Source organism: Allomuricauda sp. R78024, assembly GCF_044596045.1.
In the GTDB taxonomy this organism is placed as follows: Bacteria; Bacteroidota; Bacteroidia; order Flavobacteriales; family Flavobacteriaceae; genus Flagellimonas.
Genome location: NZ_CP138995.1, coordinates 1,750,858 through 1,808,528 on the forward strand (window position 1 = coordinate 1,750,858; position 57,671 = coordinate 1,808,528).

Sequence of the window (57,671 nt, forward strand, 5' to 3'; positions counted from 1 at the left end):
ACCCAAGCCAATAGACCAACCGTTTGCGAAAACGCCATTATACGTGTACGTTCGTTATAATCAGAAGTCATTTCATAGCCTAAACCTACCAATGGCGTAGCAAACATGGTATTTCCAATAAGAAAAACCATAGACATAATTAGAAAGTACCAAAAATTATAGTCTGAAGAATTGTTTTCATCAAGCTGCCAAAGAAGCACAAAAGTAATGGCACTTAAAATACCTCCAACCAAAATATATGGTCTCCTTCTGCCCCATTTTGAACTTGTGTTATCCGAAATAAATCCCATGATTGGATCGGTAATCGCATCAAAAAATCGAGGCAATCCACCTAAAAGTCCTGCCAAAAATGGGTCCATTCCAAAAGCAGTCAATAAAAAGAACATAAAGAAACCCAATGCTCCAGGGTATAGGTTCAAAACCAAATGACCTGCACCGAATGCAGCCTTTTGCCCTAATGGTACTCTATCTTTTTCAGCTGTTTTTACAATTGACATAATCGTTTTGTTTTAGTTAGTATTAGTTGGTTTTTTAATGACCACTGTTTGTATTGCTTGAGGGCTTATTTGTATGGTATTGGAACTTTCACCCAGTGATAATGCTATTTGTTTTGTTTCTGCCCCTTGGTTTAATAGAATCACAGTAATTGACCCATCTGGGTTTTGTGCTGCAGTAACCATCAAAGAATCATCAGAGTTTTCAAAACCTATGCGCACGGCGCCAGGTCGTATGTATTTGCTAAAATGAGCGAGGGTATAGTAAATTGGAGTAAAGTATACTTCATCTTTTTCTGGATCTACAATTACGGGAGCTACGCACCAGTTTTTGAACCAATTAGGACCTCCTTGTGTATCTAGGACCATGTTCCAGTCTATCCAGCCATCTACCCAATTGTTAAGACAGCCAATGATGTCACGGGCATATCTGTAGACAGGAGCGTATTTTGGGTGCAAGTGTTTTTCATGTTCCGGTGCCCAATCCCATCCCCAATCTGTAGCTTCTTTGGACCAATACCATTGATCATCTTTCCATTTGGGAACTTCTGCATCAACACATGCCTCCGATTGTATTAGATATTTTGTAGGAGCTGCGTTATGTGCAAATTGCAAGGATTCTGGAAACCAATCGTACGTGCTAGCATACCAATGTATTGCAGTGCCGTCAAAGTACTTAGAAGAGGCTTCGTCTTGGAACATAACCTTTACCCATTCTTCCAATTCTTCTCCTCGATTTTGATCATAACCCAATATTTTTACATCATGCCCATCAGTTTCTAACTTAGGGCCTAAATGATGTTTAACAAAATCTGTCATTTCTTGGGGGCTGTAATGCATGCTCTCCCAGTTGTTATTGTTGCCTAATGGTTCGTTTTCTACCGTAAATCCCCAAATATCAATATCCTCAAGTTTATAGGCATCAATATATTTTGAAAAGAATAAAGCCCAGGTATCATAGTATTCAGGTAATAATTTACCTCCGCGCCAATCGTTGTTGTCTTTCATCCATGGTGGAGCTGTCCACGGAGAGGCCAATATTTTGAACCCATCTTTGGATGCAGCCATGGCCTCTTTAATAAATGGGATGATATCATCGCGGTCTTCGTCAATAGAGAAATTTTTTAATTCCATATCCCCTTCAACAGGGGCATAAGAGTAATTGCTTACTGAGAAGTCGCATGAGTTCATATGTGTTCGTGTCAAGGAATATCTGGCACCCTCATTCCCAAAGTAAGCATCAATGATTTTTTTACGATTCTCTTTGCTCAATTGATTCAACAGATAAGCCGAAGCTTCTGTAAATGAACCACCGAATCCAGTAATAGTCTGAAATTTTTGTTCTGGCAGTAATTTGATTTGTGAAGTAACTCCATCAGCAACTACTTCGGTTATCGGACTTAATTTATTTCCATCTGCTGAAGTTTCATAAACTTCAACTTCTAATTTGTTCTCTACGGCGCAAGCACTGAGTATTACGGTCAATGTCAATGTGATATTAAATTTGTTAAACTTTTTCATCTTAATGCATGATAGCTTGTTCTTTCTTTGTGGGAGGGACCAGAACATCTTTCATTAATGCATCTTTATCTCCGTTGTATGTTTTGGTGATAGGATTTCCATTTCTGGTCAACCCGCTAAAAGTCCCTTTATCAACCAAGTCCCATAAAGCATATTTTGCTTGTCCATCTATGGTAAACAAACCAAAATGATTTTCAGAGCCATGCACATTTTGAGCATCTTTCCATTGCTCGTTAAAAGCTTCAAAATAAAAACAAGATATACCTTCTTTATTAGTCCAATTACGCATATGTTCATGATAGGCCGCTTCTTTGTATTCGTCTGTTGCCTTTGATCCAGTTGGCCCATAATGACCATTGGAGACTGTTGCCCACCCAGTTTCACCAATATGTATGGGTTTGTTTACGCCAACACTTTTTGCATGATCTGATACTGCTTTATACTGAGCCTTGGCAAATTCTTTGGCACGAAGCATTGCCGCATCTATTTTTTCAATAGCTGAAAGCTGCTCCTCTTCTTCAGGTACACCCCAAAACTCAGGGTTATAGTGTGAGTTGTGATAGGCGTACGTATGCATGGAAATGTAATCCACGGCTTTAATAAGATTTTCTAAGTCTTCAGTATGATAACTCTCGTCTCCACCTCCCCAAGAAGCAAAATCATCAGAACTTGTAATCCATAGCTCTTTCGGTAGTTCTCCATTTTTCTTTAACTCTTGAAGATGATTCACCCATTTTAGGATAACACTGGGCTGCACATAATAGCTGGTTGCCCATTTTACCATGGCCTCATTGCCTACAGCAATGATTTTTACAATGTCTGGATATTTGTTTGCCAACTCCGCAGCTCTGGCAATTTCACCCTCGTTTTGTTCACTTTCCACTTCATGATCCGGAGTTTCACCGGTCCAAGCGTTTTTACAGTCTATCCATGCACCTAGCATTACGTACATTTCAAAGTTGGAATCCTCAATCTTTAGTTCGCTAATGGCTTTTAGCAAATTGGAAGCTTGTTGAAGCTGAACGTTATACGTCCGTAAAATTTTGATGCCCATTGCAGATAGTATTTTCATATCATCTTTTAGCTCATCAATTGTAGGTTGAACTTCGCGAGTGGCTTCTCTATAACCTCCGTATGATATGGCCAAGTAATCAGGATTGCCTAGAATATCTTTAGCTGTCACTTCTTTTATTGTTTGGGGTTGATTTCCTGTTGTTTTGGTTGTTTTCACGTTACATGAATGGTTTGTTACTAAAACTATTGCTGCAACTATTATTTTTACTATTGATTTCATAGCACTGCTGTTTGTTTTTTCTGATTATTCTCTATGAATCTATATGCTTCATTTATTCTATTTTTTGAAATATCATTATCGCAATCCAAATCCATATGAAAACAGAGGGGTAATAGAATCATTCCAAAAATTTGGGCCGTATTTTCCTTTATAATCCTCTTCTGATTTTGGCCAAGAATGTGGTAACTTTCCCTTAAAACTATAATCTCCAAATAGCACTTCTGCAATGCCATCACCCTCAGAACCTGGTAGCCAAGCCGCTATAAATGCGTCTGATTGTTCAATCTGTTTGGTAGTTACCAATGGACGACCGGAAATGAGTAATACCACTGTAGGTACACCTTTATTTGTGTAGTTGCTGACATAATTCTGGTGAGCTTCCGTCAATGTTATTTCATACGCATCTATCTCACCACCAATATCCCCAAAAGATTCAGCATAAGGGGTTTCACCAACAACAATGATCGCAATATCTGCATCATCATGATTTCCGGTGGCATCAGCATCATAAACAACATTGCCCTTCGCCATTTTTTTTATTCCTTGTAGAATGGTCGTGGCGCCTGCATAGTTTTCTGTGGAACCTTGCCAGTTTATGGTCCAACCTCCAGATTGTAAACCAGAATTATTGGCGTGTTCGCCAACTACAACAATCTTATTCAAGTTCTTATCTAGCGGAAGCGTGTTTTTGTTGTTTTTTAGCAAGACCAACGACTCTCTAACAGCTTGTCTTGCTACATCTCTATGTTCTTGAATTCCTATTTTTTCTATTAAGGTTGAATCAGGAAAAGGGTTTTCGAAAAGACCTAACCTATATTTTTGTCGCAAGACACGGCGCACAGCGTCATCAATTCGGTTTTGCGACACATAACCACTTTCAATACCACCTTTTAATCCTTCAAGATACATATCCAAATCGCCTTCTACGGCCATTATCACATCTACGCCAGCATTGATAACATCATTCTCCCCAAACCGAGAATACCCTTTCCAATCAGACACCATAATTCCATCAAATTTCATGGCGCCTTTGAGCATATCGGTGATAAGTTCTTTATGGGCATGCATTGGTTTGCCAGACATAGAATTGAATGAAGCCATTACGGAACCAACTCCTTCATTAACAGCAACAATGTAAGGAGGCAACAATCGTTCCTGTACTTGTTGAGGGTTTAAAGAAGTTTCGCCACCTTCAACCCCAGAATCCGTTGCACCATCACCAATAAAGTGCTTAGCCGTTGCCATTACCGTATGCTTGTCCAAAAGATTTCCTTGAAGTCCTTTAACAGAAGCTCTTGTCAATACTTCGGTTAATTTGGTGCTTTCAGAAAAAGCTTCATAAACTCTACCCCATTTTTCATTATATGGTATGGCTATGCAAGGTGAGAAAACCCAGGTAAAACCTGTTGCTTGTGCTTCTATTGCTGTTATTCTAGCGGCTTGCTCTACAAGCTCTGCGTTTCTGGTAGCCCCTAGGCCAATGTTGTGCGGAAATATGGTAGCTCCCTCATACGTGTTTTGGCCATGTATTGCATCAACACCAAATAATAATGGAATTCCCAATCTAGTGGACAGGGCCAACTCTTGCAACTTTGTGAATTTAGCTTGCCATTCGGCAGCGCCATTACCAGGTAAAGGTCCTTGAGTGTGAATGACTGAACCAATAAATTTATTGGCAATATCACTCTCGTCAGAAAGATCATCAAAATGCCTAACCTGAGTCATTTGACCAATTTTTTCATCTAAGGTCATCCGAGTCAAGAGTGAGTCAATTTTTTGTTCTATAATAAGACCTGTATTGGTTTCAGGGTTCATCTTTTGGTTTTTGCAAGACAAAAATGACAAAGCCACCACAAAGCCAAGTATGGAATTGGTCATTTTTTGGATAGTGTTAGTCTCTTATTTTAAATGAGACTGTAACATTTTAAGTTAGTTAGACTAATAGTATTTGAAAACTATACTGTCTTGGTTTTTAAGCTAAGACAGTATAGTTGATTTATAATTAGACCTTTTAATAAAACATATTTACTACTAGTCTATTCTTATGTTGTCGATATAGAAAACCCCGTCTTCTGTAGTCAATTCGCCATCGCCTATACTAACAGGATTATCTGGCTTTATAACCAATTGATTTGCTTCAAAATTAGGTGGAATTCCAGTAAAAACAACTTCCAGTTCAACCCATTCATCGGCCGCTGCTGCAACCACTGTAACTTCACCCGGAAGCCCTATACCAGGAGCATTAGGATTATTATTTACTCCAAAACGATAAGAAACATTTGCTCTATCAGAATATACTAAGACTTTGAGGGTTGTCGAAGCTAAATCGCCAATTACATCTACGTTAGGAAATGCATTTTGCACTCCAGCAAACCTAGATGTACCAATTGCTTTATTAATTCTTAAAACATTTGCGGAGGTATTTAAGCCTGTGGCAGAAGGGTTTGCTGCTAACTCTACTGAAATAGAACCATCATTTGTAAATGTCCCTAAAAATGTTTCACAAGCTTCAAAAGTAGCTGGTAGCGATAAAGCATCAGTAGGAGTATCAGTACAACCGCCTCCTCCTCCTGAACCACCATCACCGAGAACCAATGATACGTTGTCGATGTTTACCAAACCATCTTCTCCATTCAAATCAAAAAGTACTCTAGATGTAGCATCTCCAAACCCTGTTGCTGTTAAGCTACGTGTGTATGTTTGTCTAGTATCATTAATATCTACCGGCTCCGACGTATTGGAAAAATCACCGCCACTTAATCCTATTCCTGCGATTATACTCCTGTCTCTATCAGACCAAGCATCAAAAGTCAATGTATATGTGGCATCTGGAGTAATTGTAAGTTTCTGACTTACGTTAACGGCAAATGGAGCTGCTGGATTTGAGCCTGTAACATTTATAGAGTAAAAGGTATTACCATTTTCTGTTGCCACTGGAGCAGGATTGGCATCATCGACACCTTGTATCCATGGAGCTGCACCACTCTCGAAATCACCATTGGTCAATAAACCACTATCAAAAGCTGTTACATTTACAGTTCTTGTAACTTCAGCAGCTGCATTTGCTGCTGCGTCACTAACATTATAGGTGATAATATAAGTTCCGGCAATACTAGTGTCCACTGCATCACCAGCTACAATGATGTTACCAGAAATATCACCATCTGTGTCATCGTTTGCAGTTGCTCCTGGGTCTACGAAAGAGTCATTAACTGTAAGATCAATCACTGCATCACCATTTAACGAAATAACTGGTGGTGTGGAATCTCCTGTGCTAGTGCCACCTAACACAAGGGATACATTGTCAATGTTCACTATACCAACTTCAGCACCTGAATCAAATAAGATCCTAGCATCTAATGCTCCAAATCCGGTCGCGGTTAAAACGACCGTATAGGTTTGTCGATCTGTAGTTATGTTTACTGCTTCGGTTGTATTAGAAAAATCTCCACCACTTAGTCCAATTCCTGCAAGTATACTTCTTGCAACATTTGACCATGCATCAAAAGTTAAGGTATATGTTTCATCTTGAGTGATTTCCAATTTTTGAGTTAAATTGACATCAAAAGGATTACCTGCAACTTCTACGTTTACGGAGTAAAAAGTATTATCATCTTCTGTAGCAACAGGTGCTGGGTCGGTACCCACGCCTATAGTCCAAGAATCTGCTCCGCCTTCAAAATCGCCATTAGTCAATAATCCATCATCAAAAGGTTCAGGTCCTCCACCGTTTCCGCCTTCAACCAAAGAAACGTTATCTATAACTACAATACCTGTATCTGCTCCCATATCAAATAATACGCGACTATCTGCTCCACCAAAACCTGTTGCAGTAAATTCAAGAACAAAAGTTTGTGTTTCTGTAGTTAAATCTATCGTTTCGGTAGCATTTGTAAAAGGATCCACGTTTAGTCCTATACCGGCAATAATTGTTCTTTCTCCATCTGAAGAAGCATCGAAAGTCAATATGTAATCTGTGTCTTGAGTAAGTTCTAATACTTGGCTTAGGTTTACATTGAAGGCGTCACCTGCTGTTTCAACATCCGCTTGGTTAAAGCTATTTCCTCCTTCTGTTACTACATTCGCTGCATTACCAATCCATGAGTCCGCGCCGCTTTCAAAATCACCATTGGTCAAAAGCCCGCTGTCAAAAACTGGGTCTGGATCTGGGATATCAATCGTTACTTCATCTTCAAACGTATTTGAAGCGCCTGCTGTATTGGATGCAGTAAGTACAATTGTATATGTGCCAGAAGTATAAGTTTTTATAGGGTTTATCTCAGTAGATGAGGTGCCATCTCCAAAGTCCCATAGATAGGTTCTTGCTTTTTCTGAGATATTAAGAAATGTTACCGTACCGGTATCTTCATTAAGAGTAAAAGAGAAGCTCGAAATAACTTCCGGCAGTAAAGTGTCATCGTCTTCACATCCTAAAAAGGATATGGCCAAGATTAATATTGAAATTATCTTGATATTTTTGAGTAATAGTTTCATTGTCTTTTTCGTTTTAGTTAGTTTAATCAGCGTTATTTTTATATACCCTTACATAGTCCACTATCATGGTTTGAGGAAATTCTGTTTCAGCGTTTGGTGAGCCTACAAAAGTGCCTCCTACCGCAAGGTTCATTAGAATGTAGAAGGGCTTGTTAAAAACCCATACCCCTTCACCATCCGTTTCTTCATTGACATCTTCCGGGGTAATTTGATTGTAAAGCACATCGTCAACATAGAAATTGACAAAATCCGGACCCCATTCAATTCCAAAAATGTGGAAGCCGGTATCAAAGCGGTCATTTTCTAAGGTATACTCCTTGGAAATAGCATCACCACCGTTGTAGCCAGGACCGTGCACACTACCTATTAGAACAGTAGGGTTTTGTCCACGATATTCCATAATATCAATTTCTCCTGCTCCTGGCCACGGATTTTCATCTATATCAGCGCCAAGCATCCAAAAAGCAGGCCAGATACCTTGTCCAAAAGGTAAACGGATACGCGCTTCAAAACGGCCGTATTGTTGCTCAAATTTATCTTTTGTCAATAACCTTGCGGAGGTATATTCAGAACCTTGAAAGGATTCTTGTTGTGCGGTAATCAACAATACTCCATTTTGTATGGTTACGTTTTCTGGACGGTCTGTGTAGTATTGTAATTCTTGGTTACCCCATCCATCTATACCATTACCGATATCGAAGCCCCAAACTTGGTCGTTTGGTGCACCATCGTTGTCAAAATTCTCGTCTAAAACTAAATTTGTAAATGTAGCCACTGTCTGTGTTTCATCTGTTTCACAACCGGATATCACGCTCATTGCAATTACCCCAAGGTATGTTAGCGCTACCGATTGTATTGTTTTAATTTGCATATATTTCATAATCATTTTTTTCGATTTTCAAGAGCCAATTATTCCGTGTAGAAGTAAATGTTGTCAAATAGGAAGTTTGGTCCACCTGTAATTATAAGTGCACCCAAGTTGTTTTTCTGGGTAGCAAGGTCACCCCCCAAGGGTATCTCTAATGATGTCCATTGACCAACGGTCAACCCTGTCAGGTCAAACCTAAAATCCACATCATCACCCTGTGGTAAACCATTGTCGGTATTGGTCTCTAATTCCTGGTTGGCCCCAATATCCCTAATTTGAATCCCGACCTCAACTCCGGCGCTCTGCACATAAACATCTACATGCAAGAATGTTAATTCTGAGGCATCTACTGTATTTTCGAATACAATACCAGTAAAATTATTATTGGTATATGCCAAGACATTATCCGCATTGTTGTTTGTTATAACAGTTTCTGTGGTAGACCCTCCAAATCCAGGAGCAAAATTGCTATTGGTATCCGGCGTATATGCTTCGCTGAAAATTGATTTTACGTTGGCTGCTGGCCGTGTTGGGGGCGGAGCAAAAGCTAAACTACCAGAAGAGGTAACTTCCAGAGACCCGTCTGCCAATACTCCTCCCAATAAAGCTGTTATTTCTGCAGTTCCCGTACCTATAACAGATATTTCGCCTAATTCACTTACTCGGGCAACTTCAATATCTGAAGAGGTAAAATTGAAATAAGATGGTGCTGCTATAACGGTTTGATTAATGCCTGACTCCAAGTTAAAAGTTTGTGTAATGCCGCTGACTATAAGACTAGAACCGGTAAAAGTTTGTTCTATAAGATCTTGTCCAAAAAAGATAGCTGGATTGGGTTGTGCTACTGTTCCCAGCTTTTCAAACCGCAACTCATCAATCCAAAAAGTATACCCAAAACCATTAGTAGTTTGTGTCCCTGCAGAGAAAAAGAACATTCCTCTTTCCTGTATCAATTTTGACGGATCTGGAATAGGAATGATAACTTTTCGCCAATCGGTAGATAACCTTATGTTCTGGGCAGTTACTGCAAATTTGTTTTGACCAAAATCAGTTCCAAAACCTACTTCCCCTATGGTAGCGGTAGTAGAACCTTTAACATAGAAGGTCAAGGCATCAAAACCTGTTAAGTCCCTGCCAGCACCACGATCCAGGAAAATACCTCCAATAAATCCTCCATCTGGGTCATCTGGAGCGGGTACATCAATTCGTATAGAAGATGACCCTTCGAAGGCTACGTTATCATCAGTGCCAAATCCTTCGGGATTAGCACCTTCATTTGGATCAAAAGAATCAAAGAATTCATCCGTAAGTCCTACAGGAGCATCTGTAAATATATCCCCGTTGGACGAGAATGTTGCAAACTGTACATCATCTGAAAAGTCTCTTTCACAACTTGTAAAAACAGCAATGCCCAAGCTAAAAAGAACTATAAAACGTAAGTGTATATTTCTAATATTTTTCATTTTTCAATCTTTTTATTTACCAATGTTGATGTGTACATATGTCATAATCTCCCACTCGTTACCATTACCAAATCCAACTGGACTAATTATAGGTTCTTGTGAAAAAGTGTTGGGCGGTACCGCGTTTGGCAAATAACGTGGTGAAAACTCATTTAAGGATCTCCATGTACCACGAATTCCTATTTGTGTGCTTGGTAAAATAAACCAGTCAGGCTTACCAAGAGTTGTAGAGATATCCAACATCAATTGTACTGGGTACGTTAAGTTAAAATCTCGATGGTAATCAAATGGTCCCCAATCGTTAATTTTTTGGGTATACTGTACTTTCCATTTCTTATAAATCATTCTTACATCTCCGCCAAAACGTTTTATCAATCGTTCACTATCTCCGTTAGCTTGCCCGTTGCCATAGTAGAAATTTCCAATTAGACCGAAATCCGAACCAAGTTTGGATACCATTCTGGAATGGACTTCCCATAAATCTTCAGCGGGAACCGAATTTGGGAAAGCAAAGAAGGACCTGTCGGCGTTGAAACCGATATATGAATCAACGGTTGTAGGAAGGTGACGATACACAAATCCAAGATTCATGGCGAATTTGGCATCCTCCGATCTGTCATTATCCCACTCGTACATCCAAGTACCCGGGGTAGGGTCGAAAGTCAAGAGAATCTCACCGGCAGTGGTCTCTCTGTTGCCTCGAACGGAAAAGGGATCATCAAGATTGTTCCTTAGGCGTCCTGGGGCTTGTACATCTTGAGGCATGGCATCCACTAATGGTTTTTGCCACATGAAATTAGGAGCAATCTGAAAATTTCCTGCAGCGATGGTAAATCCAGAAAATACACTGGTTACATTACCACTTCCCGTATCCCTTAATTTCCAACCAGTAAAGGTCATCGTTTGGTCAGCGCCACCATTGGCAATTAAACCCATAGCTGCCGCTTGACCGTACCAATTGAATTTTCCACCTTCATAGGTGACCTTAACTTTACCACCCCAGTTATCATTTGCCTGAATTCGATCTTCAAAAACGACATAGTTTCCCGGAGTACCTCTAACATCTTGAAATGTAGTACCGTTCAATGGGCTTCCTGCCCAAATTCCTCCCATCATAATTCCAAATTTGCCGAACTCCCTTTCAATAGCCAAAGTAGCCCTTTCGGTCGGCCAAAAGGGGATTACACCACTTCGTACTTGATTTGCATCTAAGACCCGACGTCCATTTTCATCAAAAACCAGATTGGTTTCAAAGTCTCTATGGTAAATACCGGTAACATCAAACTTCCCAATATGTTTTTTGTACTTGAAAAGCATGGTAGGATTTGCGCCCCACCATAATTGAGGACCAATAGCGGCCTTTAGTCCTTTTAAAGGGCCCTTACCGTCAATTTCCATTCCTAATATTTCACCGTTGTAAATATCTAGGTTAGGGCCATAGTTGGCTTCTGGATACAATCCGAAAAAGTCACCTTCATAACCCCAATGATAATGACCTGTTCTATAGAAACCTTTTAGATCAAATTCTTTGGCGTTCCATTCAAACTCTGCTTGATATACGCGAATTCTATTTACATCGGAAACAATTACGTCTCCTTGGTCAGTACTTACATCAATAGGACGGGAGTTATTCTCATAAAAAATCTCATTGATTGGGTTTCGCGCCACGTTACCAACAACATTCATATTTACCTCTGCTCTCATGTTAGGTGCAGGGTTTCCTTCTACTCCAATAAAATACGACTGCATGTGATCGAATCCTAACTGATTTGGAAAGGTGTTAGGGTCGTCTGGGTTAGGAGTATCCGGAGTCGTAATTAAACTACCTCCAGTACTGAAGGTTGAGAACTTTGCTTGAAGGTTACTGATGCGAAGCAGATTACTTTGCTCTCCGTTTAAAGCGGCTTTATCACCACGAGCTTTAAGCACAGCATCCATCAACTGTATATTACTAAAATGATTGGTTACAAAATCCAGATTTACACCTTCGTCGTAAGGATTTAATTGATGCGCATCTTTTAGTGCATAATAGGCTGCCCTTGGATAAAGGTCGTATAACCCTCTAGGGTTGGTAGCACCCTTGGCACAAATCCCAAACCATTCCTCGTTCATGTTATTTACTCCTGGGGCGGCGAGGTCTCTCGCATATCCACCATTGGACCATGAAGCGTTGTTATCATGCACATCGGCATTTTTTCTATCATCAAATCCAAATTTCCACCAACCATCACTGAATTGGAAAGTGAAACCTCCAATTGAGTTGTCAGCTTTTCCCAGACCAGCTGCATTTTGATAGATCTCTTTCCAGTTTTCTACCATATAGTATGCCTGGGAATATTGATCTTCTTTGTTTTCGATGGCATTGAACGCATCAGCTCCAAACTCTGTAAACATTACAGGTTTGTTGAGTTTGTCTTTTACTACTTGAAACATGTCTCCGAAAGAAGCCCCACGATAGGTATTGGTTCCATAAATGTCAATATCTTTACACTCCTCCGCTACAATATCAATGAACAATACATCACCATTACAAATAGCTACAGGATGTGAAGAATCCATAGCCTTCATTTTTTTTGCGGCCTCATTCATTAATCTATACATAGGTCTTCCTCGACTTTCGCCTATGAAATTTATTCTTCCTTCATCGTCTGGGAAATCTTCAGTTTCCGCTCCTGCCCAGAATAACCCATAGTTGTTTTCATTACCTAATAAGTAAAGAAGTAGTCCGGGAGTGTCTTTATAACCATTTACCAACTCTTCCATTTCAGTCATTAAAAATTCTGAAGTAGTAGGGTCATCATAAATAGTTACAGGAGTCCAAACGCCATTCAATGTAAGCCCATAGCGTCCAAAAGAATGGTTGAGCATGGTGTATATGCCATAGTTTTCATAGATATACTGTATCCATTTTGCAGGGACACCTGTATATTGACGAATAACGTTAACACCCATGTTCTTTAATAGGGACATTTCTGTGTCCAGTCCCGCTTTGATAATGTCGTCCGGTTTTTTCCAGAATGCAGCGTTCACTGTGTTGGTGCCAATTGGAATGTAGTCCCAATTCATCCCATTCATCATAAAATCCTTTCCATTGACCACCAATTTCATTCCTTCATCATTGCTTACAACAGAAACCTTGTCGGCTTGGGCGTAGATAGCAGTTGTAAACAATAGGAGCAGTAATCTCAGTAAATTGTTTTTCATAGTAATGTTTAGTTTTAGTTTGATGTTCGCTAAAAAGAAAATCATGTATGCCGTTTCAGTGAAACAAAAATTTTGAAGAGTTGGGGAACTTTCTGTTTTTTGCGAACGGTTAAACTTATCTTAAAATAATAGGAAGACCTTAAAAATTACCTCAACAAAAAACATACATGATAAAAAAAATGGCTTTTTTTTACGAAATTGATAAAACCCCTTATTTTAGAGGGTCTCAGAAGCAAAGCGAAAGTTTCCAATTTTAGTTGGATTCCAGTTTGTATAGGTATTGTTGAGGTGCTATTGGAAAGTTGTAGAGTAATTTACAGTTTAAGGATGTAGTTTACCAAGTTATCATCATGGGTTAAGTCCATTTTTTTGCGAAGTCTGTACCTTTTGATCTCTACACTTCTTGGTGAAATGTTCAATAAAGGAGCTATTTCTTTTGATGATAAGTTTAAACGAAGGTAAGCGCATAACCTAATATCGTTAGGAGATAGATTGGGGTGGGCTTTTTTTAATTTCTTCAAAAACTTTCTATCCGCATTGTTAAAAGCTTCTTTGAACAACTCCCAATCATCATTTTGATTTAGGCTTTTATCAATAATAGTAATGATTGGTTTAACAGAATTTTTATCTTCTACATTGGATACGAGTTGTTCTTTGACTTTGGATAGCAACTCATTCTTTTTAATTATACTTAAGGTTGATGCTGCTAATTCATTGCTCTTACTTCTAAATTCTTCTTTGAGCTGCTCGTTTTTGATTTTGATTATTTCTTTCTCGTTTTGAGCTTTTGCCAACTCTATATCCCGCTTATTCTTTTCAATTAGTTTTTGTTGTCGTTTGTGGTAATGCCTTTTGTATAAATTGTGAATTATAATTGAACCCAATACTGCCCCTAGAAAATAAAATGTCAACATTAGGTTGGATATATACCAAGGTCTAGCAATTTTAAAAGAGTAAGTAGCAATATTGTTGGAAATTCTGTCACCAATTTTTGCCCTGACATTAAACGTATACTCGCCAAAAGGAAGATTTTCGAAGGTTGCAGAAGACTTTTGGGACCAATCACTCCAGTTAGAGTAAATCCCTGAAAGTTGAAACTGATAGCTTGGCCTTAGGTATTTGTCATAATCCGCAGTATAAAAAGACATTTCAAGATTGTTTTCATCACTTTCAAAACTGCCTTTTAGGCTTTTACTTAATAACTCTTTTTCATTTTCACCTGTGTTTTTACCTGCTTTTCTAATGCTACTTATATTTACGCTAAAATCCCGCTCACTAAAATCATCTACATCAATAGTTACATACCCAGAACTGGTTCCAAATAAATATTTTCCTTCTTCTTCTAGCGCTGTAACACTTTCATACCCTACAATTCCACTTCGCACGTTTTCAGTTAATGGAATAGATTTAATGATTGGAGTGTTAGACAAGTTTCCGCGGGATACAAAACTGATATTGGAATTTGTAAATACCCATAAATAATCATTCTTATTATCCACTGTCATTTTACCTGAAAGATATTCGTCTTTTGTATAAGCTTTACTCAGAATACTATCCTTGACAAACGTTTTGTCTTTTTTATCATATTTTAAAATTCCGTTTTCATATGAATACAATAAATCTCCTTTATATTTTAATATTCCTGAATTGGAGCCTTTAATTAATGTGTCTACGGATACATTTTTCGCTTTAGAAAAAGCACTATCAACCTCAATTCTAAAAACTCCCTTGTATTCATGGTTTACAAAAATCTCTTCTTCCAACGTCTCAAAATAGCGCGATGAATGATTAAACCCTTCAATCTTGTTTTTAATATGCCATCCATCACTTGATTTTTCCAGCACATATAGTCCATCATAATTTCCTTGTAAAAGAAGGTTGGGGTCACCATTTAAATCGCTTACATTCCAAGTGCCCTGAATATCAGCAATTCTTCTAGCTTTATTTTCGTCAATAATAAATGTACCGGTATGATGGCCACAGAATAAAGTTTGTCCAATTATATTTAAAGACCATACTTGACCTTGGGTACTGTTGATTAGTCTGAAATCAGTATCACTATCTAATTCCTTATAAAACAGTCCCTGATTTGTTCCCAAATACAAAATGTTATTAAGAACAACGGAAGCATACACACTTCCCGCAACTCCTTTATTGTCATGGTATACTTTAAATGCAGATTTAAGATTTACATAACTGATTCCGTTATCAAGTCCAAGCCAAATGTTATTATCAAAATCTTCATATAGGGATAAAACAGTGTTGTTCCGCAATCCTTTTATTTGATCTATATGAGATATCAAATTTCCATTTTCATCCAAATAGATCATACCATGAGAGATGGTGCCTAAAACAAAGCCTCCGTCTGTCAATTCCAGAGCGCTGTATATACTCACATTGGATAACAATGTGTCTGCAGTTATATTCCATTTGTTAAAAGAATCATTTTGATTTTTATAAAATCCGTTGTGACGAGTAAGAACCAATAAATCTCCTTGGTGCTGAAAAATGTTGATTACTTCATCTTGTTTAAAGGGTTCAGCATCATAGACCAATACATCTTTACCGTTCTCAATCTTAAAAATTCCTTTACCAAGTCTTTGAAAATAAATACTTTGATTGAGGTTGAATATTTTAGGTGAGGAAGTGTCAGAATCAATAACATTAACCGAATTATCCTTTAAATCGTAGATATAGATCCGATCAAGGGATTGGAACACTATCCACTGATCCATGTCCAAAATGTTCCAGAACTCTTCATCTTGTTTAAAATCCTTTTTTATCTTTTTTGATAAGGAGTTGTATTGAAGCATCCCAAAATCATCTTCTTGCCAATACCCAAATTCCGTATAGCAACCTGTATATATTTTGTCGCCTACAACTTTTACTGATCTAATTATGGTTTCATTTGGTGAAGGGAACAATGTCCATTTAGCGCCGTTAAACTCTAAAAGTCCTTTGCTGTTGGCTACATAAATTACTTTGTCTCCGGCTTGCGAGATAGCCCAGTTTTGGTTTTCAGCCAAATAATCTGAAGGAGCATAATTTTTAATAGGGGGTAACTCTTGCGCAAACAATGTGGCGCCAATGACCAAAGAAACTAGGATTAATATTTTCTTAGTATTATTCACTTGAGTTTAACTTGGATTTGATAAAAGTACCAACTAGTTACTAGTAATTAATTAGTGCGATACGTTTAAGAATATTTGAAAGTCAAATAAAATAATAACTAGAGTTGCAGACAACTATTCCTTTTTTCACGCAGTTGTAAATTAAGCAAAATCATTTACTTCTTTCTTTTTTTTTGAAAACCAATAGTCACTTTAAAAGCCCAAGGGATATAAAATGGGTCAAAAATGCAAAATAGGAAATTGTGAAAGGATTTAAAAAAACATGAATTCTTTATATTAACAATGATGATTGCTCTGCATTTAAAGTAACTTTGTCTGGATAGACCAATAAACCAAAACTTTAATTTTTCTTAACTGGGAGATGGGCGAATTTTTCAAAGCCGAATTAAAAGACCGCTTTTTAGAGTATGCTTTAAAACGTAGGGACTATTTTGAAATTCAAGTTCTTTATGATGAATTTCTACGTCCTAATTATACCCTTGGGTTTGTTGAAAAATTGATTAAGGAAATACGGGAATATGATTCCAGTCTGTTGGATATTATGAGCGGTAATGGCGTGCAAATATTCATGCTAGCCTCTACACCGAGTACCCATTTGTTTTTAAACGAAGGTGGGTTTAAGGACATGCATGTAAAAGAAGAGGAAAAATGGGATGTTTTTTTAGATCAACTTTCGGGTAATCGTAAGTTGTCAAAAGATGAGAAAAAACTGCTTAAAAAAAATTCCTCCTCATTAAAGCGTGAAAAAACATTGCTCATTACAATGATTTCTGCCATTGTCATAAGTTTTTTGTTTACCCTTTTTAGTATTTTGAAAAGTGCGTTGTTAGAGCCAGAGTATGTTCCAGCAGATGAATTTGAGCGGAAATTGGAACAGGTCCGTATAGAATATCTTCAAAAAAATGAAAGATTGGAAAAGGAATTGGAAAAAGCCAAGTCCACAATAGATTCCTTAACGGAATAAGGTTCGTTCATTTAGTTTATTTTTTTGGCTCATTGCTGTTAAAAAGATTATAAACAATATGAATTGCCCCAAATTAAATCCCTATCAATTTAGAATTATGAGTTCATGATATCCAGCGTTAAATTCTATCTTTTGATGCTTTTTCCAAACGACAATAATTATCCTTTAACCCTATTGATGTATAAACCAATTTGAATTAATTATAATCAGTTGTGAGTTCCTATCAATTTTGAAGGCTCACTCTTTAAGGAAATCAGAGAGCCTTCAAGATCCGGATATTTTTTTCTTAAGGTATCGTATTCAGGGTTTATGGCATGTTTGCCCCAAATACCCAACATCAATTTTAAATTCTCTTCATCTTCTGGATACTGTCCTTTATCATCAGTTTCAATGATCCAATCCTCCAAAACGCTGGAATATTCTTTTAAGACGTTATCATAGTTAGAATCATTTGCGAGGTTATTCAACTCAAAAGGGTCACTGGGTAGATGATATAATTCTTTTTCCGGTCTTTCGTCAGACATAAATATGTCTTGAACAGAATTCAATTTTTTAGCATTATGTAATTGGTGCATGACCTTAACGAACTCGATACCGTCAAAATCCATATAAGTGGGTTGTGTATATGGCCTGTCAGTCTTAAAATTTCGGATGTACTTATACTCTTTTGATCGTACCGAACGGATTCTATCAATCGTAAAATCACAGCGATCCCTTGTTGAAATAACGTAATTCCTTTTATAGGCGTCGCCAAACATATTCTGCCCTTCCGTATAATTGGGTATCTCAATATTGGCCAAGGCCATAGATCCGGTTCCAATATCCAGTCCGCTTACCAAGTCTTCTTTGACCGTTCCAGGTGTTAACGTATTAATATTCTTAGTAAAGTCAGCAACTATCAAAGGAACATGAAGACCGCCATCATATAAGAATTGTTTGTTTCGTGTCAGTCTCATTCCATGGTCCGAAAAAAAGAATACCACGGTATTTTCCAACAAACCATTATCCCTTAAATCTTTAATGATCTTCCCTACTTTTTCGTCGGTTATTTGAATAGCATCAAGATGATTGGCATACTCTTCAACAATTACCGGATGGTTTGGCAAGTAAGGAGGTAGTTCTATCTTTGAACGGTCAACAGGGGTCTTTACATTGTCCTTGAAAGTATTGGAAAATATCTCTTTTCCTCCTTTTAACTGTATTTGCCCAAAGAAGGGTTGGTGATTCTTCAAGGTATCCAAGTTTAAATGGACTCCGCTTTTGCCATATAAAGGATGTAACTTATAATCTTGTGTGTATAAATCCCTTCTGTCATACATGAAGTTATAGTCATCTTTACCATTGTTAAAGGTGAAATAACCGGCATTTTTAAAAAGCTCTGGAATGGTTTTTAAACTATCTGGCAAATAGATAGCTGACTCTTTTGTTCTAGAGCTGTGATGATTGTGCGCTCCTGTAGTTGTTGACATCACTCCTGTAATAATACTGGAACGACTTGCTGAACATACAGGTGCAGGCATAAAAACATTGGTATACACTACACCTTGTTTGGCAAGGCTATCAATATTTGGAGTTGAAATAATAGTTGTGCCGTATGCACCTAACAAGGGAGCGGTGTCTTCAAGAAAAATCCATAAAATATTTGGGCGGGATTCATGTTCCGTTGATTGTTTTTTCTCAGCACATGAACTACACAATATTGTCGTCAAGACTGTTAATAAGAATCTTGCCTGCCATTTTTTATAAATCTTCATAATCATCATTTAATTGGTCGCTTTAAAAGAAATTAATCCTGAAGCTGGGACATTAAAAGAGTAGGTGCCCTCAGATAACTCTATGGTTTCTTTTTTTGTTTCCGTACCAAGACAATCCATTATTTTATACTCAAAATTTTTAGATTTTCCATTGATTACCATCACTATTCTATTGGATGTTTTCGCGTTGATTATATCAATTTCCTCAAATTTTTCTATCTGTACATCTACTATTTGATCATTGAATATGGTGGTTATTTTTTTGTTGTTTTTGGCTGCTTCAAGTATAGGATAATTGGTCAACGGGCTTGTGGGGTGAAAATCACCGTCCAACAACACCTCTCTGTTTTTAAGCCAATAATCTGTATAGAATTTAATCATCTTAAAATGGTCTTCAGGAATATCTTCCAGCCTAACCGAAATTTGTGGTACGGAATACATTACGTTGAGCATTTGTAATGCTGCTACTTCAACGGGTTCATCATAATGCCACATTAACATATCGGAATGAACCGCCGTTGAACCGCTTAACAGTCTTAAATCTGAGGTTCTAATTCTATTCACAGATGAGAGATTTGGGCAATCCGTTGCTCGGAACATATTCCCATATTTTCGCATGGCCGGACCCACATAAGGTTGTCTGAATTCAATCATGATATCAGGTTTGATTTCTTGAAGTGATTTTACCAAATCAGTCATCAATACATCGGTCGCTTCATTAACGGAAGCATGGTCACGCCCATCATCCATGGTGAATTTGGTGTCTTCATCCGCAATAAACCTTCCAATAAAATCCAGCTTAAAACCATCTAAATCCCAATTGTTTGTTGCATCTACATAGGTTTTGATAATGAATTCCCTCACCTCAGGATACCTAGGATCTAAAACATATGTGCCCTGTCCGTTCCAATACCTAAGAAATTTCCCTTTCATTTTCTCATAGGCTTTTGAATTTTCACCAGCGAAAGGAACAGCATACCATAAAATAAACTTCATGCCTAGATTATGTACCTCATTTACAAACTCCTTCATTTCTGGAATCCGTTCTGGTTCCCAATCACCCGTAAAGGCATAACCTCTATTACTGTCCATGGTTTGCCAGCCATCGTCTACAATAATGGATTCAAAACCCATTTGTTTGGCAAGTCTACACTCAGCCAGCAAATCTTTCATCGTTACGTTCTGATGATAGCTATACCAACTAGAGTAAACGGGCTTACGGGCTACTTCTGGAACTTCAACAGGTTTTAATTGGTCAAAAGATGCCCACCAATCAGCTACCTCCTCTAAGGCCTTTGAATATGATTGTGGTCTTGCATCAAAACGTATTTTAACCTCATAATCCGTCACTGATTGATGCTTTTCTGAAAAGAAGGTCATTTCGTTATAAACAAGTCCGTCTTCTTCTTTAACACCTGAACTCATAACAACCGTGTTCAGGGATTCAGTGGCCGAAAAAGTAAGTCGATTGCTATCATCATGACCAAAAAGGGTAATAACAGGAGCTTGTTTGGCCAACATGGAACGAACTGTAGAGGGTGCCCAACTAGGTCCAATAGTTTTGTCATTGAAGGCAGCGCTACTCCAGTACCCTGCGATATTGCTAGATGGCAATTTCCATTTTAGGGAAAATTCAGGTGGAGTTGCTCCTTTTTGATGTGTCAGGGATATTGTTAGGATTTCAAGACCGTCACTCAATTTTTCGATGGTGGTTGCAGTTTCAAAATCCCGAAACTCTCCAGTTAATTGGACTTGTTGTCCAGCTAATTCAAAATTCTGTTCTTTTTTTTGGGCACATAAGGTTCCCGCCACAAGAAAAAATAGCAGAATTACTTTGTTTTTTTTATTCATTACCAATTTAGTTTTTCATGTTTTTTTTCTAAATATTGTTTTACAGCTATAATATCTGATTTCGCTGTCAAATCTGGAACATGCTCAGAAAAAGGGACGCCGATAGTAGTGTCTGGGTAGTCTTGAATCATATTCAATAATGCAGTAGGCAATTCTTTTTCGTTTCTTGTTTCGTTAAGCGGGCAATTTTTAAGGTATTCGTAAAACATGATGCCATCAAACTTAAATATGTTCATGCTTACCCTCAATTTACCATCAGCATCTTTATAATTGTCTATTAGACTTAAATCCGGTTTTTCAACGATTTGCTGTAAATGACCTTTATGATCTAGCTTAGCCAATGCGAAACGGGAAATTCTTTCTTTGGTAAATTCAAGACTATCACGATCATAGCTAATAAAAGCATTTGGACTATTGGTTTCCCTTAGCGCTTTCAAGGCTGCTATAGAATACAGGTTATCACTATTACATACCGAATAGCTCGCCATTTTTAATTCCGGGTATTGTTCTATAGCTTGAAAAACAGCGTCCGCAGTACCTAGCGGTTTTATTCGGTCTTTTGGAATGTGCTGCGTTGCAAAGGAGATCCATAATCCGTGGAAGTTGTTCTCGCTGTCTTTGCCTCCATAATATTCTTTGAATAAAGTAGCATTTGCCCCAACAACAATATAGATGTATTTATATCCAGCTTTTTGTGCATTATTTAGCAAATAATCCATAAAAGGTCTTTTATCCTTTCCAACTGAAATTAATCCTTTACTCCGCTCATTGGCCTGTTTTATTTCTTCCTGCGTTAAATCTCCTTGATTGGAAGTATCTGTTTTTTTCATTCTTGAAGACGCTCCGCCCGCAAGAATTATCAAAGTAGCATGTGATTTCATGATTGTATTGATTTTGGTTCTACTATTCTTGCCCCTGGATCTACCTGAACCTTATAGGCATCTTTAGCTCCAGCTTTAAGTAATGAATCAATAATTTTATCTTCTTCTCCTTCATTAGCAAGAACTACAATACTGCCACCTCGTCCGGAACCAACAATTTTGGCCCCTAAAGCTCCAGCAGATATAGCCGTGTTTATCATTGCATCAATTTTTGGCACAGTGAGATTCAAATAATTTTTAAGTATTTCATGGTGTTCTGTCATTAAAGCGCCAATTGCTGCTACTGACCATGTTTCCTTTTGAAATTCTTTTAATGCTCTTTGAGTAATATCGTGATTTAAAACAGCTGCTGACAAGAATACTTTCAAGTCATCCGATACATAATTGAGATAAGATGGTAATTCATCTTTGTTGACCTCTTTTAATTCAAAAGAGGAAATCTTTTCTTTTACTTTATGTACCGCCAAGAGCGCTTTTTCTTTTAACTCACCTAAGACACCTGTTGTTTGTTTGGGCACGCCAGATTCGGCAACTATTAATCCTTTTAAAGGTTTGTCAAACGTTACATAATTTGCTTTAGCATCAGTTTCCAAGTACATGATGTTTCCTAACCCTATACTATACTGGTCCATTTTTCCGCCGGGGGAATTGTGGTATTCCACTTCAGTTTGATATGCAAGTTTGGAGACAAATTCTTTTGTAATCTTTTGATTGCATCCGAAAGCAGTTAAGAGAAATTTTATCCAAGCCACTACAACTGCTGATGAACTTGAAGTTCCTGCATTTATGGCTATATTTCCACTAATATGAATGTCATAACCCTTATCTGGTATGCACTTGTATTGTTCTGCTATTTTTATAGCAGTCAACAAATGATCTCCTTTTTCAATTTTTAATATCGGTTCTGATAAATCAATAACCCGTATTTCATTAATATCCGGTTTACTGATAATTAATTTTTGGGAATCGTTTCTAACCGCCGTTAGCGTTATGTAGCGACTTATAGCACAAGCAATGACAGGCAATTTAAGGTAATCTTGATGATCTCCAAAAAGGCAAGTTCTGCCAGGTGCCAATGAAACAATTCTTTCTAACCCCATAAAGAAGATTAAAGATTATCCAAACAAAATGATTAATTATTATATAATTCAGGACAACTAATAAGGCAAATATATCAAAAATGTGTTATCGTACACGCATTTTTATGTTAACGTACACATTATTTTAAAATTCATATGACTTTTTTATTATTTTTGGCTTGATGAGAACCAAACACACTATCAAGGATATTGCGGAAAAGGCTGGAGTTTCAATAGGGACAGTAGATAGGGTATTGCATGAAAGGGGTAGGGTTTCAAAAGCTTCCGAGGAAAAAATAATGGCTGCTATAGATGAGCTGGATTATAAACCTAATCCTATTGCTCGTACCCTTAAAAACAGTGTTGTCTATAAAATAGGCGTCTTGCTTCCAAACCCAAATTTGGATTCCTTTTGGGAACCTTGCGAAGAAGGTGTTCAAGAGGTGATTTCAGAATATGATGATTTTAATGTTCACGTTGTGATCTACCATTTCAATCCTTTTAAACCTAAATCATTTTTACAAAAGGGACATAAGGCTTACCAAGATGGAATACATGCTTTGTTTTTTGTTCCTCTTTTTGAGCGTGAAACAAATAGTATTCTTGAGAAGTTTGATGGTAAGAATATACTTTTGGCCACTTTCAACAGCACTCTATCCAATGGTATTGATCTGTATGTTGGTCAGGATTTGGTGCTCAGCGGAAAGACCGCAGCCAAACTTCTACATATGTCTAGTTCTTATGGAGGTAAGTTCGCGATTGTGCATATTAATGAGTCATATGATAATGCAAGGCATATGAGAGAAAAAGAGCAAGGTTTTACCTCTTATTGCCATGAAAATGGAATTGATAGTCCGCTAACAATTACTTTGATGTCAGGTGACTTTAAAACAAAGCTGATTTCATTCCTAGAAAAACATCAGGACTTACAGGGTATTTTCATAACCACTTCCAGAGCTTATGAAGTAGCTAAAGTTTTGGATACCATGGATGACAAAAGGATTTTATTAATTGGTTATGATTTACTGGATGAAAACCTAAAATACCTTCAAAAAGGGGTTGTGGATTTTTTAATTCATCAAGATCCTAAAATGCAAGCATCGCTGGGGTTAAAATATGTAATTGAAAACTTATTGTTCAAAAAAGTATTCCCTGAGAAAAAATTGTTGCCTATTGCCATTGTAAACTCAGAAAATGCAAAAAGCTATTTAGAACAATCATAAGATTAATACAGAATAGACTATTTAAAGAATACTGTTTAGAGTATAATGAATTAAACAAATTAAAACATCAATAAGCTATGAATTCAAGAAGAAAGTTTATCAAGAGTAGTTCCATTTTAGGAGCAGGGGTTGTACTTGCACCAAACATTGCTTCAGGTTTTGTCTCTAGCAAGTTTGAAGGTAAATTGAAAGTTGGTTTTATTGGTGTTGGCCTAAGGGGTACAAACCATCTTACCAATATCTTATTGAGAAAGGATGTTGAGGTAACGGCTATTTGCGATATCGACTCTGCCAGAATAGATTTGGCCAAGGGAATGATTAAAACAGCAGGAGGTAAATCACCTAAGGTTTTTGGAAAAAATGACTACGACTATAGGAATCTATTGGAATTAGAAGATGTGGATGCTGTAATCATTTCTACTCCTTGGTTGTGGCACGTTCGTATGACTGTTGATGCAATGAAGGCAGGAAAATATGCTGGGGTTGAAGTTTCTGCAGCAAACACATTGGAAGAATGTTGGGATTTGGTAAATACCCATGAGCAAACGGGAACCCATATGATGATTCTTGAAAATGTAAACTATAGACGGGATGTAATGGCTGTTCTTAATATGGTAAAACAAAATATTTTTGGTGAAACGGTTCATTTTAGATGCGGTTACCAGCACGATTTAAGAGAAGTTAAGTTCAATAATGGCCAACAACCTTATGGAGGTGGAGTTGAGTTTGGTGAAAAAGCTATTTCTGAAGCTAAATGGAGAACAGAACACTCTGTAAAACGTAATGGGGATGTATATCCTACCCATGGCTTGGGTCCAATAGCGGCTATGGCAGATATCAATCGGGGGAATCGATTTGTTTCAATGAGTTCTTATGCTTCAAAAGGAATAGGATTGCATAACTATGTGGTAAAACACGGCGGAGAGAGTCATCCAAATGCCAAGGTTAAATTTAAGCAAGGAGATGTTATTACTTCAACTATTGAAACGGCTAGGGGAGAGACCATTATAATCACTCATGATTGTAATTTACCGCGTCCTTATTCTTTAGGTTTTCGAGTGCAAGGTGCAAATGGTTTATGGGAGGTAGATGGGAATAGAATTTATGTAGAGGGCAAATCTGAACCCCACAAATGGGATGAGGCTACTTCATGGCTTAAAGAATATGATCACCCTCTTTGGAAAAAGTATGGTGAGTATGCCGAAGGGTCTGGACATGGTGGTATGGACTTTTTTGTAATGAATGCCTTTGTGGAATCAGCAAAGCAAAATATTGCCCCACCTATGGATGCCTATGATGCGGCAGCTTGGAGCGCTGTAACACCTTTGTCAGAAGTTTCTATTGAAAATAATGGAGAACCTCAAAATTTTCCTGATTTTACCAGAGGACTTTGGATAAAGAGAAAGCCCTATAATTGGATGAAGGATAGTTTTTAATCTGTTTCAAATTAAATCCAATGCCTGTTCTAAATCCTGGGTCAGCTCGGTTACATTCTCTAAACCGACTGATAGACGCATATCTCCATAGGTGAGACCGGTAGTTTCAAATTGGTCTTTTGTCATCTCTTTGACATAACTAATGGCCAATGCATAGATCAGGCTTTCATAGCCACCCCAACTGACCGCTATTCGAAACTTTTTTAAATTGTTAAAAAAGGTCTTGGCTTTTTCTAAATCATTTGTAGCTAGGCGAAAGGATAATAAACCTGAATTACCACTCATCTGTCTTTTTCCTAAATCATACTGTTTAAAACTCTTTAGGCCTGGGTAATTTACGCTTGTGATTTTAGGGTGATTTTCTAGAAATTCGGCAATCTCTAATGCATTTGCTTCATGGGCTTTCATTCTTAGAGGCAGAGTTTTTAAGCTTCTAGTGATTAGGGCAGCCTCAGCTGGTGAAATACGAGCTCCAAGCCATTCATATTCCTTTTTAAAAATCTGATTCATTAATTCACTGCTGCCAATAACTACACCTGCGACCACATCACTATGACCTCCAATGTATTTGGAGCAGGAATGCACCTCCAAATCTATTCCCATTTCCAGAGGTTTTTGAAAAAATGGCGTTGCCCAAGTATTGTCTATTACTGTCTTGATGCCATTTTTTTTAGCCAAAGCAGCTACTGAACGAATGTCCTGTAAAGAAAAAACACCTGAAGACGGGCTTTCCAAATAGATAAGATTGGTATTTGCTTGAATTGCTGCTTCGAATTCACCCAACTCAACCCCTGAGACAAAAGTGATGGAAACATTCATTTTATCTTTCAAGTAAGTGTAAAGAAGATTGTTAGTGGGGCCATAAATATTTTTTATCGCTATGATATGTCCATCTTTTTGAACACAATGCAATACCGCGGCGGAAATGGCCGCCATCCCTGACCCAAACAAAAGGGCTTTTTCTCCACTTGCAAGATCCGCCAACTTTCTCTGGGCAACTTCTACCGTTGGATTATTACCTCTTGAGTAAATGAAGCTTTTTGTTCTATTGTCGAATGCATCACTAATGGCATCCCAGCTTTCAAATGAAAAGTTAGACGTTTGGAATATGGGAGTTACCATTGACCCTTCATATGAAAGATCTTGAGGTTTTGCGTCATGCTGCCCGCTGTTAGTGTCGTTATTTTTTTTCTTCATTGACTGAATTGTCTTTTTTGTAAAAACATCCTATACCTAAAATAGCAATTAAGGGAGCTATGATAAGATTTATCAAACTAAGTAACTGAAAATACCAATAATCCCCAACGGCTACGCCCATAACGGAAACCATGAATAATGCGGTTGGGTGCCAGGGAATCAAACTTTCAATCATGGTTCCGTAATCTTCCAGGGAACGACTAAGAACTTTTCGATTGATTCCTAACGTATCATATTTTGTTTTGAAAGCTTCTCCAACTATAAAGCTCGTAGCGTATTGGTTCCCAGTCATTCCGTTGGTTATTCCGGCAGCTGCCAAGGATGATAATATGACTGATGATTTGGTTTTAGCATATGAAAATACTTTTTCGACAATTTTAGGAATGGCATTATTGGTATCCAGAATACCAATAAACAAAAAAACAAAAAGTGCTATTATAATGGCATCGTTTAGAGCATAAAGACCTCCGCGATTAAATAGAACACTAATATTTTCTGGAACTGTTTTTTGCCATACTGCCATGTTGGTATGGAAACCTTTGTAAACAGATTGAATTACATCTTCAAAACCATATCCTTGAAAGAGCAATGCAAAAATACAAGCCACCAATGAGGAAGTTAACAGTACTGGAATTGTTGGTAATTTTTTAAATGAACCTATCAAAACGATTAAAACAGGTAGAAGAAGTAAAATATTGAAATTGAAAATAGAAGTGACGGCGGTTAGCGTAGTTTCCAATTCGGCAAAATCACCTACAACTGATTCTGCAGGGTACACAAAACCCAAAATGGTGTAAATGATAGCAGCAATAATTGCAGAAGGTAAGGTTGTGTAAAGCATTGAGTTAATATGGTCGTATAAATCTACTCCGGTAGCCAAAGCGGCGATATTGGTTGTATCCGATAATGGAGACATTTTATCCCCAAAGAAGGCACCACCGATAACAGCGCCGGCAACAATAGCGAGATTGGCATTGATTATTGTTGCCACCCCTAAAATTACAACTCCTATAGTACCAACAGAGCCATAAGAGGTTCCTGTGAACATTGAAAAAAAGATAGGTATAATGAAGGCCAATACGTAAATGTAGTCAGGGTTGACCAATTTAATTCCATAGTAGACAAACATGGGTATTGTTCCTGAAACAATCCAACTTCCTATGACTATTCCAATAGCGAATAAGATGAGAATAGTAGGTAAACCTTTGGTTAGTTTTTTCACCGCATTAGCAAGAATGATATCCCACGAAAACCCCAAATAGATTAAATGGGTCACCGCGAAAAAAGAAGAACTAAGAAAAATGATTTCCAAAGGAATTACCGACTGGTTAAAAAAATACGGCCTAAGCACTAAGCCGTAAACAATCATTCCCAACAAAAATAAAATAGGTAAAGCGCTGTGAATTAACTTATCAGCTTTAATCGACTTTTTTTCCATCTTAGTTTTTTGTTAGGCGTGTCATACCAGATGTAGATACATTGAAACCTAATTTCCATTTTGCTGCCTCTTTGTTTTTACTTTTTAGCGCTAAAAAGCAAGAGCAGAAAGCTAAACAAATTAATTTGATTTTGTAGATGAACTTTACCTATAGTTGGGTTATGTTTAATAACTTCAAAATAGTTTATAGCACAATAGATTTACCCGGTATTGGAATTGGATAAGTACCATCTTCATTGGGCATAACAGGTGGATTCATATCCCAAGAAAGCTCTTCCGGAACCAAACTCAATTCAGATTTCATAGCTTCTTCCCATGTTACTACCTTACCACTGTAAGTGGCCATTCTTCCTAATATTGCGGTCATTGTACTTTTAGCTCCGTATTCACCATTGTTTATGACTTCATTGTTTCTTATAGAGGCAAAAAGCCTATTATGTTCTTCCTGGTAAGGGTTATGGCCTTCACTATTTGAAATGGAATGCAATTCTTTTCCATCGATATCGAAAATTTTAGCTGTACCCGCATCATTGGTCACTACGGTACCTTTTGTACCTTGGAACGCTTCTCCTACTCGGTACATTGTATTTGGTTGATGCCTGCATTGGCTGGCCACCACGGCGCCACTAGGGTATGTGAATTCTACGAAATGATGATCAAAGATTTCTCCATATTCCTTACCTGTACGTACCAAGCGCCCACCCATACCTTGAGCAGAAACAGGATACTCGCCGATGAACCAATTGGCAACATCAATATTATGTATGTGCTGTTCTAAAATATGATCTCCACACAGCCAATTAAAATAATACCAATTGCGCATTTGATATTCCATTTCAGTATATTCTGGTTTTCTTGGCTTAACCCAAACACCAGCACTATTCCAATAGACCTGACCAGAAACTATCTTACCTATAGAGTCATTTTTAAGCAAATCCAATGTTTGCAGGTAATTTTCCTGATAATGGCGCTGCAGACCAACCACAACGTTCAATTTCTTGGATTTGGCCACTTCTGCCATTTCCAAGACTTTCCGAATTCCCGGAACATCAGTGGCCAAAGGTTTTTCCATAAACACATGCTTGTTATTTTCAACAGCATATGCAAAATGCTGTGGTCTAAAACCTGGAGGTGTGGCCAAAATGACTACATCGGCTAAATCAATCGCTTTTTTATAGGCATCAAAACCAACAAAACGATGTTTTTCTTTCACCTTGATTTTGCCAGTACCCTCATATTTCTCGCTTAAATTGTTCAAGCTGCTTGTAAGCCTATCTTCAAAAGCATCGGCCATTGCTATCAACTCAACATTGTCGTCAGCTTGTAGTGCCTGATTTGCTGCCCCCGAACCTCGTCCACCACAACCTACCAATGCAAGTTTTAAGGTCTTGTTTTCAAATACATTGGCCATGGCCCCAACATCTAATGTTGGCAATAGCATTCCTGCAGATAAAAGGGTCGTGTTTTTAACAAAATCCCTGCGGGTGTTTTGTCTTTTTAAAGTCTTGTCTTTTTTCATCTTCTTATGTGTTTTCAAAGTTGTTTTTGCTATTCTTTCCCAAGCCAATAGCTATTTTGCTCTTTTTGATTTGGTGTCATGTATGGTCTTACGATTCTAAAACCTACAAACGGAGCATCGGTGTGCCACCATTTGCTTTTTGGGAATTGTGGGTCTCGCTGTTTCCAAACAGGTTTTGAAAATGCTCTTGATGCGCTGCGCAACATTTCTTGAGAATCTTTATATGATCCTCCACGAATTACCGCGGGATATTCTTTTTCAACTTGAATATAGAGACTTGTACTTTCCGTATAGGTATTCGCATTATACTGATCTAAGGTCCATTCCGCAACATTACCGTACATATCATATAATCCCCATGGGTTTGGCTTTTTTTTGCCAATTTCATGGTAGGTTGCTCCACTATTATCTGAAAACCAGGCATGTTCCTCTAAAGAGTCATCATCATCAAAAGAATAGGCACCTGCAGTTCCAGCTCTAGCTGCATATTCCCATTCGGCTTCGGTGGGTAATCGGTAAAAGACCCCCGTAATTGCGGAAAGCCATTCACAAAATTTTGAAGCCCCTAATTGTGTTACATTTCCAATGGGCAGGTTTTTTCCAGTTCCCATCCCTAAACTCATATCAACATATGGGATGGTTGCACCAGCTACGGCATCTACTTTTTTTTCTACTTCTTTGCCTTTCTCAGCAAACAACACATTGTCCAACTCACGTTGTAAAAAAAGATTATAGAGTTCCCAAGTAATCTCATAACTGGACATCCAGAAACCTTCAATATCCATTTTTCGTTGTGGCCCTTCATCTTCATCCCTTCCTTCCTCACTGTCTTGACTTCCCATGTTAAAAGAACCACTAGGAATTGCAACCATATTAATCTTTAACTGGGAACTTGGTAGTTCTTGCATATAGCTCTGTTTTTCTTGCCCAAATGTTGAGGGTATATGAGCTGAAAGCAACATAATCAGTAAAGTGATTTTTAAAGTTCGTGAAATGTTCATTCGTTTCAATTGAAATAAATCAGAGGTTCATAAGGAACTAATTATTTTGATATAGCATCTATGGACGAAATATCTATTTTTCTAAATTCTACTTCGGAACCTTCCGCTTGTATTGCTATTTGACCACTTGTAACTGTAGCATTAAATCCATGATTGACCAAATCTCCATTTACCCAAACTTTTATCTCATCTTTTAGACATTCGATAATCATGGTGTTCCATTCACCCAAAGGCTTTTCAGAACCATCTGTAAGGTTAATAATTCTTCGTTTTTTACCTTCTGTAATTCCCCATTCCTCCTTTGGACCTCTTCGTTCCACCATATTATCAACTTCTATATCCTCTACAATAACCCAAAAATCACCAGCATCCTCATGCTGCATTTGTACTTCTAAAGATTTTGGAAACATTTTGTACAATGCCCTTGGAGTTGAGGCATGGACCAATACGCCACAGTTACCCGGTTCGCCGGCGAAACGATATTCAACTTCTAATCTGTAATCTTTATAAACATCATCGGTGATGAGGTGACCTCGTGGAGTTCCCAAACTCACCAACATGCCTGTTCGTATTATAAATGGATTTATCGTATTTGGTATGGTATCCATTTCAGGAACATCAACATGCCATCCACTTAAATCTTGTCCATTAAAAAGACTTACAGCTTTTTCCTTTTTACAAGAAAAAGCAGTCATCGCAATACATAGAATTGTTATAAAATATTTCATTTTAAATAGGTTTTCAATTTTGTTTAATATTTTACTATTTGTTTATGTAAATAAACAGATGAGGACGCTGGTTCCCTTACACCTTGAAATAGACTTTCTTTTTATCCAAGAAATATGTCAAGTACCAAAAAATCAAAAGCACAAAAAGTGAATTGATTACCATAATGCCATTTTCTCCCATTCCCAAGGGATTGAGAATTCCATCTGTAAAGATTTTACCGAAACCTCTAAACCACTGTATACCTACCGTTTCAGCAAATAGGTATATAAAAATGGAATTGGTTCCCACTACAGAAAAAAATCGCATCCATTTTTTTGCATTTCCCTTTACATCAATATACCAGTAAAACAGCGCAAGTACCAAGACCGCTATTCCACCTGATAGCAAGGTAAATGAGCTAGTGGCCAATCTTTTTATAACGGGTGTGATATTCAGAATATCCAATGCTATTCCTAAAACCATGGCAATGCTTCCCCAGAGCACAAATGCTTTCAATTTTTGTGAAGATTCACTCTTGTTTAAAAGAAGTCGTCCGCAAACTACACCCCAAATGGTATGCGCGGCGGTAGGGATAAAATTGATGGTCACCCAGCCATCACCATTAATTTTCCCCATAAAAACGCGATCCATAAAAGAACCAAAACTTGCTCCATTGTTAAAGGGGGCTGCGGGGTCATAAAAACGGTAAAGCAATTCAGTTAGCACCAAAAGACCTATCGAAATTAGTAGTTGGTTTCGGTTCGATAAATTCATAATTGCATATGCAATTAGGATAGTAAATGCCAATTGCACCAATACATTCCAAAGCTCCCAAACCAACGCGTGACTGTATACGCAATGCAGCAACACCCCAAAGGCAAATAATAGGAAACAACGTTGAAGAATATGACGTGTCACAGCTTTTCTGTTGCCCGTTTTTAGGCGTTTTCCGATAGAGAATGGCATGGCCACTCCAACTATGAACATAAAGAATGGCTGAATCAAATCCCAAAAGCGAAACCCATGCCATGGATGATGATGTAATTGTTCCCCTATACCGGAAAGAAATGGAGTATCCTTGACCAGCTCATAAAAAGAATGGTGGAACCCAGCAGCCTCAGCAATAAGCATGAACATGGTCATGCCACGAAATACATCTAAGGAAAATAAACGTTTTGAGGGTATGTGTTCCATAATTAAGAATTTAGTTGGCTTATCTAGTTGTATATTGGTTTTTAGAATGATTACATATCAGTCCAAATCTATTTGTTCAATAACATATTCACCCACGGCTTTACCTTGCTTTACGCCCAATTCTATAGCTGGGCGATAATGGATTCCGCCATAAAGTCTGCTTATTGCCGCCTCTTTGGCTGCATGGTTAAAAGATTTATAGCTACGAACAGGAAGTCCATATGGTACCTCCGTTTCATCAGCAAAAGCGTAATTGTCTCCAAAAATATGGGTCAATACTGTTGCTGCAGCTGAAGAGGCTACACTATGCCCAGAGGTATGTTCTGGAAATGCTGGTGTCTGTAGGATTGGTGCCCAATCGAGGTCAATATGCTCATTGATAAAGGTTTCAGGGCGAGTAAGGCTACTTTTATATTTTTGGTCCCAGCAACTGATAAAGGCATCCGCTATGGCAACACTCACTTGAGCTAGCGTTGCCGCAGCGTCAACTGCGTTTGTTTCTTTCTCGTCCAGCACTTGAGCGGTGATGTGAACCCAGTGCCCACCGGGTGAAATTTGCTGTTGAAAGTACATCACATGACCTTTGGTAGTTGAAATATTTGGGTTGCAGTCCCAGAATTTTGCTATTTCTAATTGAGTTGCATCTACATTTTTTACAGTTTCGTACACTTCTTGGGCTTCTTTGTAAAACTGTGAGTTGTCAGAAATCTCAAAATTTGTTGGCAAACCGGGGTCGAACTGACCTGCGGAATCCAAAACAAAGGGTTTGATAGTATTCCAATGTGGTTCTATGGCTTCCATATAGTCAGGTGGTGTCGGTTTCCAGCGCCCTGGGTCTTTATTTACACTAAAACGGGGTAGGGCAGTACGACGTAAATACCCATCTGTGCTTGATCGTTCAATGATTTCTGAGGAAATGGCATCTCCTAACGATATGGAATTTTCATAAATTTCCTTATCAATACCTATTTCTTGAACATCCTTTAAAAGGTCATGGCGTAAATTATCTATTCTTTCTATATCAAAAACCAACACTTTGGCCACGTTAAGAAAAGCGACCATTGAAGTTAAAGGATAGTAGTATTCTTTGTTAGCATCTGGTCTGGTAGTAAGGGTTAAATCATTCAACTGGCCTCCAAGAGAAATTTTTGTGGAATCCCTAAAGCGAATGCCCTCGTATGCCGCAATATTTGAATAGGCATAAATTCTGCTTGCTACGGGAGGTGTAAAAATATCCGCTACGATTACATCGGTGAGTTTTCGATTGTATGTGGTAATACTATTTTCAAAATAGGCTTCCAATTCCTCTGGGTTATGCGTTTCACCACAAGAGATTATTAGTGATGCAGTCACTATACCCATTATAATATATGACTTAATCATTTTCATAAACTGTTTTTGTGTTGCCCTTAAAGTTAGTTACGTCTATTTGTTTTATGTTATGGGTTATGGATAACCTTCTTGAATGTTGCGATAGGTAACCTGACCCATATTGAAATTCCAGCTTTTGTTTTTTCCCATTTGTAAAAGTGATGAGCGCATGCATACTATCATCCTCTACATCAAGAAATTTCAATTTCGTATCCTTGAATTGGGATTCAAACACTTTTAGTGGTCCACTGTTGTTTCCAATGATAATGAAAGACGTACCATTCTTGTTCTTCAGCTGTGCAAACCCGCTTGAATCATAATTGTTTACAAGTCCACTTTCTGCTAATTCAAGATACTCAAATGTTCCATCACCATTTCCCTTTAGGAGTGTCCCGTATTGGGCATCATATCGGCCATTTGAGACTTCGGTCACATATGAGTTTCCTGTCAATAAGAGATCTAAATTTCCATCTTGGTCAAAATCTTCTACTATAGTTCCCTCTGTCGGGGCCACCTGTGCAGTTAATGGCAGTGCCGTGATTTGAAATTTCCCATTACTCAAATTCTCCACATAAGAGCTTTCAAATACATGACTTTTTACTATATAGGCATCTTCCAATTCTTCTGGCAAGAAAGACTCTTCAAAGGTTTTTTCCGCATAAGACTGATAGGTCTGGAAACGCCCTCTCATAGCATTGATTTGCTCGATTAGTTTATCTCGGGTATGGGAAATATAATTTTCACCGTCATTGTAATAGCATATAATTGGGTCAACTCTACCGTCCTTGTCGTAATCTTTGGCATAGATGCATAATGGCTCATCTTTTGAAGCTTTGTATTTGGTATTCAAGCCCAAATTTCCAACGATATAATCCATATCTCCATCGTTATCAAAATCACCATTTGAAATACTATTCCACCAGCCTTCTGATTTTTCAAGTCCAATTGGGTTTTCCACGAGTCTCAACTTCCCCTTATCATTATGAAAAAGGGTAATGGACATGAATTCACCTACGACAATCAAGTCAGACCATCCGTCATTATCATAATCGGACCAAATAGCGGAAGTGACCATGGTCAATTTTTCCCAATGTTGAATGCTTTCCCCTATTTCCCGGAATTTAGGTTCGCCTCCGGTTGATATGTTTTCATATAACTGACTAGTTGCCGGCATGGGGTAACTGCCTGGGTCAACCCTGCCTCCTACGAATAGGTCCAAATCCCCATCTTTGTCAAAATCAGATGCGGTAACACATGACCCGCTAACATCAACAACGGGTAACGCATTGGTCAATGAAAAGTTTCCCTTTCCATCGTTTTCGTACAATCTATCATGATACACATCGTCTTTGTAGGAAGTAGGAATCCCACCGCTAACAACATATAAATCTTGATGACCATCTCCATTAGCATCAAAAAATAGCATGCCCATATCTTCCCTTAAACGTTCTTCGTAGCCTACAAAGGTGTTCTTGAAACCGTCTTCTTTTTGCAAATATATTTGTCCGGTTGATCCTGCTGACCCTCCCACATAAAAATCCTCCATTCCGTTGGAATCAATATCACCAATCGCTATACCGGGCCCTCCACGGGAATGCATATGCGGTAAAGTAGGTTGAATACGAAAGTCCACAATGGGATCTTCTTTTTGAAAATAATCAATGCCAAGGGAATCCGTGATTTCTGTAAACCATTGCTTTGTTTCAATAGGGGAAACCTCATTGTCAGTTTCATTTTTTTTGGCTTCTGATTGCCTTAGCGTAAGTTTTTGATTTGATTTTACGCCCGATATTTTTTGATAAGAATTATCTGGCCACCAAACTTCTATGTTCGTAATAATTGTGTCTTTGCCCAAACCAAAATGAACGGTTGGATCAACGCTGGATTCATAACCCCTGCTTAAGTAATGTTGATGGTATTGGGTATTGTTTTCCGAGTCAACCTTAATTCGAGAACCAATACCTTCAAGATTTCCTTTATTCCCTTTTAATTCTATTTGTAGAAAATTACCACCTTCTTTTTTACTGGTATTTTCATAAACAAAAGCATTTTGGTTTACGTTGTTGACCACCAAATCCAAGTCTCCATCATTGTCCAAATCGGCAAAAGCAGCACCATTTGAACAGCTTTTATCCTTTATGCCCCAACCCTCGGAGGTATTTTCAAATGTGGTGTCACCATTATTTTTAAATACGTAGTTGACGATTTCGGCTCGGGGCAAATCATGAATTGATTTTAATTTTTCCCTGATTTTCGTTTCCTTATCGCCCATAGGACTATTGCTCCTATTTTGATAGTGGATGTAATCCAAATTCCCTAAATCCCGTAAAAATCCATTGGTGATGTATAGATCCTTATAGCCATCATTGTCATAATCTGCCAAGAGCGCACTCCAGCTCCAGTCTGTGCAGCTCACTCCGGCCAAATAGCCAATTTCACTGAACCTGCCCTCACCTTGATTCAATTGGAGCGTATTTCTGGTGTATTGTGGGGAATAACCAGCATCTAGCATTAGGTTGAACCGGTCAAATCCAGTAGAGGAAATAATCAATTTTTGTCGCAGGTTATCTTCAGGATGCATATCCAACACCATTATGTCGGGTCTACCATTGTTATCAATATCTGAGATATCGTTACCCATTCCCGCATAAGAGGTATGTTTTAGATACATATCCAATTCGTCCTTAAAGGTTCCATCACCTTGGTTTATATACAAGATATCGTTGCCCACAAAATCATTGGAAATGTATATGTCTGGCCATGAGTCGTTATTTATATCAGATATGCCCAAACCCAATCCATATCCTTCCACAAGAATCCCCGATTCTAGCGAAACATCTGTAAACTTTCCATTGCCATCATTTCTGTACAAGCGATCATTGCTTACAGATGAGCCATCCAATTTTCTTGGATTACTGACATTTACGTTGTATTCATATGCAGCCGGATTTACCAAAAGATACATGTCTAGGTCATTATCCTTATCATAGTCAAAAAAGGCTGCATGCATGGATTGACGCTTATCATCTAAACCATATTCAGCGGCTTTTTCAGTAAAGGTGTTGTCACCGTTATTGATGTAAAGCATGTTGGCTCGTTCTGCTAATTGGGCGCTGCCGGATACGCATATATAGATGTCTAAAAATCCGTCCTGATTAATATCGACCATGGCAGCACCAGTACCCCAACGATTGTTGATCAGTCCAGATTTTTCAGTGACATCCTCAAATTTCATGTTTCCTTTATTGAGATAAAGTCTACCTGAAACCATATTGCCGCTAAAATAAACGTCTACCAATCCATCATTATTAATATCGCCAACAGCGGTACCCGCACCCGTATAAATGTTCATGAAGTTGAACACATTGATACTGTCATTTTCAACTATTTTATTGTTGAAGTCAATGCCCGATTCTGATGGACTCAACAAATGGAATTTTGAATTATCGGTTTTTTTGCAAGAAACGATAAATGCAAGCACATAATAGATAAAAACAAGTATGACATTCTTTTTCATTCTCTTACATCAATTTTTGTTTCAACTCCTTCAAAGTTCTTTACAACAATATATTCGGCATCTTTTGGTATTAGTTGCTTACGACTTCCTTGCGATAAATAACCTGAGCCATAATACAGTTCTCTTTTTTGTATGGAACCATCTTCAAAATGAATCATGAGTGAAGCGTCTTGCGGATTGGGGTGGTATATGAATTCATCGCCTAGCTTTCTTGAATGAACTTTCAACCTGTCATTATTGATTCCGGATAGTATCAACTCTGAATCAGTGGTGAAAAGATTCACCTGACTTTTAGCATCTCCTCTTACAAAAAAACCGCTTTGAGCCACATTTATTGCTTCAAAATCTCCTTTGCCATCGCCTGCCATGAACCAACCAATGGATGCGTCATAATTTCCACCGAACACTTCGCCACTATAGAAATTCCCAACGGCAACAAAGTCAAGGTTTCCATCCTCATTGAAATCCCCAACCAATTGACTGTACATAGGAGCAATTTGGCATTCTTTGGGAAGATATGACAGTTTAAATTTGCTGTTTCCAAGGTTTTCAATATAAATATGTTCAAACATTTCGCTTTTAACCACAAGAGCGTCCTTAAGTTCATCCTTTAAAAAAGACTCTTCGAAAGACGAATCTGCATAATTCGAAAAAGTTCTGAAACGCACACGCATTGCATTTATCTGGTCGATCAAGTCACTTCTGGAATGTGCTATCTGGTTTTCACCATCTATATAATGGCACATAACCGGATCAATCAATCCATTTTTATCATAATCTTTGGCATATATGCAAAGTGGTTCTTCAAGACTAGCCTTAAAACGACTATTAAGTCCGAGATTGCCCAAAATATAGTCGCTGTCTCCATCATTATCAAAATCTCCTGAAGCAATACTGTTCCACCAACCACTGGTTCCTTTTAATGCAATTTGTTCCGTGATTTCTTGAAGGTTACCTTCATTATTTTTGAAGAATCGAATGGGCATGAATTCACCCACAACGATTAAATCCACCCAAGAATCATTGTCAAAATCAGTCCATAGCGCAGCGGTGACCATTCCTAATTCTCCTGAATTTTTTGAAAAGGATTGGTCTTCATTGAATTTGATATTCCTTGTGGAACTATTATTTTTTAGCAAGGAACTTTTTGGTGATAGCGGATATTCTCCTGGTTTCACCCTTCCTCCAACAAAAAGATCTATATCTCCATCTTTATCATAATCGGCTCCGGTTACAACAGATCCGCTCACTAAAGATTCAGGTAAAGCATCAATTTTTGAATACGTTCCTGCACCATCATTTTCATAGATGCGGTCTTGATACGCAGTACTATTTTTAACGGCAGACGATCCGCCACTTATTACATATAAGTCTTGATCACCATCGGAATCCGCATCAAAGAACAGGGCACCCATATCTTCTGAAGTTATGTCTTGAAAAACGGTTTCCGAGAAAGATTTGCCATCCGTATTCTGTGTTTTTAGCACCCCTGATTGACCAGTTGCCCCAGCGATAAAAACATCTTCAAGACCATCACCATTCGCATCCCCAACTGCCATTCCAGGCCCATTTTTAGAATGCATATGAGGCAATAGAGGTTGGATTTTGAAGTCAACAAAATCATCTTCAGAATGTAAAAACTCGATCGTTGTTTTGCCGGTTGAATGGAAAAGGGGGTCTTTTATATTTGATATGACTTTTGACTCCGGGTATTCTGCATCAATCTGTTGTAAAGTGATAATTTGTTTAGTTAAAACATTTTTTAGAACCTGCACCTTTTTATTTGGCCAAACCACTTTAACGCTATCAACTTTTTGTATATCCCCTAACCCAAAATGCAAGGAGGGTTCCATTGATGATAAATACCCCCGATAAGGAGTAAAATACTGTTTTTGCAATTGATCTTCGTAGTAGAGTGTTATCTCTGTTCCAATACCATCCAAATTTGGAGCTATTCCCTCAAAATTAAACTTTAGATACCTTTTTGTACCATCAATAGTATTCTTAAAAATCCCTGCGGGATCATCTATATTGTTTATGATTAAGTCCAAATCACCGTCATTATCAAAATCGGCATAAGCGGCCCCATTGGAATACGTAGGTTCGGTAAATCCATTTTCGTTTGAAATGTCTTCAAAATTGTAACCATCTGTATTTTTGTACAAGTAGTTAGTAAGCTTAATTCCCGGAAGTTTGTTAAGTTCTTCCATGCGTTGTTTCTTATTGGCCTCCTCTGTTCCCATTGTTAAAATATTACTGCCATAGACCATAAAATCTTGGTTGGTGATATCCTGTCGATATCCATTGGTAATAAAAAGGTCTTTTTGACCATCATGATCATAATCTCCAAAAAGTGCACTCCAACTCCAATCTGTAGCTTCAATTCCCGCCATTTGACCAACTTCACTATAAGTGCCGTTACCATTGTTCAACTGTAGTGTATTTCGGATGTATTGCGGATGATAATCAAATGTTGTCCTGTTCTTGAAAGAATCGTAATTGTTGCCCATCATTGTCAACTTCCATCGTCTGTTGTCAGGCGGTAGCATATCCAATACCACAACATCCATAAAACCATCGTTGTTGACATCCGAAATATCATTGCCCATGCCATTGAACGTTAAATGTTGCATATAAGATTTAATTTCATTCTGAAAGGTGCCATCGCCTTGATTGATATATAGGATGTCATCTGTCAGAAAATCGTTGGAAATGTAAAGATCAGGTAATCCATCCATATTGATATCGCAAGATGACACGCCTAATCCAAAACCTTCAACAAGTATGTTTGCCTCATTAGATACATCAGTAAATGAGTTATCCCCATTATTTCTATACAGCTTGTCCTGAGAAGGCGCTTGACCAATAAGATTCTTGGGCCTAGCGGTGTTTCTGTTATAGTCAACAAGGGCATTGTTCAATAGGTACATATCTAAATCACCATCTCCATCATAATCCAAAAAATTGGATTGTATAGAATAGCTTTGGTCAGCGAGTCCATAATCCACTGCCTTTTCTATAAAAGACATTTTTCCATTTTTAACCCCATTGTTAATGAACAATAGATTCGCATTGTCCTGCGCATTTGAGTTTCTGGGCCCTCCGCGACTTACATAGACGTCGGGATATCCGTCCTGATTAATATCAACAATGGCGACACCATTAGACCATCCTGAAGTTAACATATTAGCGTCCCTTGTTACATCCTTGAATTCAAAATTTCCCTGATTTAAATATATCCTATTACTTACCATATTACCGGTAAAGTAAATATCTTGCTTTCCATCTTGATCAAAATCTGCAACTGCTACACCAGCACCATTGTACATATACTCAAAATCAAGCACGACCAACTCCCCATCAATATCAATTACGTTGTTAAAATCAACGCCCGTTTTTGATTGATCAAGCTTTATAAACAAGGGATGAGTAGTTTTTTGACATGAATTAATAAACCATAGCACGCTAAGGCCGATTATCAAAATTTTAATTTTGTTGGAGCAGTGATTTGTTAGCATATAATAAAATAAAAAAATACTATTCAAAGTAAGAAATCCAACCCGTAAAAGGATTGGATTTCTTACTTAAATTAAACTAACTTAACTATTATCATTATCTATGATAAATAAACAACTTATTTAAACTTACATTTTTAATAACCTAGGTTTTGATTCAAAGCTCCTCCAGCTCTATCAACTTCAGATTGAGGAAATGGGAATACCTCAAACTTAGGGTCCCAAGAATCACCAAATATGGAAGGGCCTAAATCCCATCGGACTATATCAAACCATCTGTGTGGCTCCAATGCCATTTCTACTCGCTTTTCTTGCATCATAGCCGCTAACAAATCAGATCCACCAGCCAAATCCGCTAGTCCAGCACGATTTCTGATATCATTGATTTGCTGTTCAGCAATTGCGGCATCGCCACTACCCCTTATAAGTGCTTCTGCATACAGTAGTTTCAACTCAGCGAACCTGAACCAACGCTCATTGTTAAAATCTGCAATACCATTGGGAGAATGATTGGAACTATCTGCATTTGAAGGACCCCTAAGCTTTTTTCCAGTAAAACCGGAGGATGACCATGCAGGGTCATAGGGTTCATCTACCGCACCAGCCCTGTTAAAGGTTATGTAATCTTCCCCATCGGCAAATACTGTAGCCGCCAATCGAGTATCACCAGCTTCAAAGGCATTTACCAAATCTTCGGTGGGGACAAACCATCCACGGTTGCCTCCTGGTGCTCCAACATCTCCCGGAGCATCCCAATAGTAACCTCTGGCTATACCTTGAGAGGCTTTGAAATTCTCAGAGTGAGTATCGTCAAAAACCCAGATATTGTCATCTGAACGTGGACCTCCAAATTGTATCTCAAAAATGGATTCTGAATTATTCTCATTCTCAAATGAAAATACTGCTTCATAATCGCTCACCTCAGGATCATCGCTGGTCACTAATGAATAGGGTCCACTGTTGACAACTTCTGCCAAAGCCGTAATTGCCGTTGGCCAATCTTCCTTAAATACATTTACCTTACCAATATAAGACCTAGCTGTCCAAGATGTAGCTCTTCCTGTATTATTACTATCCCAACTTTCAGGCAGTCCACTTGCCGCAGCTGCCAAATCTGCTAATATTGCAGTATATAGAGCATCTTGGGTAGCATTAGGTTGTACTAGATTATTAATGTCACTTAATACTTCGGTTACCAATGGAGGAGTTCCAAACAGTTTTAAAGCTTGAAAATGGAACCACGCTCTCAGGAATTTGGCCTCTGCATCTAAAACTGTTTTGTCTTCAGCACTTAATTCATTATCACCATCAAGATTGCCCAAAACAATATTGGCCCTGGCGATTCCCTCATACAATTGAGTGAAAATTGCCTGATATGCAAGGTCGGATGCCCTAATCTGCAGGTTATCCGCATCTATTGTTCTGGAGTCAGGGGATGTACTTCCATTCTGCTCGGCATCATCTGAAATTATTACTGTGATTTTCCAATATTCACCATCTTCACTAAGTGTTTCCGTACTTGTTCCCCAAAAGTCTTGAATGGAGGAATACGATGCAAAAATTGCACTGTCAAAGTCTCCCCTTGTGTTATAAAATGTCGAAGCTGTGACACGATCCAAAGGCACTAAATCCAATTCATCGTTGCATGAGTGCAAAAACATCATGCAAACAATGAAAAAGTAAATTTTTGTATTTTTCATAATCTACAATTTTTTAAATTTAATTTAGGGTTACTGATAATCCCAGTTGAACAATTCTTGGCAATGGTGATTGACCACCATCTTGTCCAGTTGCTAAGGTGAAATCACCTTTTTGGAAACTTTGAGCTCTACCAACTTCAGGATCATAACCACTGTAATTAGTAAATGTAGCCAAGTTTTGAACGCCAAGATAGACGCGCATTCTTGATACAAAGTCGTTGGTCCAACTAGTTAATTTTTCTGATGGAAGACTATAACCCACTTGGATATTTTGGATACGTAGATATCCTGCATCTTCAACCCATCGGTCAGAGAACCTGTCGTTATCATTTGGATCAGCTCCTGAAATTCTAGGCTGTGAACTTGAATTGGTACTCCCTTCTCCGTTCCAAAAATTTAACACTGCTGTGCTAAAATTGTTATCATTGGAAGTTTTTGGATTTTCCAATGACTGTCTTGCTGCATTGAAAATCTGTCTGTCACCTACACCTCTTAGTACAGCTGAAAAGTCCCATCCTTTATAGGCAGCATTCATGGTAAACCCATAGAAAAATCCTGGGAAAGGACTTCCTAAGAAAGTTCTGTCCTGAGCATCGATAGTGCCATCATCATTCACATCGACAAAGCGAATGTCACCTGGTTCTGCTCCTGAAGAAAATGCATCTGGTAAAGCAGCATCCGCTTCAGCTGTGTTTTGATAAAGACCATCGGTTTTATATCCATAAAAATGTCCTAAACTTTCACCAACAGAAGTTCTATGTGTCTGGGCACCACCGATGCCTGAAATAATCTCAGGAATCTGTCCAAGATTTGTAACTTCATTTTTGACAGTGGTTAAATTGGCGCCGATACCATACTCAAAATCACCAATTTTATCAGCCCAGTTAAAGGATAGTTCAATACCTGAATTTTCAATTTCACCCACATTTGCTTCGGCAGGTAAAAAGAATCCGGATGCTTCTGGGATTGGTAAACCCAACAATACATCTTCTGTTGTTTTCTTGTAGTAATCAAAAACACCTGTTAATTTACCTTTCATAAGACTAAAATCAAGACCGATATCCAATTGTGTACTTGTTTCCCATTTAAGGTCAGCATTGGCAAATGTGGTTGGAGCAGCACCTTGTACAGCAACTTGTCCATCGCCAAGTACATAGAAAATATTGTTGTTCAATGCACTTAGGAAAGCGAAGTTTAAACCGGTAAACTGATTACCTGATTGACCCCATCCAACTCTTACTTTTAAATCATCCACAATACCGTCCTTGTTGAAGAAATCTTCTTGTGAGATTCTCCACCCCGCAGAAATTGATGGAAAAATGTCATCTCTGTTTTCCTTGGCAAATCGTGAAGTGGCATCACGTCTGACATTCGCGGTCATTAAGTATTTTCCCTTATAGTTGTAACTTAAACGACCTAAAAACCCTTGTAACGTCCATATATCGGCCTCATTAGCGGAAGCAACAGAAGCACCACTAGAGGCAAAGTTAGGGTTGAACAAATTCCGACCTTGAATCCTTACTTTATCGAAGCGGAATTTTGTTTGCTCAAAACCAAATATTGCATTGATATTGTGGTCTCCAAATGTTTTATCATAAGATAAAGTAGCCGCAGATGTAATAGTTAGCTCAACTGGTCTTGATGTGACCCTCAAATCATCACGTGCGCCTGAATCATCAAAATCAACAGGTGCCTGATAAAATTCACCCGAACCTACGTTGTAATCCAGTCCTAAAGAGGGTCTTAATTTTAAACTAGGAGCAATTTCCAGTTCTGCATAGAAATTGGCGAGAACTTTTCTGTTTTGGATTGTTGTTTCGTTTGCTCTATTATCAGTTCTAAAGACCAAATTATTACCTCGAGCGCCTCCCAGGTTTGCGGGACTTTCCTGTGCATACCCTAGCGGACCATTAGGGTCAAAAATTGGAAAATAAGGAGCATTTAAAGCTGAATTGAATCCAGCGAACAATGAACCCTCACTTTGAGTCTGCCTGTCAGTTTGGCTAATTAAAAGCGACTCTCCAAATTTCAACCTTTTTCCAACTTTTACATCAGAATTAGCCTTAAAAGCAAATCTTTCAAAACTTTGAGCTCTTTCAACACCTTCATTGTCTAGATATGATCCTGAAATAAAATAAGTTGCCTTATCGCTTCCACCGCTAACACTTAGGTTGTGGCTTTGAACGAATCCATCTTGAAACACAGCATCTTGCCAATCCACAAATGGTCTCCCATTAAATGTAGAGAAATCATTTCCAACTTGGTTTTGTATACCTATAAATTGATCAACATTAAGAACATCTATTGTCTCTCTAACAGTCGCCACTGAGGCATATCCATCATAAGTAACTCTTGCGTCACCACTTTTACCACGTTTTGTAGTTACAATGATAACCCCATTTGCTGCTCGTGCACCATAAATTGCTGACGAAGCGGCATCTTTAAGAACGGCAATTGATTCAATATCGTTTGGATTGAGACCCGCCAATGGATTAGAATCTGTGGTGGATGAAGTATTAACCGTAATGTTTGTGGTCTGTACCAGGGGAACACCATCTATTACCCATAAAGGATCATTCACGCCAGGTGTACCAACACCTCTGATACGAACTGCTATTGGTGCACCTGGATCACCACTTCTAGTGGTAATATTTACACCTGCCAAAGTACCTGCCAAAACCTGATCTGGACTTGTTATGGGTTTGTCCTGAATAAGTTCAGCACCCAAAGTCCCTACGGCACCGGTAAGGTCAGCCTTTCGTTGAGTACCATAACCTACAACCACCACTTCACTTAAGGATTGGGCGTCAGGTTCCAGCGTCACGTTTATCGTTGTTCTTCCGTCAACATTAATTTCTTGCACTCCATAGCCTACATAGGAAAAAACAAGGGTGTTGGAACCTTCCGGGACATTGATGGTATAGTTTCCATCAAAATCGGAAACGGCACCTGTTGTAGTCCCTTGAACCACAATACTAGCTCCCGGTAAAGGACCATCAGAATCCGCAATAGCTCCAGATACCGTGGTTTGTGCCAACGATGTCTGTACTCCGAAAATAAGAAGAACGAACAGTGCAGAAAAGGCTGACGTCGTCGTCTTAAGTTTAGTTAAAGTTTGCTTCATAATCTTTAAAAATTGGTTATTGAATTAATTTTAATTGAGTTTAGTTAATGAATAGTGAAACGGTTCACCTTACAAGCCAACAGCTCACTATAACTGAATTTCAAACTCTTCAAAAGATGGTATGTTTTTTGAAAAAATGATTAACTATGATATAGTGTGCTATTAGTCAAATGTAAAACAAAATTTTTAATATTTAAAAATGAGAGTTAGAAAATAACGGATTTAACAAAATAAGGTGCATTTTGTTGTATTATTGTCATTTCAGGTATTTGAAAAATAAAATGGGTGTGTAACAAGTTGTCAAGTGTCCACGGGGTTTACCGTGATAGGAGCAGAGTTCTATTAACAGTTATTAATGAAAGACAGTTTTGGGTTGGAATTGATATTTAATATTGTTAATCTTATATTGCTCCGATAAATAGGGCAACATCTAGAAAGTTAGAAGTATGACAGTGGTTGATGTAATAAATAAGTACCAAGAAAAATATGACTTGACAAAACATGAACATTTAGTGCTGGGTATTATCGAATCTATTGACGATGGGGTTTTAGAGCGGCAAGATCAACTACCTTCAATAAATGAGATGGTTGCAGAATTGGGTTATGCAAGAAAAACAATTGTTGGTGCTTATGAGGAATTAAAGAGCAGAGGACTTGTGGAGTCCAAAAAGGCCAAAGGATATTTTATTGTTAGTAAGGAAACAAATATGGTGAGAAGAATCGCTTTGCTTCTTTATTCACTTCAGCGTTTTCAAAAGGAATTCTACGACGCTTTCCGTGGAGAATTGGGAGAACGTTTTCAAATTGATGTTTTCTTTCATCACAATAATTTATCTGTATTTGAGAATACATTGATGAACATTAAGGGTAAATATGGTTTTTATGTAGTGGCTCCCATACCCCATCCAGTGGCAAAATCTTTGTTAGGGTCTTTTTCTCCAGATAAATTGCTCGTTGTTGATAGGTTTGTTCAGCCAAGCAAGAAATATTCCTATATCAGTCAAGAGTTTGGGAATTCAACGTACAGCAAGTTATTAAAGTTACTCCCAAAAATAAGAAAGTACAAGCTGTTTGTGTTATTTGTAGATGAAGATGGAGATCTTCCCAATAGTGTTGTAAATGCATTTGAAAAGTTCTTATCGGATCATAATGTGAAGGGGGTTATAGAAAAGAAATACGACTTGTCTATTTTAAAGAAAGATCATTTGTATTTTGCCACAAATGATTCTTTTTTATGGGATATACTAAAAGATTGCGCAGATAAAAAGTATGTTTTAGGGAAAGATGTTGGCATTCTGTCGCATGATGATCACATCATTAAAAAATTCATATCTGGTGGAATTACTACAATCTCAACTGACTTCAGCGAAATGGGTGTTCAAGCTGCGTTGCATGTAAAAAGCGGTGAGATTACCCAACAAATTACTCCTTCCTATTTAATAGATAGAGGTTCTGTATAAAACCTTAATCTTTTTTGAAATCTGTGATTTTCATCTAATAAATTGACATAATCCTATTTTGGAATTTATCAACATGATGACATCTCATTTTTTTTATTATCTTTGAACAGTAGCATACTATATCATAGTATTTTATTCCAAAAAGACTTCGTTGTTTGATTTTTTTGTTTAGACGCGGTGGCTATTTGTTTTAAAAAGTAATTAACGATATAGTTTGAGTTAGTTTAAGTTAGTTTAAATTCAAAAGTGTAAAAGCCAGATAAAATCTATCTGGCTTTTCTCAGCTATTAATTGACTGCAGTAATTTAATACTAAATATTCTAGCGGTAAAGTTTTAATATTTTTTGAAGAAATGATTGTAAGTACAACAGAGAAAGAAATAGATTCCCTGATTTTTAATATTAACGAGAAAAATGGTTCAACCAATTTAGAACTGATAACAGATGAAGGTGCTTTACAAATTTTTCGATTTGAATATCAGAACCATGGTGGAAGCTTTCCAGAGCCATTAACGCTCCAATGGAGAATACCTGCAACAAAAGTTAAAGGGATGTGGAAGCCTACTGCCGATTTCTCAAAACGCATAGAGGCCGATTGGGAACTTGAGAACCATGAATCAAGAATATCTATTGATGCCCCTGTTATTTCTCTTTTCGGTAACAATGATGAAAATGTACTTTGTTTTGCTTGTTCCAATGCAATAAATAGAGTTGAAATGGCTGCAAAATACCGAGAAGAAGACAACCATTTCTACTGTCAAATCATATTTTTTACTGAAAGCAAATATCCAGTTAAGGATTTTAGTGCGGATATCCGCATTGACCAGCGCAAAATTCATTTTTCTCAAGCCTTAAAAGAAACTTCAAAATGGTGGGAGGGTTATGAAAACCTAAAGCCGACTTCAGTACCAGCAATAGCGAAAAAACCTTTGTACTCTACATGGTATCAATTTCATCAAAATCTCAACGAGGATTTACTGTTTAAAGAATGTCAAATTGCTAAAGATTTAGGGTTTGAATCCATCATTATTGATGATGGTTGGCAAACGAAAGATACTAATCGTGGATACGACTATACAGGTGATTGGCTTCCAGAACGTTTTCTCAATATGGCTGAGTTGGTCCAAGAAATACAAAATATAGGAATGAAGGTGGGAATATGGTATTCTGTTCCATTTTGCGGTAAAAAATCAAAGGCTTACCAAAAGTTCAAAGGCAAATTTTTGACCGAAAACCATAGGTGGGCGCCCGTTTTTGACCCTAGATACCCTGAAGTCAGAAATTATTTGGTTGGTATTTATGTGAGTGCGGTGAAAGATTGGAATCTAGATGGATTGAAACTTGATTTTATCGATGATTTTAGAAGCTACCAAGAGACTCCTTTCGGTTCTGACAGTAATCGTGACTTTTCATCAATCGATGAGGCCGTAGATGCATTGCTCTCACAAGTAATTGTTGAAGTCAAAAAAGTAAATCCAGAAATATTTATAGAGTTCAGACAAAAGTATACTGGGCCAGCCATGCGAAAATATGGCAATATGCTTCGTGCTTTTGATTGTCCAGGGGATTATACCATGAATCGAGTACGTATTGCGGATATAAAAATGTTATGTGGTGATACCGCGGTCCATTCAGATATGGTTACATGGCATTTTGATGAGGCTGTACAAGACGCCGCCCTTCACTATCTAAATACTATTTTTGGCGTGCCTCAAATCTCAGTAATGCTAAACGAAGCGCCAGAGTCTCATTTGAACATGATTCGATTTTACACAAAATATTGGAATGAAAATTCGGATATCTTACTGACAGGTAAATTCTTACCCACATCCCCACTTGCTAATTATCCCGTTCAAAAGGTGGAAAAAAATAATAAAATAATATTGGGCATCTTTGAAAACCAATTTTTAGAACTTACGGAGCTTCATGAAAAAATGGATGTTGTAAATGCAAAACCTTCTGAAGATGTTGTTATAGTTGTAAAAAATGGTAAAGGTGAATATAATTGTTCTTTGTATAATTGTGAAGGTATACTTGTGCAAAAGCAAAAGATCTATTTAGAGGAAGGAATGAACACATTCAAAATTCCTAAATGTGGATTGGCACAAATGAAATCAACAGAATAACATAAACAACCGATTATGGGAATGTCATCTATTTTATCCTTTGTAGGCTTTACACTATTAGTGGCAATCATCGCATGGTGGTCGACACGAAGTACAAACGAAAAATCTGCCGAAGGGTATTTTCTTGGAGGCAGAAGCCTTGGTGCCATTACCATAGCTGGTTCACTGTTGCTCACCAATCTTTCCGCAGAACAGATAGTTGGACTTAACGGTCAAGCTTTTACCGAAGGTGTTTTGGTAATGGCTTGGGAAACTTTGGCAGCCATCGCAATGATATTAACGGCGCTTGTACTGTTGCCTAAGTATATGAAGAGTGGTATTACCACAATTCCTCAATTTATAGAAAACAGGTTCGATACACAGACCAAGGCTATTTTGTCCATACTTTTCTTGTTCGCCTATGGCATAGTTCTATTGCCAACAATCTTGTATTCCGGGTCTTTAGCATTCAGTTCCATGTTTGATTTACCTAATTTGTTTGGAATCAGTCAAAATGCAACCATATGGATATGTGTATGGAGTATAGGTGTTATTGGATCTATTTATGCGATTTTTGGCGGATTGAAAGCAGTAGCTGTTTCTGATTTAATAAATGCGATAGGGTTGCTCATAGGGGGATTTTTGATACCCTATTTTGGTTTAAAACTTATAGGTGACGGTAGTATTGGGGATGGTTTGAATATACTTTGGGATACTAATCCCGAGAAGTTCAACATAAAAGGAGAAGTTGATGCATCTATACCGTTTGGCACGGTATTTACGGGAATGATTTTGGCACAAATGTACTACTGGGGAACCAATCAATCCATACTGCAACGTGTATTTGGTGCAAAGAGTCTGGCCGAGGGTCAGAAAGGGGTTATTTTAGCAGCTTTGGTAAAATTCTTGATTCCGATAATTGTTGTGCTTCCAGGGGTTATTGCTTGGCATGTATTTAAAGGAGACCTTGCAAATGCAGATTTGGCCTACCCAGAATTGGTTAGAAAAGTTTTACCGCCTTCATTACTAGGTTTCTTTGCAGCAGTATTGTTCGGTGCGGTTTTGAGTTCTTTTAATAGTCTTTTGAACAGTAGCGCAACTTTGTTTGGTTTTGATCTCTATAAATTTTTCAATAAAAATGCGGCTGAAGAACAGACGGTAAAGGCTGGAAAACGGTTCGGACTTGGGTTGGCAATCATCTCGTTGTTCATAGCCCCATTTATAGCCTCGGCTCCAGACGGACTTTTTGCTTATATACAAGAATCGTTGGGAAGTTTGAGTGTGCCAATTTTTGCCGTAATAGTGGTAGGTATCTATACCAAAAAAGTTCCAGCTCTTGGTGCTAAACTTGTTTTAACCGTTGGAGTGATTATGTATTTAGTAAGTCAGTTTGTGATAAGCCCTATTATGGTGGATAGTGCGCTTGCCGAAGCTGCAGCCAATGGTATTACCGACTCAAAAGCATTAAGCATTATCAAAGCAGAAGCGTACCCACATTTCTTGCATATTATGGGAATTTTATTTGTTATAAACGTAGGCTTTATGCTATTGATGGGTAAGTTGAAACCAAAAACTACCATTATGGAAGAAGTTGTAACTAAAGAAATCGATACTACGCCATGGAAATATGGGCTTTTGGCAGGAATTATTATAACAGCTATGGTACTAAGCACATATTTTATCTTTTAAATAACTTCCAGTAAATAAACCTAAAAACACTAAGTGAACACATTGGAAATCAATCGAATTTTTATACATAAATTTTCATGGAAGGCGTAACAGATAAAAGGAGTTTAAAAACTACCTTTCACAGCAGTGATATCATTATAGAGTCTCCAGGAAGAATTAACCTAATTGGTGAGCATTTGGATTATAATGGAGGTCAAGTACTTCCTGCCGCCATCAATCTAAAAGTTCGGTTGAATTTTAAAAAAAATGGAACTCGTAAATGTAATTGCTACTCCAAAAATTATGACAATCACTTTGAGATTGACTTGGACAAAGTAGAAGTAAGCGAAAAAGAATGGCATAACTATTTTTTGGGCGTGGTTCATTTTATAGAACAAGCACATCCAAATAAAATCAAAGGATTTGACTGTATCGTAGAAAGTGACCTTCCCATCGGTTCAGGTATAAGTTCTTCAGCAGCATTGGAATGTGGCTTTGCCAAAGGTCTTGATGCACTTTTCTCAATTGGTCTTTCTGATGATGAGGTTATCACCATCTCTAGAGATGCGGAGCACCATTTTGTAGGGACCAAGTGTGGGATTATGGATCAATTTGCCGTAGTGCGGGGCAAAAAAGGAAAGCTCATACGTTTGGATTGCAACGACCTATCCTTTGAATACATCTCAGCTAATATTGAACCTTATTCCATTGTACTGTTAAACACCAATGTATCGCATAACTTGGCCACTAGCGAATACAATTTGAGGCGACAAGAGTGTGATGATGCCCTTAAGGCCATCCAAGAAAAATACCCAGAGCATGATGTACTGGCACGTGTTCCAGAAGATATTGTCAAGGAATTTGAATCAAAGTTAGCTTCCAAAATTTTTAATAGATTGCTCTACGTGGTACAGGAAAATGCCCGAACCATTACTGCCAGTGAAGCCTTGGAAAATGAAAATCTTAAGACCTTCGGACAAAAAATGTTTGAGTCACATGAAGGGCTAAGGAATCTTTATCAGGTGAGCTGTGAGGAACTTGATTTTCTAGTGGATTTTGCCCAAGAACATGAAGGTGTAATAGGTTCTAGAATGATGGGTGGAGGTTTCGGTGGATGTACCATTAATCTGGTTCATAAGGATAGAATGGATTCTTTCATAACAGAAGCCGCTTTGGCATATGATTTAAAATTCAATATTCGATTAAGTCCATATACGGTAGCAATCGGAGATGGGGTAAAACGAATCAAATAACTATGAGTACTATGTTGTCCGAGCAGCCCCACAGAAGGTATAACATCTTGACTGGTGAGTGGATATTGGTTTCACCTCACCGCACCAAAAGGCCATGGCAGGGAAAAACCGAAAAATCTAACGCTGACCAACGCCCAAAATATGACGCCAATTGCTACCTGTGTCCGACAAATACTCGAGCTAACGGTTCTATTAATGAGGACTATAAAAGTACCTTCGCTTTTAAGAATGATTATGGTGCCATCTTGATGGATGGAGAAAAAGAAAGTTATGGCAAAGGGCTTCTTAAGGCAGAAACGGAAAAAGGCATCTGTAAAGTCATTTGTTTTTCCCCAGATCATAGCCTTACTCTTCCCCTAATGACAGTTGAAGCTATTTCAGATGTGGTAAGACTGTGGAAAAAAGAGTACAAGGAATTGGGTGGTATGGAGGAGATTGATCATGTTCAAATTTTTGAGAACAAAGGGGACGTCATGGGATGCAGTAACCCTCATCCCCATGGACAGATATGGGCCCAATCCACAATTCCGGAAGAACCAAGAAAAAAAACCAAACAGCAGAAAGATTATTTTAAAGCAAAAAATACCAGTCTTTTAGGGGATTACCTAAAGCAAGAATTGAAAGTTAGGGAGCGAATAATTTTGGAAAACAAGGACTTTGTTGCACTTGTCCCATTTTGGGCCACTTGGCCATATGAAGCCATGATCGTTCCCAAAAAGCACTATCAACATATTGGTCAATTGAACAAAGATGAAGAAGTTTCCTTTGCGAAAATGATCAAAGTGTTGACTACAAAATATGATAACCTTTTTGGGGTCTCTTTTCCCTATTCAGCGGGTATTCACCAAATGCCCACAGACGGAAAGGATTACCCCGAATGGCATTTCCATATGTCGTTTTATCCGCCACTCCTGCGTTCGGCAACTGTAAAGAAATTCATGGTAGGCTATGAGATGTTCGCGAACCCACAACGGGATATTACTGCAGAGCAGGCAGCCAATGCATTAAAGGCTCTATCAGACGTGCATTATAGAATAGAAGGTGCTCTATAGATAATCAAAAAGATAAAAGTTGATTCCTGGACTAAGGAATTCTGAAGCTTCAAAAGAACAATTGAAAAATTGATTTGAAGAGCAAATGGATGAGTATTTCTTGTTTTTATTTATTCTTAGAATTACCTTTTCGTTGAAAAACCAAACCAAAGCGATTTCCCGCTACCATCATTCTCATTGTTAAATTTTTTAGACAAATTTTAGGCAAATAAAAAGGAGCTCCAAAGCAAAACTCCGTGAACTCCTTTATTTATTGTGACCTCGACAGGATTCAAACCTGTAACCTTCTGAGCCGTAATCAGATGCGCTATTCAGTTGCGCCACGAGGCCTTTTTATTGGGGTGCAAATATATTTCTTTTTAAATTTACGACAAAACCTCATAACTAAAATAATGGATTTTGAACCCTACATCCGTGATATAGAAGACTTCCCAAAGCCAGGAGTTGTTTTTAAGGATATCACCCCTCTTTTAAAAGATTCAAAAGTGCTTGTCCAAGCCTGCGAAACACTTTGTGACATGATTGGAGACAAAGGGATTGATAAAGTAGTGGGCGTAGATAGCAGAGGTTTTATTTTTGCTCCGCTAATTGCTTCAAAACTTAATGCAGGTTTTGTTCCTGTACGTAAAAAAGGAAAACTTCCTTATAAAACATTTTCAGAATCCTATGAGCTGGAATATGGTTCTGATACGCTTGAAATTCATACAGATGCCATACAAAAAGGAGAAAAGGTGCTGGTGCATGATGATGTTTTGGCGACCGGTGGAACTGCGAATGCCGTTTGTAAATTAGTAGAGAGGTTAGGAGGGGAGGTGGTGCAGTGTAATTTTTTGATTCACCTTACCTTTTTAAACGGTGCAGATAAGCTCAATGGTTATGATATAAGGGCGTTGTTAGAGTATTAGTCTAAAGCTTTTGTAGTAACAAAATAGCGCCAACCAATAATTGCCAACTGTAGTTTGGATGCTTGTGATAAGTCTAATCTTCTCTTGGAATACGATGGGAGGATAATTTTGTTGATTTTTGCCAATAGTTTGTAGAGCATGGGCTAAGGTGTTGGTAGAGACAAAGATAATCAAGTTATTACTTATTCCTGTTAAGATTAAAAAGGGCCGCTATAAACGGCCCTTTTTATCAACTAACTTTTTTCTTTGATCCAATTATTTATTTTATCCTCGAGCAATGCCAGTGGCACACATCCCGTTTCTAAAACTTGATTGTGAAACTGACGAACGTCAAAATTATCTCCTAAAGCGATTTTGGCTTTTTCGCGCAATTCCATGATTTTTAACTGTCCTATTTTATACGATAATGCTTGTCCAGGGTTGGCCATATATCGCTCAATTTCAGAAACAATACTTGCCTCGGATTCTGCCTCATTGTCCAACGAATATTGAATGGCTTGCTCACGCGTCCAGCCTTTGGAATGAAGACCTGTATCAACCACAAGGCGCACGGCTCTGTGCATTTCGGCTCCAAGCATTCCAAAAAGTTGATATGGATCCGTATAAAGACCTAATTCAGTTCCCAAAGATTCGCTATAAAGTGCCCATCCTTCTCCGTATCCGCTATACCAAAGTGTTTTTCTAAACTGTGGCAATACATCACTTTCCTGCGTCAATGATATTTGATAATGATGCCCGGGAATAGCTTCATGCAGAAACAAAGATTCATCGGAGTACACATTGTATTTTGTTACTTCTGGAATAGGGGTATAGAAAATACCTGGACGTGTACCGTCCAATGAGCCTGGATTATATTCTGCACTTGCAGATTTTTCCCTAAACGCTTCCGTGCGGCGAACTTCAAAAGGAGTTTTAGGTTTTACATCAAATAGTTTTTCTATTTGTGGTTTCATGCGGTCATGGATAGCATTGAAGTTGTCAATTACCTCTTGTGGGTCGTTATAGGGCATTAGCTCCTTATTACTACGGACAAAATCAAAGAAAGCTTTTAAATCTCCTTCAAAACCTACTTGCTCCTTAATCTCTTCCATTTGAGACCGTATTCTGGCTACTTCACTCAAGCCCAAATCATGAATTTCTGCAGCGGTCATGTTGGTAGTGGTATATTTTTTTATTTGATGCACATAATAAGCATCTCCATTGGGTTCTCCTTGAATTCCACTGGATTCACGACCTGCTTGCGAATACTCATCATTCATGAAATCGTGTAATTTTTGATAAGCAGGAATCACTTTGTCGTTCACCATATTTTGATATGCTTCGGTCAAAGCAGATTTTTCATCTTCAGTAAAACTATCTGGCAAATTTTTTATGGGCTGATAAAAAAGGTGTTTGTCCAAATCCTTAGCGGTAAGAGATTGTAATTGGGGTAGCACTTTTTTGATCAATGTTTTTGGGAGTACATGACCTTTGGTCATCCCTTCTCTCATTCTTTCTTCGGCGCTGGACATCCATTCTAAATATCCATCTACCCTTTTCATCCATTTTTGATAATCTTCAACCGTGTTAAAAGGTTGTGCACTGGAACCACTGGCCAATTGCCCCATGAATAGGTTAGGAGACCACATTTGATCAATTGGGGTGAGGTTGGCGTTGAAATTAAATTCACCTAGGTTTATATCACATTCCCATGCTAAAATAGCCTTGCTCATCTGTTCACTTTCTGTAAGACTTTCATCTGGAAAAGAAGCTAATTTATTTTTATAGTTTTCAAAATGAGCCTTTGCTTTGGTGGTAAACTCATCCGAGAGCGGATTTGCAAACACATCATCATAACGATGATCGCCAGCCATGGTAGCGTTTAAAGGATTTAGCTTTAACCCACCTTCGTAATAGTCGTCCAATAGGGTTGCAAAATCTTTACTAAGGTTAGGGGAGTCTTCTTTTTTGGGTTGCTGTTTGCAGGAGTGCAAGACAGTAATTGCAATGATTAGAATTGTTATTTTTTTCAACATTTTGAGTTTGATTTGTTAGAAAAACGTAAAATAGGCATATCAAACAAAATGTAAACGTATAAAGTTGCTAAAGTTTTCTAAAAAAGAGTCCAGCCAAGATGGAATTTTGAAATGAAATTCTGCCATTAATTTTCGATTTATTCCTCGCAGGTTGAAGTGTTTTCAAATAGTATAGCCAATAAAATCTGTTGAGAAGTCTTCCCTCAACAGAACTCTAAGTACACTCATCCAAAGACGAATCAGACTCAATGCTGATTTTTTGAGCAGATTGTGTTGTCTAGTTTCAGCAAAAATTAAATTTTCTAAAGATGAAGACAAAATTGAAATTTCTATTAGGACCTACCTTGGCGTTGGTGGGGATGGTGTTTTATATTGCATTAACAGCTTCTAAGCCAAAAAGAACTTTACAGCCCGAGAAGGGTTGCGTATTCATGACTGTGATGGGTGAACAATCGTCTGAAGGTTTTAACCGTTACAAGTCTGATGAGAATCTACAATTGGCAGTACGAGATGGACTTCAGTGGTTGGCTACAGCTCAATTACCCAATGGGGGTTATGGGGCGGGTAGTCATTCGGCACAACATATTAGAGATCCACATGCAGTAAATGCCGATCCAGCTACTACGGCAATGGTTGGCATGGCCTTATTAAGGAGCGGTACGACTTTAAAAACAGGTATTCACGCTGAAAACCTTAAAAATGCACTAGACTATATGCTAAAAACCATTGAGCATGTGGATAATGACAGTCCTTATATCACCCAAATTAGAAATACTCAGATACAAACAAAACTTGGTGAAAACATTGATGCCGTTCTAGCTGCACAGTTTCTTTCTAATGTTCTTGATAGAAATCTATCTGGTATGGATAGAAAAAGGATTGTACGTTGCTTGGATATATGTATTGCACATATTCAGGATGGCACGGATGAAGATGGAAAGCAAAAAGGTGCCGGTTGGGCTGGTGTTTTGCAGAGTGGAATGGCCAATAGTGCTTTAGAATCTGCCCAAACGGTGGGGGCTTCAATCGATAAGGAAGTTTTGGAAAGATCAAGAAAATATCAAAAAGATAATTATAATGAAGAAGATGGTTCGGTTAAAACGGATGATGGAGCAGGAATTATGCTTTACTCCGTAAGTGGAAGTGTAAGGGCAAGTGCTAAAGAAGCAAGGAAAGCTAAGGCTGATATTAACAAAGCCAAGGCAGAGGGCAAGATAGCGGCCGATGCCGAAGTAAATGCGGAAACTTTGGAAGAAATAGGATATGTGAGTGG

Annotated in this window: 36 protein-coding genes and 1 tRNA gene (2 of these 37 only partly in view); 10 read left to right on the plus strand and 27 right to left on the minus strand. The window is 38.0% G+C overall.

What is annotated here, in order from left to right:
- The 9 genes from SJY44_RS07815 to SJY44_RS07855 form a co-directional block, all read right to left on the minus strand.
- Positions 1–497 carry the 5' portion of an MFS transporter gene (locus SJY44_RS07815; protein ID WP_298928554.1) on the minus strand. Its footprint begins 934 nt before the window's first position, so 497 of the gene's 1,431 nt are visible here — the first part of the coding sequence; the start codon lies at positions 495–497; its stop codon lies beyond the left edge, outside the window.
- 12 nt (positions 498–509) lie between these two features.
- A complete protein-coding gene (locus SJY44_RS07820; protein ID WP_396591932.1) occupies positions 510–2,015 on the minus strand; it encodes a glycoside hydrolase family 30 beta sandwich domain-containing protein in 1,506 nt (501 codons plus the stop codon).
- A 1-nt stretch (position 2,016) separates the two neighbouring features.
- Entirely contained in the window at positions 2,017–3,309 is a 1,293-nt protein-coding gene (locus SJY44_RS07825) for a glycosyl hydrolase family 17 protein (protein ID WP_396591933.1), read from the minus strand.
- 75 nt (positions 3,310–3,384) lie between these two features.
- The gene (locus tag SJY44_RS07830; protein WP_396591934.1) at positions 3,385–5,187 is read right to left on the minus strand and encodes a glycoside hydrolase family 3 protein; all 1,803 of its coding nucleotides are present in this window, start codon (positions 5,185–5,187) and stop codon (positions 3,385–3,387) included.
- A gap of 153 nt (positions 5,188–5,340) precedes the next feature.
- Positions 5,341–7,803 carry an immunoglobulin-like domain-containing protein gene (locus SJY44_RS07835; RefSeq protein WP_396591935.1) on the minus strand — a complete coding sequence of 821 codons (2,463 nt, stop codon included), beginning with the start codon at positions 7,801–7,803 and terminating at the stop codon, positions 5,341–5,343.
- A gap of 22 nt (positions 7,804–7,825) precedes the next feature.
- Complete coding sequence (locus SJY44_RS07840; protein ID WP_396591936.1) at positions 7,826–8,683, minus strand: family 16 glycosylhydrolase; 858 nt, start codon at positions 8,681–8,683, stop codon at positions 7,826–7,828.
- Between the two features lie 29 nt (positions 8,684–8,712).
- Positions 8,713–10,134 carry a glycosyl hydrolase family 16 gene (locus SJY44_RS07845; RefSeq protein ID WP_396591937.1) on the minus strand — a complete coding sequence of 474 codons (1,422 nt, stop codon included), beginning with the start codon at positions 10,132–10,134 and terminating at the stop codon, positions 8,713–8,715.
- 12 nt (positions 10,135–10,146) lie between these two features.
- Positions 10,147–13,338 (minus strand): glycoside hydrolase family 2 TIM barrel-domain containing protein, encoded by a 3,192-nt coding sequence (locus SJY44_RS07850; RefSeq protein ID WP_396591938.1) that lies wholly within the window; start codon positions 13,336–13,338, stop codon positions 10,147–10,149.
- Positions 13,339–13,652: 314 nt separating this feature from the next.
- Positions 13,653–16,469, minus strand: coding sequence for a triple tyrosine motif-containing protein (locus SJY44_RS07855; protein ID WP_396591939.1), 2,817 nt, complete (start codon positions 16,467–16,469; stop codon positions 13,653–13,655).
- 361 nt (positions 16,470–16,830) lie between these two features.
- Between SJY44_RS07855 and SJY44_RS07860 the strand changes: the two genes are divergently transcribed.
- The gene (locus tag SJY44_RS07860; RefSeq protein ID WP_396591940.1) at positions 16,831–17,433 is read left to right on the plus strand and encodes a hypothetical protein; all 603 of its coding nucleotides are present in this window, start codon (positions 16,831–16,833) and stop codon (positions 17,431–17,433) included.
- A 206-nt stretch (positions 17,434–17,639) separates the two neighbouring features.
- On the opposite strand, the gene SJY44_RS07865 is transcribed toward SJY44_RS07860, so the two are convergent.
- The 4 genes from SJY44_RS07865 to SJY44_RS07880 are packed head-to-tail and all read right to left on the minus strand — an operon-like array spanning position 17,640 to position 23,019.
- Positions 17,640–19,187 carry a sulfatase gene (locus SJY44_RS07865; protein WP_396591941.1) on the minus strand — a complete coding sequence of 516 codons (1,548 nt, stop codon included), beginning with the start codon at positions 19,185–19,187 and terminating at the stop codon, positions 17,640–17,642.
- A gap of 9 nt (positions 19,188–19,196) precedes the next feature.
- The gene (locus SJY44_RS07870) at positions 19,197–21,038 is read right to left on the minus strand and encodes a glycoside hydrolase family 36 protein (RefSeq protein WP_396591942.1); all 1,842 of its coding nucleotides are present in this window, start codon (positions 21,036–21,038) and stop codon (positions 19,197–19,199) included.
- Positions 21,038–21,919, minus strand: a complete 882-nt coding sequence (locus tag SJY44_RS07875; protein ID WP_396591943.1) for a sugar phosphate nucleotidyltransferase — start codon at positions 21,917–21,919, stop codon at positions 21,038–21,040. Before SJY44_RS07875 ends, SJY44_RS07870 begins: the two co-directional genes overlap by 1 nt.
- Positions 21,916–23,019, minus strand: coding sequence for a mevalonate kinase (locus tag SJY44_RS07880; RefSeq protein ID WP_396591944.1), 1,104 nt, complete (start codon positions 23,017–23,019; stop codon positions 21,916–21,918). The genes SJY44_RS07875 and SJY44_RS07880 overlap by 4 nt, the downstream gene beginning before the upstream one ends.
- A 161-nt stretch (positions 23,020–23,180) precedes the next feature.
- Here SJY44_RS07880 and SJY44_RS07885 point away from each other — a divergent pair, with 161 nt between their 5' ends.
- Both SJY44_RS07885 and SJY44_RS07890 read left to right on the plus strand, forming a co-directional pair.
- Positions 23,181–24,221 (plus strand): LacI family DNA-binding transcriptional regulator, encoded by a 1,041-nt coding sequence (locus SJY44_RS07885; protein ID WP_396591945.1) that lies wholly within the window; start codon positions 23,181–23,183, stop codon positions 24,219–24,221.
- Positions 24,222–24,298: 77 nt separating this feature from the next.
- Positions 24,299–25,657: a Gfo/Idh/MocA family protein gene (locus SJY44_RS07890; protein WP_396591946.1), complete on the plus strand. Its 1,359-nt coding sequence runs from the start codon at positions 24,299–24,301 to the stop codon at positions 25,655–25,657.
- A 6-nt stretch (positions 25,658–25,663) separates the two neighbouring features.
- Here SJY44_RS07890 and SJY44_RS07895 read toward each other — a convergent pair whose 3' ends face one another.
- The 11 genes from SJY44_RS07895 to SJY44_RS07945 all read right to left on the minus strand — a co-directional run bounded on the left by SJY44_RS07895 (position 25,664) and on the right by SJY44_RS07945 (position 45,941).
- Positions 25,664–26,854 (minus strand): trans-sulfuration enzyme family protein, encoded by a 1,191-nt coding sequence (locus SJY44_RS07895; RefSeq protein ID WP_396591947.1) that lies wholly within the window; start codon positions 26,852–26,854, stop codon positions 25,664–25,666.
- Positions 26,838–28,292 (minus strand): Na+/H+ antiporter NhaC, encoded by a 1,455-nt coding sequence (gene nhaC, locus SJY44_RS07900; protein ID WP_396591948.1) that lies wholly within the window; start codon positions 28,290–28,292, stop codon positions 26,838–26,840. Before nhaC ends, SJY44_RS07895 begins: the two co-directional genes overlap by 17 nt.
- Before the next feature lie 184 nt (positions 28,293–28,476).
- Positions 28,477–29,811 (minus strand): Gfo/Idh/MocA family protein, encoded by a 1,335-nt coding sequence (locus SJY44_RS07905; protein ID WP_396591949.1) that lies wholly within the window; start codon positions 29,809–29,811, stop codon positions 28,477–28,479.
- 29 nt (positions 29,812–29,840) lie between these two features.
- The gene (locus SJY44_RS07910) at positions 29,841–30,812 is read right to left on the minus strand and encodes a formylglycine-generating enzyme family protein (RefSeq protein WP_396591950.1); all 972 of its coding nucleotides are present in this window, start codon (positions 30,810–30,812) and stop codon (positions 29,841–29,843) included.
- A gap of 41 nt (positions 30,813–30,853) precedes the next feature.
- Positions 30,854–31,540 carry a DUF1080 domain-containing protein gene (locus tag SJY44_RS07915; protein WP_396591951.1) on the minus strand — a complete coding sequence of 229 codons (687 nt, stop codon included), beginning with the start codon at positions 31,538–31,540 and terminating at the stop codon, positions 30,854–30,856.
- A 76-nt stretch (positions 31,541–31,616) separates the two neighbouring features.
- A complete protein-coding gene (locus tag SJY44_RS07920) occupies positions 31,617–32,714 on the minus strand; it encodes an acyltransferase family protein (protein ID WP_396591952.1) in 1,098 nt (365 codons plus the stop codon).
- A gap of 57 nt (positions 32,715–32,771) precedes the next feature.
- Entirely contained in the window at positions 32,772–34,097 is a 1,326-nt protein-coding gene (locus tag SJY44_RS07925; RefSeq protein ID WP_396591953.1) for a vanadium-dependent haloperoxidase, read from the minus strand.
- Positions 34,090–37,602 (minus strand): VCBS repeat-containing protein, encoded by a 3,513-nt coding sequence (locus SJY44_RS07930; RefSeq protein ID WP_396591954.1) that lies wholly within the window; start codon positions 37,600–37,602, stop codon positions 34,090–34,092. Before SJY44_RS07930 ends, SJY44_RS07925 begins: the two co-directional genes overlap by 8 nt.
- Positions 37,599–41,024 carry a VCBS repeat-containing protein gene (locus SJY44_RS07935; protein ID WP_396591955.1) on the minus strand — a complete coding sequence of 1,142 codons (3,426 nt, stop codon included), beginning with the start codon at positions 41,022–41,024 and terminating at the stop codon, positions 37,599–37,601. The genes SJY44_RS07930 and SJY44_RS07935 overlap by 4 nt, the downstream gene beginning before the upstream one ends.
- Before the next feature lie 230 nt (positions 41,025–41,254).
- Entirely contained in the window at positions 41,255–42,817 is a 1,563-nt protein-coding gene (locus tag SJY44_RS07940) for a RagB/SusD family nutrient uptake outer membrane protein (RefSeq protein WP_396591956.1), read from the minus strand.
- 19 nt (positions 42,818–42,836) lie between these two features.
- Positions 42,837–45,941, minus strand: a complete 3,105-nt coding sequence (locus tag SJY44_RS07945; protein WP_396591957.1) for a SusC/RagA family TonB-linked outer membrane protein — start codon at positions 45,939–45,941, stop codon at positions 42,837–42,839.
- A 446-nt stretch (positions 45,942–46,387) separates the two neighbouring features.
- Here SJY44_RS07945 and SJY44_RS07950 point away from each other — a divergent pair, with 446 nt between their 5' ends.
- The 5 genes from SJY44_RS07950 to SJY44_RS07970 all read left to right on the plus strand — a co-directional run bounded on the left by SJY44_RS07950 (position 46,388) and on the right by SJY44_RS07970 (position 53,478).
- A complete protein-coding gene (locus SJY44_RS07950; protein ID WP_298928479.1) occupies positions 46,388–47,401 on the plus strand; it encodes a GntR family transcriptional regulator in 1,014 nt (337 codons plus the stop codon).
- A 352-nt stretch (positions 47,402–47,753) separates the two neighbouring features.
- Complete coding sequence (locus tag SJY44_RS07955) at positions 47,754–49,526, plus strand: glycoside hydrolase family 36 protein (RefSeq protein ID WP_396591958.1); 1,773 nt, start codon at positions 47,754–47,756, stop codon at positions 49,524–49,526.
- A 21-nt stretch (positions 49,527–49,547) separates the two neighbouring features.
- Positions 49,548–51,194 (plus strand): solute:sodium symporter family transporter, encoded by a 1,647-nt coding sequence (locus SJY44_RS07960; RefSeq protein WP_396591959.1) that lies wholly within the window; start codon positions 49,548–49,550, stop codon positions 51,192–51,194.
- A gap of 77 nt (positions 51,195–51,271) precedes the next feature.
- Entirely contained in the window at positions 51,272–52,426 is a 1,155-nt protein-coding gene (galK, locus tag SJY44_RS07965; protein ID WP_396591960.1) for a galactokinase, read from the plus strand.
- A gap of 2 nt (positions 52,427–52,428) precedes the next feature.
- Positions 52,429–53,478 carry a UDP-glucose--hexose-1-phosphate uridylyltransferase gene (locus SJY44_RS07970; protein WP_396591961.1) on the plus strand — a complete coding sequence of 350 codons (1,050 nt, stop codon included), beginning with the start codon at positions 52,429–52,431 and terminating at the stop codon, positions 53,476–53,478.
- A 256-nt stretch (positions 53,479–53,734) separates the two neighbouring features.
- Here SJY44_RS07970 and SJY44_RS07975 read toward each other — a convergent pair.
- A tRNA-Arg gene (locus tag SJY44_RS07975) sits at positions 53,735–53,808 on the minus strand.
- Between the two features lie 62 nt (positions 53,809–53,870).
- Here SJY44_RS07975 and SJY44_RS07980 point away from each other — a divergent pair.
- Complete coding sequence (locus tag SJY44_RS07980; protein ID WP_298928464.1) at positions 53,871–54,383, plus strand: adenine phosphoribosyltransferase; 513 nt, start codon at positions 53,871–53,873, stop codon at positions 54,381–54,383.
- Here the strand turns inward: SJY44_RS07980 and SJY44_RS07985 are convergent.
- On the minus strand, positions 54,380–54,523 hold the full coding sequence (locus SJY44_RS07985) for an SsrA-binding protein (protein ID WP_298928462.1): 144 nt from the start codon (positions 54,521–54,523) through the stop codon (positions 54,380–54,382). The genes SJY44_RS07980 and SJY44_RS07985 overlap by 4 nt on opposite strands.
- 93 nt (positions 54,524–54,616) lie before the next feature.
- A complete protein-coding gene (locus SJY44_RS07990) occupies positions 54,617–56,398 on the minus strand; it encodes a DUF885 domain-containing protein (RefSeq protein WP_396591962.1) in 1,782 nt (593 codons plus the stop codon).
- A 308-nt stretch (positions 56,399–56,706) separates the two neighbouring features.
- On the opposite strand from SJY44_RS07990, the gene SJY44_RS07995 reads away from it, so the two are divergent.
- Positions 56,707–57,671: the 5' portion of a hypothetical protein gene (locus SJY44_RS07995; protein ID WP_396591963.1), read on the plus strand. Its footprint extends 337 nt past the window's final position; 965 of the gene's 1,302 nt are visible here — the first part of the coding sequence; the start codon lies at positions 56,707–56,709; its stop codon lies beyond the right edge, outside the window.

Coding starts and splice junctions, on each gene's coding strand:
- SJY44_RS07820 (WP_396591932.1), bottom strand. CDS start 2,015: ATGAAAAAGTTTAACAAATTTAATATCACATTGACATTGACCGTAATA.
- SJY44_RS07825 (WP_396591933.1), bottom strand. CDS start 3,309: ATGAAATCAATAGTAAAAATAATAGTTGCAGCAATAGTTTTAGTAACA.
- SJY44_RS07830 (WP_396591934.1), bottom strand. CDS start 5,187: ATGACCAATTCCATACTTGGCTTTGTGGTGGCTTTGTCATTTTTGTCT.
- SJY44_RS07835 (WP_396591935.1), bottom strand. CDS start 7,803: ATGAAACTATTACTCAAAAATATCAAGATAATTTCAATATTAATCTTG.
- SJY44_RS07840 (WP_396591936.1), bottom strand. CDS start 8,683: ATGAAATATATGCAAATTAAAACAATACAATCGGTAGCGCTAACATAC.
- SJY44_RS07845 (WP_396591937.1), bottom strand. CDS start 10,134: ATGAAAAATATTAGAAATATACACTTACGTTTTATAGTTCTTTTTAGC.
- SJY44_RS07850 (WP_396591938.1), bottom strand. CDS start 13,338: ATGAAAAACAATTTACTGAGATTACTGCTCCTATTGTTTACAACTGCT.
- SJY44_RS07860 (WP_396591940.1), top strand. CDS start 16,831: ATGGGCGAATTTTTCAAAGCCGAATTAAAAGACCGCTTTTTAGAGTAT.
- SJY44_RS07865 (WP_396591941.1), bottom strand. CDS start 19,187: ATGAAGATTTATAAAAAATGGCAGGCAAGATTCTTATTAACAGTCTTG.
- SJY44_RS07870 (WP_396591942.1), bottom strand. CDS start 21,038: ATGAATAAAAAAAACAAAGTAATTCTGCTATTTTTTCTTGTGGCGGGA.
- SJY44_RS07875 (WP_396591943.1), bottom strand. CDS start 21,919: ATGAAATCACATGCTACTTTGATAATTCTTGCGGGCGGAGCGTCTTCA.
- SJY44_RS07880 (WP_396591944.1), bottom strand. CDS start 23,019: ATGGGGTTAGAAAGAATTGTTTCATTGGCACCTGGCAGAACTTGCCTT.
- SJY44_RS07885 (WP_396591945.1), top strand. CDS start 23,181: ATGAGAACCAAACACACTATCAAGGATATTGCGGAAAAGGCTGGAGTT.
- SJY44_RS07890 (WP_396591946.1), top strand. CDS start 24,299: ATGAATTCAAGAAGAAAGTTTATCAAGAGTAGTTCCATTTTAGGAGCA.
- SJY44_RS07895 (WP_396591947.1), bottom strand. CDS start 26,854: ATGAAGAAAAAAAATAACGACACTAACAGCGGGCAGCATGACGCAAAA.
- nhaC (WP_396591948.1), bottom strand. CDS start 28,292: ATGGAAAAAAAGTCGATTAAAGCTGATAAGTTAATTCACAGCGCTTTA.
- SJY44_RS07905 (WP_396591949.1), bottom strand. CDS start 29,811: ATGAAAAAAGACAAGACTTTAAAAAGACAAAACACCCGCAGGGATTTT.
- SJY44_RS07910 (WP_396591950.1), bottom strand. CDS start 30,812: ATGAACATTTCACGAACTTTAAAAATCACTTTACTGATTATGTTGCTT.
- SJY44_RS07915 (WP_396591951.1), bottom strand. CDS start 31,540: ATGAAATATTTTATAACAATTCTATGTATTGCGATGACTGCTTTTTCT.
- SJY44_RS07920 (WP_396591952.1), bottom strand. CDS start 32,714: ATGGAACACATACCCTCAAAACGTTTATTTTCCTTAGATGTATTTCGT.
- SJY44_RS07925 (WP_396591953.1), bottom strand. CDS start 34,097: ATGATTAAGTCATATATTATAATGGGTATAGTGACTGCATCACTAATA.
- SJY44_RS07930 (WP_396591954.1), bottom strand. CDS start 37,602: ATGAAAAAGAATGTCATACTTGTTTTTATCTATTATGTGCTTGCATTT.
- SJY44_RS07940 (WP_396591956.1), bottom strand. CDS start 42,817: ATGAAAAATACAAAAATTTACTTTTTCATTGTTTGCATGATGTTTTTG.
- SJY44_RS07945 (WP_396591957.1), bottom strand. CDS start 45,941: ATGAAGCAAACTTTAACTAAACTTAAGACGACGACGTCAGCCTTTTCT.
- SJY44_RS07950 (WP_298928479.1), top strand. CDS start 46,388: ATGACAGTGGTTGATGTAATAAATAAGTACCAAGAAAAATATGACTTG.
- SJY44_RS07955 (WP_396591958.1), top strand. CDS start 47,754: ATGATTGTAAGTACAACAGAGAAAGAAATAGATTCCCTGATTTTTAAT.
- SJY44_RS07960 (WP_396591959.1), top strand. CDS start 49,548: ATGTCATCTATTTTATCCTTTGTAGGCTTTACACTATTAGTGGCAATC.
- galK (WP_396591960.1), top strand. CDS start 51,272: ATGGAAGGCGTAACAGATAAAAGGAGTTTAAAAACTACCTTTCACAGC.
- SJY44_RS07970 (WP_396591961.1), top strand. CDS start 52,429: ATGAGTACTATGTTGTCCGAGCAGCCCCACAGAAGGTATAACATCTTG.
- SJY44_RS07980 (WP_298928464.1), top strand. CDS start 53,871: ATGGATTTTGAACCCTACATCCGTGATATAGAAGACTTCCCAAAGCCA.
- SJY44_RS07985 (WP_298928462.1), bottom strand. CDS start 54,523: ATGCTCTACAAACTATTGGCAAAAATCAACAAAATTATCCTCCCATCG.
- SJY44_RS07990 (WP_396591962.1), bottom strand. CDS start 56,398: ATGTTGAAAAAAATAACAATTCTAATCATTGCAATTACTGTCTTGCAC.